37 protein-coding genes, 3 tRNA genes and 1 riboswitch are annotated in these 47,255 nt (G+C 71.8%); of the genes, 17 read left to right on the top strand and 23 right to left on the bottom strand.

Annotation, left to right across the window (positions count from 1 at the left end; genetic code table 11):
* The first annotated feature begins 269 nt into the window (after nucleotides 1–269).
* Entirely contained in the window at nucleotides 270–854 is a 585-nt protein-coding gene (locus JS756_RS32875) for a hypothetical protein (RefSeq protein ID WP_240204715.1), read from the top strand.
* On the opposite strand, the gene JS756_RS32870 is transcribed toward JS756_RS32875, so the two are convergent.
* Nucleotides 840–1,730 carry a recombinase family protein gene (locus JS756_RS32870; protein WP_205386923.1) on the bottom strand — a complete coding sequence of 297 codons (891 nt, stop codon included), beginning with the start codon at nucleotides 1,728–1,730 and terminating at the stop codon, nucleotides 840–842. The two genes, JS756_RS32875 and JS756_RS32870, sit on opposite strands and share 15 nt — an antisense overlap.
* Before the next feature lie 182 nt (nucleotides 1,731–1,912).
* Nucleotides 1,913–2,116 carry a DNA-binding protein gene (locus JS756_RS32865; protein WP_128803029.1) on the bottom strand — a complete coding sequence of 68 codons (204 nt, stop codon included), beginning with the start codon at nucleotides 2,114–2,116 and terminating at the stop codon, nucleotides 1,913–1,915.
* 185 nt (nucleotides 2,117–2,301) lie between these two features.
* On the opposite strand from JS756_RS32865, the gene JS756_RS37725 reads away from it, so the two are divergent.
* Nucleotides 2,302–3,891 (top strand): tyrosine-type recombinase/integrase, encoded by a 1,590-nt coding sequence (locus JS756_RS37725; RefSeq protein ID WP_205386922.1) that lies wholly within the window; start codon nucleotides 2,302–2,304, stop codon nucleotides 3,889–3,891.
* 123 nt (nucleotides 3,892–4,014) lie between these two features.
* Here JS756_RS37725 and JS756_RS32855 read toward each other — a convergent pair.
* The 3 genes from JS756_RS32855 to JS756_RS32845 all read right to left on the bottom strand — a co-directional run bounded on the left by JS756_RS32855 (nucleotide 4,015) and on the right by JS756_RS32845 (nucleotide 4,419).
* A tRNA-Ile gene (locus tag JS756_RS32855) sits at nucleotides 4,015–4,091 on the bottom strand.
* Nucleotides 4,092–4,268: 177 nt separating this feature from the next.
* A tRNA-Asn gene (locus JS756_RS32850) sits at nucleotides 4,269–4,341 on the bottom strand.
* A 5-nt stretch (nucleotides 4,342–4,346) separates the two neighbouring features.
* Nucleotides 4,347–4,419 (bottom strand) — tRNA-Asn (locus JS756_RS32845).
* A 159-nt stretch (nucleotides 4,420–4,578) separates the two neighbouring features.
* On the opposite strand from JS756_RS32845, the gene JS756_RS32840 reads away from it, so the two are divergent.
* From JS756_RS32840 to JS756_RS32825, 4 genes are all read left to right on the top strand, one after another.
* Entirely contained in the window at nucleotides 4,579–4,887 is a 309-nt protein-coding gene (locus tag JS756_RS32840; protein ID WP_205386921.1) for a YtxH domain-containing protein, read from the top strand.
* Between the two features lie 171 nt (nucleotides 4,888–5,058).
* Nucleotides 5,059–6,519: an FGGY family carbohydrate kinase gene (locus JS756_RS32835; RefSeq protein ID WP_205386920.1), complete on the top strand. Its 1,461-nt coding sequence runs from the start codon at nucleotides 5,059–5,061 to the stop codon at nucleotides 6,517–6,519.
* A gap of 153 nt (nucleotides 6,520–6,672) precedes the next feature.
* On the top strand, nucleotides 6,673–8,406 hold the full coding sequence (locus tag JS756_RS32830) for an ABC transporter ATP-binding protein (RefSeq protein WP_205386919.1): 1,734 nt from the start codon (nucleotides 6,673–6,675) through the stop codon (nucleotides 8,404–8,406).
* A complete protein-coding gene (locus JS756_RS32825) occupies nucleotides 8,406–10,334 on the top strand; it encodes an ABC transporter ATP-binding protein (RefSeq protein ID WP_205386918.1) in 1,929 nt (642 codons plus the stop codon). The genes JS756_RS32830 and JS756_RS32825 overlap by 1 nt, the downstream gene beginning before the upstream one ends.
* A gap of 57 nt (nucleotides 10,335–10,391) precedes the next feature.
* On the opposite strand, the gene JS756_RS32820 is transcribed toward JS756_RS32825, so the two are convergent.
* A complete protein-coding gene (locus JS756_RS32820) occupies nucleotides 10,392–11,690 on the bottom strand; it encodes an RNA polymerase sigma factor (RefSeq protein ID WP_205386917.1) in 1,299 nt (432 codons plus the stop codon).
* 391 nt (nucleotides 11,691–12,081) lie between these two features.
* Nucleotides 12,082–12,636, bottom strand: coding sequence for a histidine phosphatase family protein (locus JS756_RS32815; RefSeq protein WP_205386916.1), 555 nt, complete (start codon nucleotides 12,634–12,636; stop codon nucleotides 12,082–12,084).
* Between the two features lie 188 nt (nucleotides 12,637–12,824).
* Nucleotides 12,825–12,940: riboswitch (adenosylcobalamin (AdoCbl) riboswitch) on the top strand.
* Between the two features lie 46 nt (nucleotides 12,941–12,986).
* Here JS756_RS32815 and JS756_RS32810 point away from each other — a divergent pair.
* A complete protein-coding gene (locus JS756_RS32810; RefSeq protein WP_205386915.1) occupies nucleotides 12,987–13,217 on the top strand; it encodes a CbtB domain-containing protein in 231 nt (76 codons plus the stop codon).
* A gap of 22 nt (nucleotides 13,218–13,239) precedes the next feature.
* Entirely contained in the window at nucleotides 13,240–14,013 is a 774-nt protein-coding gene (locus JS756_RS32805) for a CbtA family protein (RefSeq protein WP_205386925.1), read from the top strand.
* An 85-nt stretch (nucleotides 14,014–14,098) separates the two neighbouring features.
* Here the strand turns inward: JS756_RS32805 and dnaG are convergent, their stop codons facing one another.
* The 4 genes from dnaG to JS756_RS32785 form a co-directional block, all read right to left on the bottom strand.
* Nucleotides 14,099–16,012 carry a DNA primase gene (dnaG, locus tag JS756_RS32800; RefSeq protein ID WP_205386914.1) on the bottom strand — a complete coding sequence of 638 codons (1,914 nt, stop codon included), beginning with the start codon at nucleotides 16,010–16,012 and terminating at the stop codon, nucleotides 14,099–14,101.
* Nucleotides 16,013–16,260: 248 nt separating this feature from the next.
* Nucleotides 16,261–17,526: an NAD(P)/FAD-dependent oxidoreductase gene (locus JS756_RS32795; protein WP_205386913.1), complete on the bottom strand. Its 1,266-nt coding sequence runs from the start codon at nucleotides 17,524–17,526 to the stop codon at nucleotides 16,261–16,263.
* Nucleotides 17,527–17,667: 141 nt separating this feature from the next.
* Nucleotides 17,668–18,981, bottom strand: coding sequence for a deoxyguanosinetriphosphate triphosphohydrolase (locus JS756_RS32790; protein WP_205386912.1), 1,314 nt, complete (start codon nucleotides 18,979–18,981; stop codon nucleotides 17,668–17,670).
* Nucleotides 18,982–19,466: 485 nt separating this feature from the next.
* Nucleotides 19,467–20,348 carry a sirohydrochlorin chelatase gene (locus JS756_RS32785; RefSeq protein ID WP_205386911.1) on the bottom strand — a complete coding sequence of 294 codons (882 nt, stop codon included), beginning with the start codon at nucleotides 20,346–20,348 and terminating at the stop codon, nucleotides 19,467–19,469.
* Nucleotides 20,349–20,493: 145 nt separating this feature from the next.
* On the opposite strand from JS756_RS32785, the gene JS756_RS32780 reads away from it, so the two are divergent.
* Entirely contained in the window at nucleotides 20,494–21,171 is a 678-nt protein-coding gene (locus JS756_RS32780) for a SanA/YdcF family protein (RefSeq protein WP_205386910.1), read from the top strand.
* Between the two features lie 337 nt (nucleotides 21,172–21,508).
* Nucleotides 21,509–23,722 (top strand): molybdopterin oxidoreductase family protein, encoded by a 2,214-nt coding sequence (locus JS756_RS32775; protein WP_205386909.1) that lies wholly within the window; start codon nucleotides 21,509–21,511, stop codon nucleotides 23,720–23,722.
* Here JS756_RS32775 and JS756_RS32770 read toward each other — a convergent pair.
* Nucleotides 23,682–24,125: a hypothetical protein gene (locus JS756_RS32770; protein ID WP_205386908.1), complete on the bottom strand. Its 444-nt coding sequence runs from the start codon at nucleotides 24,123–24,125 to the stop codon at nucleotides 23,682–23,684. The two genes, JS756_RS32775 and JS756_RS32770, sit on opposite strands and share 41 nt — an antisense overlap.
* A gap of 314 nt (nucleotides 24,126–24,439) precedes the next feature.
* Nucleotides 24,440–24,883: a gamma-glutamylcyclotransferase family protein gene (locus tag JS756_RS32765; RefSeq protein ID WP_307791320.1), complete on the bottom strand. Its 444-nt coding sequence runs from the start codon at nucleotides 24,881–24,883 to the stop codon at nucleotides 24,440–24,442.
* A 133-nt stretch (nucleotides 24,884–25,016) separates the two neighbouring features.
* Between JS756_RS32765 and JS756_RS32760 the strand changes: the two genes are divergently transcribed.
* From JS756_RS32760 to JS756_RS32750, 3 genes are all read left to right on the top strand, one after another.
* On the top strand, nucleotides 25,017–26,711 hold the full coding sequence (locus JS756_RS32760; RefSeq protein WP_205386906.1) for a M4 family metallopeptidase: 1,695 nt from the start codon (nucleotides 25,017–25,019) through the stop codon (nucleotides 26,709–26,711).
* Between the two features lie 664 nt (nucleotides 26,712–27,375).
* Nucleotides 27,376–27,900, top strand: a complete 525-nt coding sequence (locus JS756_RS32755; protein WP_205386905.1) for a GVDTG sorting domain-containing protein — start codon at nucleotides 27,376–27,378, stop codon at nucleotides 27,898–27,900.
* Between the two features lie 115 nt (nucleotides 27,901–28,015).
* Nucleotides 28,016–28,681: a class F sortase gene (locus JS756_RS32750; protein WP_205386904.1), complete on the top strand. Its 666-nt coding sequence runs from the start codon at nucleotides 28,016–28,018 to the stop codon at nucleotides 28,679–28,681.
* A gap of 7 nt (nucleotides 28,682–28,688) precedes the next feature.
* Here JS756_RS32750 and JS756_RS32745 read toward each other — a convergent pair whose 3' ends face one another.
* Nucleotides 28,689–29,219 carry a DUF4232 domain-containing protein gene (locus JS756_RS32745; RefSeq protein WP_205386903.1) on the bottom strand — a complete coding sequence of 177 codons (531 nt, stop codon included), beginning with the start codon at nucleotides 29,217–29,219 and terminating at the stop codon, nucleotides 28,689–28,691.
* 493 nt (nucleotides 29,220–29,712) lie between these two features.
* On the opposite strand from JS756_RS32745, the gene JS756_RS32740 reads away from it, so the two are divergent.
* From JS756_RS32740 to nirD, 3 genes are read left to right on the top strand one after another with little or no spacing between them, the layout of a single operon-like run.
* Nucleotides 29,713–30,936 (top strand): NAD(P)/FAD-dependent oxidoreductase, encoded by a 1,224-nt coding sequence (locus JS756_RS32740; RefSeq protein WP_205386902.1) that lies wholly within the window; start codon nucleotides 29,713–29,715, stop codon nucleotides 30,934–30,936.
* Nucleotides 30,936–33,551, top strand: a complete 2,616-nt coding sequence (nirB, locus tag JS756_RS32735) for a nitrite reductase large subunit NirB (protein WP_205386901.1) — start codon at nucleotides 30,936–30,938, stop codon at nucleotides 33,549–33,551. Before JS756_RS32740 ends, nirB begins: the two co-directional genes overlap by 1 nt.
* Nucleotides 33,548–33,907 (top strand): nitrite reductase small subunit NirD, encoded by a 360-nt coding sequence (gene nirD / locus JS756_RS32730; protein WP_205386900.1) that lies wholly within the window; start codon nucleotides 33,548–33,550, stop codon nucleotides 33,905–33,907. The genes nirB and nirD overlap by 4 nt, the downstream gene beginning before the upstream one ends.
* 332 nt (nucleotides 33,908–34,239) lie before the next feature.
* Here nirD and JS756_RS32725 read toward each other — a convergent pair whose 3' ends face one another.
* From JS756_RS32725 to JS756_RS32715, 3 genes are all read right to left on the bottom strand, one after another.
* A complete protein-coding gene (locus JS756_RS32725; RefSeq protein ID WP_205386899.1) occupies nucleotides 34,240–34,896 on the bottom strand; it encodes an HAD family hydrolase in 657 nt (218 codons plus the stop codon).
* 206 nt (nucleotides 34,897–35,102) lie between these two features.
* Nucleotides 35,103–35,525, bottom strand: a complete 423-nt coding sequence (locus JS756_RS32720) for a hypothetical protein (protein WP_205386898.1) — start codon at nucleotides 35,523–35,525, stop codon at nucleotides 35,103–35,105.
* Nucleotides 35,526–36,022: 497 nt separating this feature from the next.
* Nucleotides 36,023–36,349: a plasmid stabilization protein gene (locus JS756_RS32715; RefSeq protein WP_205386897.1), complete on the bottom strand. Its 327-nt coding sequence runs from the start codon at nucleotides 36,347–36,349 to the stop codon at nucleotides 36,023–36,025.
* A gap of 380 nt (nucleotides 36,350–36,729) precedes the next feature.
* On the opposite strand from JS756_RS32715, the gene JS756_RS38155 reads away from it, so the two are divergent.
* Complete coding sequence (locus JS756_RS38155) at nucleotides 36,730–37,041, top strand: DUF3040 domain-containing protein (RefSeq protein WP_205386896.1); 312 nt, start codon at nucleotides 36,730–36,732, stop codon at nucleotides 37,039–37,041.
* 411 nt (nucleotides 37,042–37,452) lie between these two features.
* On the opposite strand, the gene JS756_RS32705 is transcribed toward JS756_RS38155, so the two are convergent.
* The 6 genes from JS756_RS32705 to JS756_RS32680 all read right to left on the bottom strand — a co-directional run bounded on the left by JS756_RS32705 (nucleotide 37,453) and on the right by JS756_RS32680 (nucleotide 47,143).
* Nucleotides 37,453–38,469, bottom strand: a complete 1,017-nt coding sequence (locus JS756_RS32705) for an SDR family oxidoreductase (protein ID WP_205386895.1) — start codon at nucleotides 38,467–38,469, stop codon at nucleotides 37,453–37,455.
* Entirely contained in the window at nucleotides 38,469–40,265 is a 1,797-nt protein-coding gene (locus JS756_RS32700; protein WP_307791318.1) for a glycoside hydrolase family 15 protein, read from the bottom strand. Before JS756_RS32700 ends, JS756_RS32705 begins: the two co-directional genes overlap by 1 nt.
* A 28-nt stretch (nucleotides 40,266–40,293) precedes the next feature.
* A complete protein-coding gene (locus tag JS756_RS32695) occupies nucleotides 40,294–41,427 on the bottom strand; it encodes an enolase C-terminal domain-like protein (protein ID WP_205386894.1) in 1,134 nt (377 codons plus the stop codon).
* Nucleotides 41,427–43,256 (bottom strand): thiamine pyrophosphate-requiring protein, encoded by a 1,830-nt coding sequence (locus JS756_RS32690; RefSeq protein WP_205386893.1) that lies wholly within the window; start codon nucleotides 43,254–43,256, stop codon nucleotides 41,427–41,429. The genes JS756_RS32695 and JS756_RS32690 overlap by 1 nt, the downstream gene beginning before the upstream one ends.
* Before the next feature lie 47 nt (nucleotides 43,257–43,303).
* Nucleotides 43,304–46,399: an FAD-binding and (Fe-S)-binding domain-containing protein gene (locus tag JS756_RS32685; protein WP_205386892.1), complete on the bottom strand. Its 3,096-nt coding sequence runs from the start codon at nucleotides 46,397–46,399 to the stop codon at nucleotides 43,304–43,306.
* A gap of 321 nt (nucleotides 46,400–46,720) precedes the next feature.
* Nucleotides 46,721–47,143: a TrkA C-terminal domain-containing protein gene (locus tag JS756_RS32680; RefSeq protein ID WP_205386891.1), complete on the bottom strand. Its 423-nt coding sequence runs from the start codon at nucleotides 47,141–47,143 to the stop codon at nucleotides 46,721–46,723.
* Between the last annotated feature and the right edge of the window lie 112 nt (nucleotides 47,144–47,255).

Below are 47,255 nucleotides of genomic sequence, written 5' to 3'. Positions count from 1 at the left end.
CGCCGACTCCACGGTGAGATAGGGCACATCCCGCCCGTCGAATACGAAGCCAACTACTACACCGAACTCAAGAAACCCCAGGTCATCACCACAATCTGAGATCTCTACCGAACCCGGGGCGGTTCACAGTGCTCTCCGCCAGGGAAGCCTGGCGCCAGCGCAGCCGGAACGACTACCGCATCGCCCGCTTCGCCCGCACCATAGCGTTCGGCGTCTGCACAATCGGGGTCATCTTCGCCATACCCCCGGTCGAAGATCTCGTCGAGTCCATGACCGGCATGAACAACGCTACCAAGCTCGGAGCACACTTCTGCGCCGTGCTCTGGTGCGGCAGCCTTCAGCTCATGCTTGTCGACTGGTCGTACAAGCATGAGGTGCTGAAGGCCAGCCTGTACGCGCGGATCGCGTTCGCTGTCTGCGTCCTCGCCGCGATGCTGCCGCTGTTCGTCGAGACCACTGGCGAGAGGATCGAGTTCACGACGGAGTACGCCACAGTTCCAGGCGTCACCGTCTACCTCATGGTCTACCTGGCCTATGTGGCGGTCACGTGCGGCGAGATCGCGTTCCTCTGCTTCGGCATGGCTCTGTCCGTGCAGCGGAGCGGAAACGTCTGGTCGGCGCGCGGCCTGGGCCTGTCGGCCGCAGCAGCCATCCTGGGTGTCGCGTACGCGGCCAGCAAGGGCTCATACCTGGTGACCCACTACCTCGGCCACCCCTGGCCGCTGCACGCCGAGGAGATCGTCTCGCCCGCCCTGGCCGGTCTCGCCACCATCGCGCTCATCTCGGGTCTAACCATGGCGATGGTCGGTAGGCGCATCGCACTGCGCAAGGCGTCCGTTTCAGCGGGCGTCTGACAGGCCGGGCAGCTTGCGCCAGTGCAGGACAACCCTGCCAGGCTCAACGGTGCGCACTCCGCGGGCCCTGGCGGGGAACACTTCGATGTTCTCCAGGAACAACCTCACGATGGCTCTCTTGGACGCGGACGGCGCCGTGTTCCACCACCGCACCAGGTCCTTGGCGTTGCCGAGGGAGAAGTCCGCCATCTGCTCGGCGTACCGCAGGCGCGATCGGGTGTCCTTGATGTTGGCCGTGATCTCGCGATCGGCGGCCACGAACGCCTCGCTGCTGATCTGCCGCTGACCGTAGAGGGTCGCCGCTTCGCCGCGGCGGCCCTCCAGCTCTTCGATGGTTGCCTTCATCTTCTCGACCTGGGCGCGGACAGCAGCCTGAGCCTTGAGGATCTGGTCGCGGATGCCGGGCTTGAGGAGTTCGGCCACGACGTATTCGCCGACGTAGTTCTCCAGGAGTTCGCCATCGATGCGGACCTCACCGCAGCCTCCGCGGCCGTCCTTGTCCTTTGGGCGGCAGCGGTACCCGGGCGTCCCGGCGTTGGTGCGTGCCCCCTGAAGCGCCCAGGTGCACTTGCCGCACGTGCTGGCGCCATCCACCAGGAGGTAGTCGTAGGGCGGGGCCGCGTCACCCGTCTTACGGCTCTGATCCCGCTCTTGGAGGGCCTTGAACTCCTCCGGAGTGATGGCGCCCGGGTGGCCGGCATCGACGAGTTCACCATCGTCGTCATAGCGCAGTCCGGCAATCGCCGGGTTCCGGAAGAGGCGTCCGACCGACGCGTCCTTCCACTCTCCCCCGAGCGTGCCTCGGTAGCCCTCGCCGTTCGCCCAGACGGCGATGTCCGCGTTGGACTGGCCGCCCTGCAACGCTCGGCTCACCATCTGGCGAAGCGGGCCCACCTCGTCATCACGTAGCCGACGACGCGACGCGTCATCGAAACCGTAGAGCCGTGGCATGCGGTCGTCCGTTCTTCTCTGGTGCGCCCCCTAGCCGCCCGATCCTAGATCACAGCCCTGTGGAAAGGGCCGTGAGCTAGGGGAATCGATACGCCAAAGCTACGTGATCAGCCCGCGGGTGGCGTCACTTCGAGCACTCGCCACAGCGCGGCAGTAGGAACCTTCACCGTGCTGCCCATCGTGAGCGTCTGCACCGGGAAAGACCCTTCCTTGATCAACTTGTATGCCTTGTGCACACCGATACCCAGTGCCCGCGCAGCCGTTGTGACGTTCACCGTCGGCGGCAGTGCAAGCAGTTCCTCCAGGGTCATGGTGCTGACCCCGGGGTCCGTAGCTACAGAAGCGTTCTTCGTGGTCATTCCCGTTGTCGCGTTCTCCCCCGCGCCAACGTCACATAAGGATACGCCAACACTGGAGTGTTGGGGCAAGATAGGGCATCGGTTCGACAAGGACCGGCACAGAAGATCCACAACCGAAAGCCACGAAGGGGATGTTTGTGTTCGATCCCAGCTACTACCGGCGCTGCGCGTGCAAGGCGCCCGCCGTCGACGAGGACGGCGCTCCCATACTCAACGCCAACGGGCAGCCCAAGATGCGCATGCTTGACGCAAACTGCCCGAATCTCCCGCAGAAGGGGCACGGCACCTGGTACTTCTACTTCGAGTTGGAAGCCGGGGAGGGCGGCAAGCGTCGGCGCGTGCGGCGAGGGGGATTCGCCACGAAGAACGACGCGAAGGCGAAGGCGGAGGAGGTCTACCGCGACGTCATCGGAGGCGCTGACGTGCTCAGCGACGCCACCGTGGGCGAGGACCTGCATGGCTGGCTCAAGAGGAAGAGGGGCCTGGCCCGCACCACCCGGCACGGGTATGAGGAGCACATCACCCTCTACCTCGAACCGCACCTCGGGCACATCAAGCGGCGGGACCTCAAGCTGCGCCACGTCGAGGCGATGTACGACGCGATCGAGCGAGAGAACTCCGAGCGGCTGCTTCACCACGCCAAGGTGGTGGAGTTGGAGGAGGCACGCGACGCCGCCCACACGGCGTGGGTTCGCGCCGCAGGCAAGAAGGAGGAGCGCCGCGCCACGCGCCGGGCCTACCTGGCTGCCAACGCCGCTCTCCGCGAGGGACGCAAGGGCAAGCGGAAGATCACCAGCGCCGCGACGATGCACCGCATCAACGCCACCCTCAGCTCGTTCCTGGGCAGCGGTATCAAGCGCGGCGAGTACGCGACCAACTGGGCGGCCATGGTCGAGCTGCCGGCGGTCAGGCGCCCCAAGGCTCTGGTCTGGACACCCGAACGGGTCGAAGAGTGGAAGCGGACCGGCCAGAAGCCCAGCCCCGTCATGGTCTGGACCCCGGAGCAGACCGGCCAGTTCCTCGACTTCATCTCCGACGACCGACTCTGCGGCATGTGGCACGGGTTCATCTTCCGAGGCCCGCGACGCGGCGAGATGTGCGCGCTGCCCTGGACGGAGGTCAGCCTCTCCGGTTCGTGGTTCCGGATCTCCGCCCAGATCGTGGAGATCGCGTACCGGCAGTACGACGAAGCCCCGAAGCAGGACAGCGTCCGCACCGTCACCCTCGACTCCCAGACGCGCGGGAAGTGGGAGGAGTGGCAGGTCACCCAGGCCAAGGAGCGTGAGCAGTGGTCCGGCGAAGCCGCCTGGGTTGAGAGCAACCGGGTCTGGACGCACGAGAACGGCGAGCCCCTGCACCCCGACTGGATCAGCCGACGCTTCAACCGGCTCGTGGAGCTGTCAGGACTCCCGCCGATCCGCCTGCACGACACGCGGCACCTGTCGGCCACGCTCGCGCTTCTCGGCAAGGCCGACATCAAGGTGGTCCAGGAGCGGCTTGGCCACAGCTCCCGCCAGATCACCTCGGACACGTACACGAGCGTCCTGCCTCAGCTTCTGACCGCCGAGGCGGAGTCGACGAGCGCAGTCGTGCCCCGGTCCCCGCAGAAGAAGACCCCTCCGAGAGAGGAGCAGGACGAGCCCCAGAGCCAGCCCGAGGAGGGCGCCGACGAGGCTCCCGAGGCGGACGAGGATGGGCCGGACGAGGGATTGCGTCCCGCCGCGTGACCTGCGTCCTCAATTTGTCCTCACGATCATGAAACCATGATCGAGAAGGGCCGCCAAGATCCTGCCGTACTCGCTCCCGACCTGCTAAGACGCAGGTCAGAACGTTTCTCCTGAACCACTTAGTGGTGGGGCGGGTGGGACTCGAACCCACGGCCGACGGATTATGAGTCCGCTGCTCTAACCGGCTGAGCTACCGCCCCATAGCGGCGTGTCGCGTACACGTGTGCGCGCCGTGTGCCGCAGCATAGCCGGTCATACGATCTCCCGCCTCGCATGGTCGACTTCGCACGGCCTGCTTGACCTCGAGGACTGCACGGCGGACCGAGCGGTTCCTCCAGGCATGAAAAAGGACCCCCAAGGGGTCCTCGTTCAGCATGCTCCCCCGACTGGACTCGAACCAGTAACCTGCCGGTTAACAGCCGGCTGCTCTGCCAATTGAGCTACGGAGGACCGAGCTCCCCCGACTGGACTCGAACCAGTAACCTGCCGGTTAACAGCCGGCTGCTCTGCCAATTGAGCTACGGAGGAATGCCTCGTTCGCATCGAACGTGCCACCTCGGATGGTCGCCAGGGGGCGCGCGCTCGCTGCGACACATACATTAGCGCAAGCAGGGGGGTGCTCCGCCAATCGGTTCCCCCTGACACCGATGCCGCACCGCAGACCGACGCAAGGGAAGGGTGGCCGCCATGCGCTACCGGCTCACGTTCATCGCCGGACTCGCCCTGGGATACGTGCTCGGCACCAAGGCCGGCCGCGAGCGCTACGAGCAGCTGAGGAAGTCGGCGCGCCAGGTCGCGCAGAACCCGGCCGTCCGCAACACCGCGGAGAGCGCCGCCCAGCAGAGCCGCCGGTTCGCCGGCCGGGCCTACCACGCGGTCAGCGAGAAGGTCGGCGACCACATGCCCGACTCGGTCGCCGGGCGGGTCCGCTCCCTGCGCGAGCGCTCCGCGCACAACGGGGGCGGCGAGGACGACTGGGGCACCAGCAACACGTAGGGGGTGTCCGGCATGGCGAGCCGCGGCACCGCGCCCCGCGCGGCCACGCACGCGGGGCGCGGTGCCGGACAGTGGAGCGACCGGGCAGTGGAGCGACCGGAAGGCGGGCGCCGGAGCGGTGACCGACGCCCTCGGCCCGGGCAGGCGCCGCGCTACGGCAGAATCTTCGGCATGGGGATAGTCGCCGGGCTGGACAGTTCGCCCGATTTCACGCGCATCGTCGTCTGCGACACGGACACCGGGGCCGTACTCCGGCAGGGCTATGCCCCGCATCCGGTCGAGCCGCCGGTCGGCGGCGGCACGGGTCGGCCCAGCGACGTCGATCCGCAGGCCTGGCTGCTGTCCCTGGGCGAGGCCGCCGGTGGCGGGCTGCTGGAGGGCGTGCAGGCGATCGGCGTGTCCGCGCAGCAGAACGCGCTGGTGCCGCTGGACGCGCAGGGCGCCACCGTGCGCCCGGCGATGGTCGGCGGCGACAAGCGGGCGCAGGTCGCGGCGGCCGACCTGGTCGACGCGCTCGGTGGGCGCGAGGCATGGGCGCAGGCCGTGGGCTGCGTGCCGCAGGCCGGTCAGCCGGTGACGAAGCTGCGCTGGCTGGCGCGGGCCGAGCCGGAGGCCGCGCAGCGCACCGCTCTGCTGATGCAGGCCCACGACTGGCTGGTGTGGCAGCTGCTGGGACGGCCGGCGCGCCGGACCACCGACCGCGGCGGGGCCTCCGGCACCGGCTACTGGTCGGCGGCGACCGGCGCCTACCGGGCCGACCTGGTGGAGCTGGCGCTCGGGCACCAGGCGATGCTGCCGGACGTGATCGGACCGGCGGAGGCGGCCGGCACGACCCCGGAGGGGCTGCTGATCTCGGCCGGCACCGGCGAGACCATGGCCGCCGCCTTCGGGCTCGGCATCGGTCTGGGCGACGCGGTCGTCTCGCTCGGCGCGTCCGGCTCCGTGATGGCCGTCCATCCCGAGCCGCTGCTGGACAGTACCGGGATGATCACCTCCCTGGCCGACGCCACGGGCATGCACCTGCCCGTCGTCACCACCCTGAACGCCGTCCGCACCCTGCGAGGCACCGCCGAGCTGCTCGGGCTGACGGACCTGGAGTCCCTGTCCGACCTGGCGATGAAGTCGACGCCCGGGTCCCACGGGCTGGTGCTGCTGCCGTACCTGGAGGGCGAGCGGACGCCGAACCTGCCGCACACGGCGGGCACGCTGGCCGGGCTGCGGCGGGAGTCGATGAAGCCGGAGCACCTGGCGCGGGCCGCGTTCGAGGGCATGCTGTGCGGGCTCGGCGACGCGCTGGACGTGCTGCGCGGCCGGGGCGTGGAGGTGCGGCGGGTCTTCCTGCTGGGCGCGGCGGCGGAGCTGTCCGCGGTACAGGCGGCAGCGCCGGCGCTGTTCGGCGCGCAGGTCGTCGTACCGCAGCCCGCCGACTACGCCGCGATCGGCGCCGCCCGGCAGGCGGCATGGGCGCTCGGCGTGTCGCAGGGCACCCTCGACCCGCGCACCCCGCCGCCGTGGCAGGGCGCCGCCGCGCAGGTGCTGGACCCCGGCGAGGAGCTGGCGATGGGCCAGGCGGTACGGCAGCAGTTCGCCTCGGTGCGGGAGCAGACCCATCCGGGAGCGTTCCGGTCGTAGCACCGGCGTGCGGGCGGGGCCGCGGGCCGGCACCCGTACGGTCGTACCGCGCAGCCGTCGGCTTAATCGGTTGAGGTAACGCGGGGGGAGTGTCCGACGATAGGGGCCAAGGGCAACCGACCCGGCCCCTACCGCCGACTCCGAGAGACCAGCGTGCTCATACGACTTCTGCGGACCTATCTCAGGCCCTACAAGAAACCCATCGCCCTGCTGGTGCTGCTGCAGTTCCTGCAGACCTGCGCCACCCTCTACCTGCCCACGCTGAACGCCGACATCATCGACAACGGCGTCGTCAAGGGGGACACCGGCTACATCCTGTCCTACGGCGCCCTGATGGTCGGCATCTCGCTGACCCAGGTCGTGTGCAACATCGGTGCCGTGTACCTCGGCGCCCGGACCGCGTCGGCGCTCGGCCGGGACGTGCGCGGTGCCGTCTTCGACAAGGTCCAGTCGTTCTCCGCGCGTGAGGTCGGTCACTTCGGCGCGCCGTCGCTGATCACCCGGACGACCAACGACGTGCAGCAGGTGCAGATGCTGGCGCTGATGACGTTCACGCTGATGGTGTCGGCGCCCATCATGTGCGTCGGCGGCATCGTCATGGCGCTCGGCCTGGACGTGCCGCTGTCCGGGGTGCTGGTCGCCGTCGTCCCCGTGCTCGGCATCTGCGTGACGCTCATCGTGCGGCGGCTGCGTCCGCTGTTCCGTGCCATGCAGGTGCGCTTGGACACGGTGAACCGGGTGCTGCGCGAGCAGATCGGCGGCAACCGGGTGATCCGCGCCTTCGTGCGCGACGAGTACGAGCAGGAGCGTTTCCGTAAAGCCAACACCGACCTGACGGCGATGGCGCTGGGGACCGGGAACCTGCTCGCGCTGATGTTCCCCATCGTGATGACGGTGGTCAACCTGTCGTCGATCGCCGTGGTGTGGTTCGGCGCCCACCGCATCGACAGCGGCGGTATGCAGATCGGCGACCTGACCGCGTTCCTCGCCTATCTGATGCAGATCGTCATGTCCGTGATGATGGCCACCTTCATGTTCATGATGGTGCCGCGGGCGGAAGTGTGCGCCGAGCGCATCCAGGAGGTGCTGTCGACGGAGTCGAGCGTCGTGCCGCCGGTCGCACCCGTCACCGAGCTGCGCCGGCACGGCCACCTGGAGCTGCGGGACGCGGGTTTCCGCTACCCGGGTGCCGAGGAGCCGGTGCTGAAGGCGGTCGGGCTGGTGGCCCGCCCCGGAGAGGTGACCGCCGTCATCGGGTCGACCGGCAGCGGCAAGTCCACCCTGCTCGGGCTGGTGCCGCGGCTGTTCGACGCGACCGACGGCGAGGTCCTCGTCGACGGCGTGCCCGTCGACACCATCGACCCCCGGGTGCTCGCCCGCACGGTCGGGCTGGTGCCGCAGAAGCCGTACCTGTTCGCGGGGACGGTGGCCACCAACCTGCGCTACGGCAACCCGGACGCCACCGACGAGCAGCTGTGGCGCGCCCTGGAGGTGGCGCAGGCCAAGGACTTCGTGGAACGGCTGGACGCCGGACTCGACGCGCCGATCGCGCAGGGCGGCACCAATGTCTCCGGCGGTCAGCGGCAGCGGCTGGCCATCGCCCGCACACTGGTGCAGCGGCCGGAGATCTACCTGTTCGACGATTCCTTCTCCGCGCTCGACTACGCCACCGACGCCGCGCTGCGGGCCGCGCTCGCCGAGGAGACCGCCGAGGCGACGGTGGTGATCGTCGCCCAGCGGGTGGCGACCATCCGGGACGCCGACCGGATCGTCGTCCTGGACGAGGGCCGGGTCGTCGGCACGGGCCGGCACCACGAGCTGATGGCGGGCAACGAGACGTACCGGGAGATCGTGCTCTCCCAGCTGACGGAAGCGGAGGCTGCCTGATGGCGGGGCCGATGGGGCGGATGATGGTCGGGGGCGGCCCCGAGAACCGCTCGATGGATTTCAAGGCGTCGGGCACACGGCTCCTGGGCCGGTTCCGGCCGGAGCGGGTGACCCTGTTCACGCTGCTGGCCTGCGTGGTCGTCAGCGTGGGGCTCAACGTCGTCGGGCCGAAGATCCTCGGCCGGGCCACGGACCTGGTGTTCGCGGGCATCGTCGGGCGGCAGATGCCCGCGGGCGAGAGCAGGGACGAGGTACTGCGGGGCCTGCGGGAGAACGGCGACGACGGCATCGCCGACATGCTGAGCGGCACGGACTTCACCCCCGGACAGGGCATCGACTTCACCGCCGTCGGGCACGTCCTGCTGCTGGCGCTGAGCACGTTCCTCCTCGCCGGCGTGCTGATGGCGGTCGCGACGCGCCTGGTCAACCGGGCGGTGAACCGCACGATGTTCCGGATGCGCGAGGACGTGCAGGTGAAGCTGTCGCGGCTGCCGCTGTCGTACTTCGACAAGCGGCAGCGCGGCGAAGTGCTGTCGCGGGCGACGAACGACATCGACAACATCGGCCAGACGCTCCAGCAGTCGATGGGCCAGCTCATCAACTCGGTGCTGACGATCATCGGCGTGCTGGCGATGATGTTCTACGTGTCGTGGATCCTGGCGCTGGTCGCGCTGGTGACCGTGCCGCTGTCGTTCCTGGTCGCCACCCGGGTCGGCAAGCGGTCGCAGCCGCACTTCGTGCAGCAGTGGCGTTCGACGGGCACCCTGAACGCGCACATCGAGGAGATGTACACCGGGCACACCCTGGTGAAGGTGTTCGGCCGGCAGGAGGAGTCGGCGAAGCAGTTCGCCGAGCAGAACGACGCCCTGTACGAGGCCGGGTTCAAGGCGCAGTTCAACAGCGGCGTCATGCAGCCGCTGATGATGTTCGTGTCGAACCTCAACTACGTGCTGGTCGCGGTCGTCGGCGGGCTCCGGGTCGCGACCGGTGCGCTGTCCATCGGCGACGTCCAGGCCTTCATCCAGTACTCGCGGCAGTTCTCGATGCCGCTGACGCAGGTCGCGTCGATGGCGAACCTGGTGCAGTCCGGTGTCGCCTCGGCCGAGCGGATCTTCGAACTCCTGGACGCGGAGGAGCAGGAGGCGGATCCGGTGCCGGCGCAGCGGCCCGCGGAGTTGCTCGGGCGGGTGGAGCTGCAGCACGTGCAGTTCCGCTACGACCCCGACAAGCCGCTCATCGAGGACCTGTCGCTGAAGGCGGAGCCGGGCCACACGGTGGCGATCGTCGGCCCGACCGGCGCCGGCAAGACGACGCTGGTGAACCTCTTGATGCGGTTCTACGAGGTCTCCGGTGGGCGCATCACCCTCGACGGTGTCGACATCGCGACGATGTCCCGGGACGAACTGCGCGCCGGGATCGGCATGGTGCTCCAGGACACCTGGCTGTTCGGCGGCACCATCGCGGAGAACATCGCCTACGGCGCCTCGCGCGAGGTCACCCTCGGGGAGATCGAGGAGGCGGCGCGGGCGGCCCACGCCGACCGCTTCATCCGCACCCTGCCCGAGGGCTACGACACCGTCATCGACGACGAGGGCGCGGGCGTGAGCGCCGGCGAGAAGCAGCTCATCACGATCGCGCGGGCGTTCCTGTCCGACCCGGTGATCCTGGTGCTGGACGAGGCGACCAGTTCCGTCGACACCCGTACCGAGGTGCTGATCCAGAAGGCGATGGCGAAACTCGCGCACGGGCGCACCTCGTTCGTCATCGCGCACCGGCTCTCCACCATCCGGGACGCGGACACCATCCTCGTCATGGAGAACGGCTCCATCGTCGAACAGGGCGCGCACGCCGACCTGCTGGCGGCGGACGGGGCCTATGCGCGGCTGTACAAGGCGCAGTTCGCGCAGGCGGTGGCCGAGGTCGACTGAAGCGTTGGCCACAGCCCCGGGGTGTGCCGGGAGGGCCGCCGGACGGCGGCCCTCCGGTCAGTCGAGGTACCCCCGCAACTGGTCCGCGAAGGCATGGTCCCGGAGCTTGTTGAGGGTCTTGGACTCGATCTGCCGGATCCGTTCCCGGGTGACGCCGAAGATGCGCCCGATCTCCTCCAGGGTCCGGGGACGGCCGTCGACGAGGCCGTACCGCAGTTGGACGACCTTGCGCTCGCGTTCCCCGAGGGTGGAGAGCACTGCCTCCAGGTGCTCCCTGAGCAGCAGGAAGGCGGCGGACTCCACGGGTGAGGCGGCGTCCGCGTCCTCGATGAGGTCGCCGAGGGCGACGTCGTCCTCCTCCCCCACCGGGGCGTGCAGGGAGACCGGCTCCTGGGCGAGCCGCAGGACCTCGCCGACCCGCTCCGGCGGCAGGTCGAGCTGGGCGGCGACCTCCTCGGGGGTGGGCTCGTAGCCGCGTTCCTGCAGCATGCGGCGCTGGACCCGCACCACCCGGTTGATGAGCTCGACGACGTGGACGGGGACGCGGATGGTGCGGGCCTGGTCGGCCAGGGCCCGGGACATGGCCTGGCGGATCCACCAGGTGGCGTAGGTGGAGAACTTGTAGCCGCGCGCGTAGTCGAACTTCTCCACGGCCCTGATCAGGCCCAGGTTGCCCTCCTGCACGAGGTCGAGCATGGTCAGGCCGCGTCCGACGTACCGCTTGGCGACGGAGACCACGAGCCGCAGATTGGCCTCGATGAGGTGGCGCTTGGCCATCCGGCCCATGACGACGAGCCGATCCAGGTCGTGGGCGAGCCGGCTGTCGAGGTCGGGGGTGCTGCCGAGCTTCTCCTCCGCGAACAGGCCGGCCTCGACGCGGCGGGCGAGGTCGACCTCCTCGGCCGCGGTGAGCAGCGGGATGCGCCCGATCTCCCGCAGGTACTGGCGGAACAGGTCCGCGGACGGCCCGCTGCTCTCGGCGGCACGGGCGGGCGGCGGCTCGACGGGCTCGGGGGTGTCGGCGGCCTCCAGTGCCTCCGCTGGGGGATCGGCGGGCTCCGCGGTCTCGGGACGGAGCACGACGCGGGGCTGCGGGGCCACCGCGAGGAGTGTGTCCGACTCGGCGTCAGGCTCCGTTCCGCCGGTGCCGCCGACGGCACTGACGGGGGTCTGGCCGAGGGTCTGGGTCTGCACGGGGGCGACCTCCAGGATGATCGCTGCTGAGGGGCTCGGCAGCGGTACTTCGGGGGCGGAATCGGCGGCCTCGCCGCTGTCCGTCCCGTAGGCGATGGGCGGAACCGCGGGGGTGTGCGACCCGTGGGGGACGGATCGGCCGCGCTCCGGGGACTCAGGCACCGGAACCCAGTGTGGGGTACGACACAACGAAGCCACGAGGGGCGTGCGGTGACTTTTTGAGTCCGGTCGGTGACCGCACGGTGACCGGTGGGACCGATGTCCGGATGGTCGGGACGGCTCCGCCGCGGGTCGGGAACGGCTCATGTCCGCGTCGGGGTGTACCCGAACGCCCCTGTCCGCGCCGCGGGCTCCCGGACCGCTCCCGCCCGCGCCCCGCGGTCTGCGGAACCGCTCCCGTCCGCCTCACGGTATGCCTGACGCCCTGTCCCGCCGGGGCCCGGACCGCTTCCGTCCGCGTCACGGCTGCCCAGGGGCCCGTCCGTGCCGCGGGGCGCCGGACCGCCCCCGTCCCCGCCCCGGCATCAGCGGCGGCGGCATCGGCGGCGGCGGATCACTCCATGCGCAGGTTCCACCGGTCGGCGCGGCCGGTGAGCAGGACACGGCCCAGCGGCGGGACGTCGATGCGCCAGAAGGCCTGCGGGGGCGCGGTCAGGGCGTGCAGGACGGCGGCGCGGGCGACGGAGGCGTCCGCGACGGCGAGGACGCGGCCGGTGTCGTCCGGGAGCCGGTCGAGCCAGTGGGACACACGCCGGCACAGGTCGAGGACGCTCTCGCCGCCGTGCGGGGCCGCCGCGGGGTCGGTGGTCCAGGCGGCGACCGCGGCCGGTTCGGCGGCGGCCAGTTCGTCGAGAGTACGGCCCCGCCACGAGCCGAGGTCCAGGTCGCTCAGCGCGGTCTCGGTCACGGCGTCGAGGCCGAGGGCCTCGGCGGTCTCGCGGCAGCGCCGGGACGGGGCACTGAGGTGACGGCCCGCCGCGGGCAGACCGGGAGCCGCGGCCCGGGCCGCACGCCGACCGGCCTCGTCCAGCGGGCCGTCGGCGTCGATGCGGGCCTGGCGCAGGGCCGGTCCGGGGGCGGGGGCGAGCAGGGTGAGCCGAACTGTCATGGCCTGGAGGCTAGTGCCGCAACAGGCCGCGGCCTTGGTTGCCCGGGCCGGGACGGTGGTGGTGAGCCCCCTGCGACGTCACGACGGCGCGGCCGGCCCCGGGGTGTTCGGGACCCGGTTCCCGCACGAAGGTGGCGAAGGCCATCTTTCCCGGTGGGAGGCGGGGCCGGTACCGTCTGCAGGGACAGGACGACGGTGCGTCTGGAAGTCCGGTGCAAATCCGGCACGGTCGCGCCACTGTGTGCCGAGCAACTCCCCTCGTTCGACGGGTGCTGTCGGTGAGTCAGACCCTCGCGCCGTCGTCGCGTGCTCCACCGACACGGGACGCGTGTTCCCGAAGGAGGCCCGCCATGGCGCAGTCCGCCGTTGCCCCCGCTCCGCTCACCCCTTCCACCGCGGCCACCCCGGCCAAGCTGCCGATCCGCACCGTCCTGCCCTGGGCGGCGTTCTTCGGCCTGCTGATGCTGGTCCTGCTGTACTTCGTCGGCGCCGAGCAGGGCGCCACCTCGCTGCTGTCCGGTGCGGGCGTGCACGAGTGGGTCCACGACGGCCGGCACCTGCTCGGCTTCCCCTGCCACTGAACAGGGCGTGGGAACCACCGTCATGAACTCCGTCACCGTCCGAACGCTGCTGGTCCGCGGCATGCTCGCGGGCCTGGCCGCGGGGCTGCTGGCCTTCGGTCTCGCCTACCTGGTGGGTGAGCCGGGCCTCAACGCGGGCATCGCCTACGAGGATGCCCACGCCCATGCCGGCCACGACCACGAGCACGAGGTGGAACTGGTCGGCCGGGCCGTGCAGTCCACCGCGGGCCTGGCCACCGCGGTGCTCGTCTTCGGCACCGCCGTGGGCGGCATCGCCGCACTGGCGTTCTGCTTCGCCCTCGGCCGTATCGGCCGTATCGGCCCGCGGGCCACCGCCGCCTTGGTGGCCGGGGGCGCCTTCGTCACCGTCTACCTGGTGCCGTTCCTGAAGTACCCGGGCAACCCGCCGGGGGCCAACGAAGGGGACACCATCGGCCAACGCACCACGCTGTACCTCCTGATGACCGCTCTGACCGTGCTGGTCGGCCTGGCCGCGGTGATCCTCGGCCGCCGTCTGGCCGGGCGGTTCGGCAACTGGAACGCGGGCCTGGCCGCGGGAGCCGCGTTCGTCGCCGTCATGGCGGTGGCCGCGGTGTTCCTGCCGGCGGTGAACGAGACGCCGGAGGACTTCCCGGCCGGCGTGCTGTGGCAGTTCCGTCTCGCCTCCATCGGCATCCAGGCGCTGCTGTGGAGCTCCTTCGGGGTGATCTTCGGCTTCCTCGCCGAACGCGTCCTGGCCCCGCGTGCCGCCCGCCCGGGCCGGAGCGCGGCGTCGGAAGCGCCCACCACCGTCTGATCCGTGCGAGACAGAGGGGCCCGTGCCGGGGGCGCGACCGGCACGGGCCCCTCTGCCGTGCGGCGCCGCACGGGCGGCGGGGACGTCACAGGGCGGCGGCCCCGTGCTCCCTCAGCGCCTGGTCGTACTGCTGGAGGACCCACAGCTCGTTCTGCACGGCGGCGAGTCGGGCGGGGTCGCCGGCGGCGGTGAGGCGGGTCAGCTGGGACTGGACGTCGCGGATGCGGCGCTCGACGGCGCGGCGGCGGACCTGGACCAGGACCGTGCCCGCGTACACCTCGTCGACGGTGCGGCGCAGGATCGGCTCGACGGCCAGCTCCGTGACCATCGCCCGGACGGTGTCGTCGGGGGCGGCCTCACGGACGCGGACCAGGTACTCCTGCGGGTCCTGCAGGCCGTACTCGGCGCCGAGCGCGTCCTGGACCGCCTGGCGGACGGCGGCATAGGGCGGCGCGGTGAACTCGTCCACGCCGTACGCGTCGAACGCCGGGGAGACCAGTTCGGGGCGCTGGAGGGCGAGTTTGAGCAGTTCGCGTTCGGTGGCGTAGACCGGGTTGCGCAGGGTCAGGGCCGGGCCGGAGGGAGCGGAGCCGGCGGGCGCGGCCCACTGCTGCGAGGGCGCCTGGGGAGACTGCTGGGGGCCGCCCGCGCCGCGGCCGCCGCGCTCGCGGGCCCAGCGGGCCAGCTGGGCGACCCGCTTGACCACGAACTGGGTGTCGAGGATGCCGAGCATGCCCGCGAGCTGCACGGCGACCTCGTGCTGGGCTCCGCTGTTCTTGATGCGGGCGACGACCGGGGCCGCCTCGTCCAGGGCCGCCGCGCGGCCGGCCGGGGTGTCGAGGTCGTAGCGGCCGACGATCTGGCGGAGGGCGAACTCGAAGAGCGGGGTGCGCGGCTCGACCAGGTCGGCGACCGCCTCGTCGCCCTTGGCCAGGCGCAGCTCGCACGGGTCCATGCCGTCGGGTGCGACGGCGATGTACGTCTCGGCGGCGAACTTCTGGTCGTCCTCGAAGGCGCGCAGGGCAGCCTTCTGGCCGGCCGCGTCGCCGTCGAAGGTGAAGATCACCCGGGCGGAGCCGTTGTCCATCAGCAGGCGGCGCAGGATCTTGATGTGGTCGCCGCCGAAGGCGGTGCCGCAGGTGGCGATGGCGGTGGGGACGCCCGCCAGATGGCAGGCCATGACGTCGGTGTAGCCCTCGACGACGACGGCCCGGCTGGACTTGGCGATCTCCTTCTTCGCCAGGTCGATGCCGTACAGCACCTGTGACTTGCGGTAGAGGGCCGTCTCGGGGGTGTTGAGGTACTTGGGGCCGGTGTCCGCCTCGTACAGCTTGCGCGCACCGAAGCCGACGACGTCGCCGCCGATGTCGCGGATCGGCCACATCAGCCGGCCGCGGAAGCGGTCGATGGGGCCGCGGCGGCCCTCCTGGGACAGGCCGGACAGCACCAGTTCCTTGTCGGAGAAGCCCTTGCCTCGCAGATAGCGGGTGAGGTGGTCCCAGCCCTGCGGGCTGTAGCCGACGCCGAAGTGGACGGCGGCGGCCTGGTCGAAGCCGCGCTCGGCGAGGAACACCCGGCCGGTCTCGGCCTCGGCGCTGCCGGCGAGCTGCTCCGCGTACCACTCTGCGGCGATCTTGTGGGCCTCGACCAGGCGGATCCGCTCACCGCGCTGGTGGGAGGGGTTGTAGCCGCCCTCCTCGTAGCGCAGGGTGATGCCGGCCTGCGCGGCCAGCCGCTCGACCGACTCGGAGAAGGAGAGGTGGTCGATCTTCATCACGAACGTGATGGTGTCGCCGCCCTCCTGGCAGCCGAAGCAGTGGAAGAGGCCCTTGGCGGGGCTGACCTGGAAGGACGGCGACTTCTCGTCGTGGAACGGGCACAGGCCCTTGAGGTTGCCCCCGCCGGCGTTGCGCAGCTGGAGGTACTCGGACACCACGGCGTCGATCGGGACCGCGTCCCGTACCGCCTTCACGTCCTCGTCGTTGATCCGTCCTGCCACGCGTGAATTCTACGGGGACGTACCGACAGCTCCGGGGCGCGCTCGCCGTGCCCGCGGGCGCGGTGGACCGGGCACCCCGCCGCCCACGGCCCACGCCGCCGCGGCGAGCGCGCCCGGGGCGCCCGAAGCGCTCCGCCGGAGGTGCCGGGGCCGACGTCCGTCGGCCGCGGCACCGTCGTGGCCGGTCGCGCGGTTCCCCGTGCCCCGTCGGGGCGCTGCCGGACCCCGGCGGACTTCGCCCGACCTGCTCAGGCGCCCAGGCTCTGGAGCGGCACGTGCGGATCGGCGAGGGCCTCGGTGTCCACCTGCGCGCCGGTCCGGATGAGCCGCTGGATCTGCTCTGTGACGTCCCACACGTTCACGTTCATCCCGGCGAGCACCCTGTGGTCCTTCATCCAGAACGCGATGAACTCGCGCTTGTGGGCGTCGCCGCGGACGACGACCTCGTCGTACGCCCCCGGGGGCGCCCATCCGCTGTACTCCATGCCGAGGTCGTACTGGTCGGAGAAGAAGTAGGGCACGCGGTCGTAGGTGAGGTCCCGGCCGAGCATCGCCCGTGCGGCGGCCGGACCGCCGTTGAGCGCGTTGGCCCAGTGCTCCACCCGCAGACGGGCGCCGAAGAGGGCGTGCGGGAAGGAGGCCACGTCGCCGGCCGCGTAGATGTCGGGGTCGGAGGTGCGCAGCTGCTCGTCGACCAGGACACCGCCGCCGTGCTCCCGGCGGGCGATCTCCAGGCCCGCCGCCTCGGCCAGCCCGGTGCGCGGAGCCGCGCCGATCGCGGCGAGGACGTCGTGGGCGAGGTGCTCCTCGCCGTCGTCGGTGCGGGCGGCCAGCACCATGCCGTCCTGGCCGACGATCTCCGTGAGCCGGGCGCCGAAGTGGAAGCGGACGCCGTGCTCGCGGTGCAGCTCGCCGAAGAGCTCGCCGAGCTCGGGGCCGAGGACGCCGTGCAGGGGGGTCGGCTCCGGCTCGACGACGGTGACCTCGGCGCCGTACTCGCGGGCCGCCGCCGCGACCTCCAGGCCGATCCAGCCGGCGCCCGCGATGACGATGTGCCCGTTGTCACGGCCGAGCGCGGCCAGCACGCCCTTGAGGCGTTCGGCGTGGGCGAGGCGGCGCAGATGGTGCACGCCGGCCAGGTCGGTGCCGGGGATGTCGAGCCGGCGCGGCTCGGCGCCCGTGGCGAGCAGCAGCTTGTCGTACCGCACGACCGTGCCGTCCTCGCCGAAGCGGACCGTCCTCGCGGCGCGGTCGACGGCGTCGACGGTCTGGCCGAGGTGCAGCTCGATGTCGTTCTGCGCGTACCAGGCGGGCTGGTGCACGAAGACGCTGTCGCGTTCCTCCTTGCCGAGCAGGTAACCCTTGGACAGCGGGGGCCGCTCGTAGGGGTGGTCGCGTTCGTCGCAGATCAGTATCACGCGGCCCGTGAAGCCCTCGGCCCGGAGCGTCTCGGCTGCCTTCGCGCCGGCGAGGCCGCCTCCGACGATGACGAATGTCTGATCCGCGTCGACCACTTGATGCCTCCTCGTAAGGGTGCCGCCACATGGGAGCGTCCCGCACGGAGCGTGAAGGGGGAAGAGGGAGTGGCCCGGACGGGCCACTCAGGGTCACGTCCGGGCTCGCTCGTCGCGTTCGTTTCACGGCACACGTGCCGTTCAGTGTCTCCCCTGCCTCGTCAGTCGGTCGTGAAGCGAGCGCGCCGACGTGTCGGTGAGCGAGGCGATCTGATCGACGATCACTCGTTTGCGCGCGCGATCGTCGCCCGCTTGTTCGAACAGAGTGCGGAACTGGGGGTCGAGGCCGTCGGGCGCGCGGGCGGTGAGCGCCTCGGCCAGTTCGGCGACGACGACGCGCTGGTCGGCGCGGACCCGCTCCTGCTCGGCACGCTGCATCACGTACCGGTCGGCGACGGCCTTGAGGACCGCGCACTCCAGGCGGGTCTCGTGCGGTACGACGAGTTCGGCGGCGTACCGGGTGAGCCGCCCGTGGCCGGCTCCGCCGCCCGCGCCGCCCGGCCGGGGTCCCCACGCCGCACGGGTGGCGCCCTCGGCGGCCAGGCAGAACCGGCCGATGAGCTGGCTGGTGGCGTCCTTCAGGCGGGCCTGGGCGACGGCGGTGCCGTCGTAGCCGTGCGGCCACCACTGCTGGTCCTGGAGGCGGTCGAGGGCGGCGGCCAGTTCGGCGGGGTCGGTGCCGGCGGGGACGTACCGTCCGACGGCGACGGCGAAGATCTCCTGCCGTTCGGGCTCGGCGTGCAGGCAGTCGGGGTCGATGTGACCGGCGTGCAGGCCGTCCTCCACGTCGTGCACCGAGTACGCCACGTCGTCGGACCAGTCCATGACCTGCGCCTCGAAGCACGCGCGGGTGCCGGGGGCCTCCTTGCGGACCCAGTCGAAGACGGGGCGGTCGTCCTCGTAGACGCCGAACTTCCGGGACGCCGGGTCGGTGGGGTGACCGCCGCGCGGCCAGGGGTACTTGGTCGCCGCGTCGAGGGCGGCGCGGGTGAGGTTGAGGCCGACGGAGCCCTCGGAGGTGAAGCGCTTGGGCTCGATGCGGGTCAGCAGCCGCAGCGACTGGGCGTTGCCCTCGAAGCCGCCGCAGTCGTGGGCGAACTCGTTCAGCGCGGACTCGCCGTTGTGGCCGAACGGGGGGTGGCCGAGGTCGTGGGAGAGGCAGGCCGCCTCCACCAGGTCCGCGTCGCAGCCGAGCGCCGCGCCCAGCTCGCGGCCGACCTGGGCGCACTCCAGGGAGTGCGTGAGGCGGGTGCGGGGGCTGGCGTCCCACGCCTGGTTCACGGTGCCGGGGGTGACCACCTGGGTCTTGCCGGCGAGGCGGCGCAGTGCCGCACTGTGCAGGATGCGGGCGCGGTCGCGCTGGAAGGCGGTGCGGCCGGGGCGTTTGTCGGGCTCGGGGGCCCAGCGCTCGACCGACGCCGGGTCGTAGCCGGGGAGGGGTTCGGTGCCTGCCATGCCTCGACAGTAGGCGTCCCGAGTGACAGACGTGCCCCTCCGCGTCGGGCGGGTCCTGCCACCGGCCGGGTGCGCCTCGGGGCAGGTCCGGCCCCGGAAGCGGTCCGCGGGGGTGCGTGCGGTCCCGGGGGCGGTCCCTTCTCCGGGCGGCTGCGGCCCCTGGGCCCGGTCTTCGGGGGCCCGGTCGTCGGGGCCCGGCCCTCGGGGCGGGGGCGATCGGCGGGCGCGGCTTTCGAGGCGAGGTGATCGGCGGGTGCGGTCCTCGGGCGGCGTGATCGGCGGGTGCGCCCCCGAGGCGGGCGGCCTTCAGGGGGCGCGCGGGGGCGGTGGTGGGCGGACGCGGTGGTCGAGCGGGTGCGGTGCGGCCCTCGGGCCTGCCCGGTCACGGCGCGGCGCGGCGACGGGCGGGCCCGGTCCGCGGTCCGGAGCGGGCACGGGCGGGTCGGGGCCGCCGGGCGGGCGGGGCGGTCGGCTTGCGGCGCGCCTCACGCGGCGTTGCTGGCACCGCCCGCCGCGAGGGCCTGGTCGTAGCGGTGCAGTACCAGGCGGGCCATCGCCGGGTGGGCGCCCAGGGGGGCCGAGGCGATCCAGGGGGCCTTCGCGGCGCTCTCGGTCGCGAACCGGCCGGGGGCCGTGAAGTACGAGGCCACGGCGATGCGGTGGCGGCCTCGCGCGGACAGCGACCGTACGGCCGCCTCGACGGTCGGCGTCGCGGCGGAGGCGTAGGCGGGGACGACGGGCACGCCGAGGCGTTCGGCGAGGAGCTGCGCGCTGCGGCGGGTGTCGGCGGCGGAGTCGGGGGCGCGTGAGCCTGCGGCGGCCAGGACGACGGCGGCGGCGGCGCGCTCGGCCTCGGTGCGGGGCGCCTGCCAGCCCGCCTCGCCGAGCCGGGCGTACAGGGTCTCCACGAGCAGCGGGTGAGGGCCGAGGGGGGCCGCCACGTACGCGTGGCCGCCGGCCTCGGCGGCCGTCGCGGGAATGTCCTGCTTGACGTGGTGGCCGCGGCCGAGGAGCAGCGGCACCAGGACGGCAGGGGTGTCGCCCAGCTCGGCGAGGGTGTCGGGCAGCAACGGGGCGTTCAGCTCGATGTGGCCGAGGCGCACCGGCAGGGAGGGGCGCCGTTCGCGCACCAGCTCCAGCAGGGACCGCACGGTGCTCAGGGCGCGCGGATCGCGGCTGCCGTGGGCGACGAGGACGAGCGCGGGCGGGCCGGGACGCCGCCTGCCGTCGAGGGAGACCAGGCTGAGCTGGCCGGCGAGCTGGGAGCTGATCCGGTTCATCAGGTGCGCCGTACTGTCGAGGTGGACGCCGGGCTGGCCGCCCGGACGCGGGGATTGCTCGTCGCGAGGAGCGTTCGACGCCGTCATGGAAGGATCCTGCCGGTGCGACGTTGCGCGCCCGTTGCGCGGCGGTGACGGGTGTTTTCCGGGGCTTCACCGCGTACCCCCGGCGGGCGTGAGCGAACCGGATCCTCGCGGGCGGCGTCCTGCGAGGGCGAACGGAAGGACCGCGATGGAGTTCCGCCGACCGCGTCTGCCGCGCACCCGTGCCGGACGGCGCCGGCTGGTGCAGGCCGTGATGGGCGGGTGCGTGCTGGCGTTGCTGCCCGCGACGTGGCTGCATGCCGCCACGGCCGACCGGCTGCGCACCGCCGCGGACGTGCCGCACACCGAGGTGGCCGTCGTGTTCGGCGCGGGGCTGTGGGACGGCGAGCCGTCGCCGTATCTCGCGCACCGGCTGGACGCGGCGGCCGAGCTGTACCGGGCGGGCCGCATCGAGGTCGTCCTCGTCACCGGCGACAACAGCCGCGAGGACTACGACGAGCCGGACGCGATGCGCGCGTACCTGACCCGGCACGGTGTGCCGGACCGGCGGATCGTGAGCGACTACGCGGGCTTCGACACCTGGGACTCCTGCGTGCGGGCGAAGAAGGTCTTCGGCGTGGACCGGGCCGTCCTGATCAGCCAGGGCTTCCACATCCGGCGGGCGGTGGCGCTGTGCGAGGCGGCGGGCGTGACGTCCTACGGCGTCGGGGTGGCCGAGCCGCACGACGTCACCTGGTACTACGGCGGCACGCGAGAGGTGTTCGCGGCGGGCAAGGCGGCACTGGAGGCGGCTTTCGAGCCGGATCCGCGTTTCCTCGGGCCGAAGGAGCCGGGGGTGGCGCGGGCACTGGCCGCGGACCGGTGACGGCCCTCCGGCCCCGGGTGCGGTGCCGGGCGCCCGGCGTCCCGCGGTCCCGCCCTTCCGTGCGGCCCCGCCCTTCCGTGCGGCGCCGCACGACCGGAAGCCTTGACGCCGCCACGTCGGCCGTTTCACCGTGCCGCCGCGATGGCTGTTTCCCCGCGCCACCCGGCCTGTGGGAGGAGTCGCCGATTTTTCTTGATCGTCCGTGCATGCCCCTGCGCCTCGCGCCGTCGCCCGGGCGGGTCCTCACGCCGCTCGGGCGGGCGCGGGGAGGTCAGTGTCCCGGCCGCGTAACAGGCGCCGTCGTGGCACGTAACACGGCAGAAGCACGCTGAATGGCATGCAGAACACCGCGACGCCCACGCACTGCCCGTACTGCGCGCTGCAGTGCGGCATGAACCTGACGCCGGCCCCCGACGGCCCCGCCGGGGCGGTCGCGCTGACGGAGCGCGCGGACTTCCCCGTGAACCGGGGAGCGCTGTGCGGCAAGGGCCGTACGGCGCCGCAGGTGCTCTCGTCCCGGGTGCGGCTGACCTCCCCGCTGGTGCGCTCCGAGGGGCGCCTGGTGCCCGCGACCTGGGACGAGGCAATGGATCGGATCTCCGGGGCGCTGGGCTCGGTGCGCGCCGAGCACGGCGCGGACGCGCTGGGCGTGTTCGGCGGCGGCGGGCTGACCAACGAGAAGGCGTACGCGCTCGGCAAGTTCGCCCGGATCGTGCTCGGCACCTCGCAGATCGACTACAACGGCCGCTTCTGCATGTCGTCGGCCGCGGCGGCCGGCATCAAGGCGTTCGGCGTGGACCGCGGGCTGCCGTTCCCGCTGGAGGACATCCCGAGGACGGGCTGCGTCGTCCTGGTCGGGTCGAACCCGGCCGAGACGATGCCGCCGGCGCTGCGCTACTTCACCGAGCTGCGTGAGAACGGCGGCACGCTGATCGTGGTGGACCCGCGCCGCACGAGGACCGCCGAGCAGGCCGACCTGCACCTGGCGCCGCGGCCCGGTACCGACCTCGCCCTCGCGCTGGGCCTGCTGCACCTGGTGGTGGCCGAGGGACGGGTCGACGAGGAGTACGTCCGGGAGCGCACCGCCGGCTGGGAGGAGGCGCGGGCCGCGGCGATGGCGCACTGGCCGGAGTACGTGGAGCGGATCACGGGCGTGTCCGTTCCGGAACTGCGGGAGGCGGTGCGCATGTTCTGCGCGCCGGATACGGCGATGGTGCTGACCGCGCGCGGCCCCGAGCAGCAGTCGAAGGGCACCGACACGGTCGGTGCGTGGATCAACCTGTGCCTGGCCACGGGGCGGGCCGGCCGGCCCCTGTCGGGCTACGGCTGCCTGACGGGGCAGGGCAACGGGCAGGGCGGGCGCGAGCACGGCCAGAAGGCCGACCAGCTTCCCGGGTACCGCAAGCTGGACGACCCCGCGGCTCGGCGGCACGTGGCGGAGGTGTGGGGCGTGGACCCGGACTCGCTGCCCGGCCCGGGCCGCAGCGCCTACGAACTCCTGGACGCGCTGGGCCGGGACGTGAAGGCGCTGCTGCTGATGGGATCGAACCCGGTGGTGTCGGCGCCGCGTGCCGCGCACGTGGAGGAGCGGCTCAGGTCACTGGACTTCCTGGCGGTGGCGGACGTCGTGCTGTCGGAGACGGCGGCTCTCGCCGACGTGGTGCTGCCGGTGACGCAGTGGGCCGAGGAGACGGGGACGACGACGAACCTGGAGGGCAGGGTGCTGCTGCGCCGGCAGGCGATCACGCCGCCGGAGGGCGTCCGCAGCGATCTGCAGGTCCTGCACGAGCTGGCCGCCCGGCTCGGTGCACGGGAGGGGCTGGAGAAGAAGTTCCCCACGGACCCCGAGGAGGTCTTCGAGGAGCTGCGGCGGGCGAGCGCCGGCGGGGTCGCGGACTACTCCGGGATCACCTACCGGCGGCTGGTGGAGGAGAACGGCGTGTTCTGGCCGTGCCCGGCACCGGAGCGGGCCCCGGGAGCGGACGGGGGCGCCGCGGACGCGGCGGGCGACGCCGACGACGGCGAGGACGCCGCGCTGGACGCGGCGCTGCCCGACGACGACCCGGCCCGGGAGCTGCCCGATCCGCACCCGGGCACGCCCCGCCTCTTCCTCGACCGCTTCGCGACGCCCGACGGCCGGGCCCGGTTCGTCCCCGTCGCGCACCGCCCGTCGGCCGAGGAGCCGGACGACGACTACCCGGTGCTGCTGACGACGGGACGGGTGGTCTCGCAGTACCAGTCCGGCGCCCAGACGCGCCGGGTGGCGGAGCTGAACAGGGCCGCGCCGGGCCCCTTCGTCGAGCTCCACCCGAGGCTGGCGGCCCGGCTGGGCGCGGCCGAGGGGGACCTGCTGGCCGTGGAGTCCCGCCGCGGCCGCGCGGTGGCGCCGGCCCGCATCACCACCGCCATCCGCCCCGACACGGTGTTCATGCCGTTCCACTGGCCGGGCGAGGGCCGCGCCAACATTCTCACCAACCCGGCGCTGGATCCGACGTCGCGGATGCCGGAGTTCAAGGTGTGCGCGGTGCGGGTGGAGACGGTGACGGGGTAGGTACTCCCGTGCGGTCGTGATCCGGCCAGGCGTCGAGGTAGTGGTGATCCCCGTCCGGGAGGCCGATCACCAGGCCGCCGTTGTGGACCCTCCACTCGCTCGTGGCGGCGCCATCGTGGCTGACCAGGAAGAGCCCCCGGGGCCTGTCGTCGTAGTCGTCATCCTGGTAGGAGGCCGGGATCCGGGCGATCTGTCGCAACCTCTCCTCGAACCAGCCGAGGGAAACCGCGCGGATGCCGCCCCCGTGGAAGACCCACCTGACGTCGTTGTACCGCCGAGCGGGGAAGGCCCGGCCCCCGCTGTAGGTGCGCTCCGGATCGTCGGCTTCCACGATCTTCCTGATCTGGGCCGACTGTCCGTCGTCACACTGCAGCCGGCCCCGAACCGAGACCGTGGTTCCCACGGCGGACGCTCCTCATGCGGTGGCGCGCTGCCCTGGCGCACGGTGGCCAGGCGCTTGCACGCCAGCGGCGACCTGCTCCGTCGTGCAAAAGGACTGACCGGTGGATCAGCCGGCTCGGTGGCGCGAGGTGCCCTGCCGCCCCCTGGCCGGTCCCTCGGCCCGGCCCTCGTGTCCGAGCGCCCCACGCCCCTCTCGCCGAGCCTCTCGTCCGGCCGCCGCCCCCTTGCTCCAGGCCGCTCCTCAGGCGTCGTCGGGGCCCCTCCGGCCGCTCCGGGGGCCCTCCTTCCCCGGGGCTTCCCGATGGGCGCGGCAGGTCAGGAGCGGGTGAGCCAGTCGCCGCCCTCGATCGGTCTGCCGCGGGCCCGCAGCCGGGCGGCGACGGTCGGGGCCGCGAGGTAGACCCAGGCCCGTACGGACGTCCCGTCGGCATCCCGGACGACGTGCCGCTCGACGCGTTCGTAGAGGCTGCGGAGCGGATCGCCGGGCCGGAACTCCTCCAACCGGTCGAGTTTGGTGAGCAGTTCGCCGTAGTCCTCCGGCTCGGCGGTGACGAGTTCCCCGGTGACGACGCCGCCCGGGTCCTCGACGGCGTAGGGGTAGCCGGGCCCGTCGTACAGGACCGCGCCGGGCAGGCGTCCCGGCTCCTCGCGGCGGGTGCGGCCGCTCAGGAGGGTGGCGTGGTGGGGCTCGCCGGGGCGCAGGGTGCCGTAGACGAAGAACGGGAGCTGCGGGGGCTGCGGGGGTCTCGGGAGGCTCACAGAAACGATTCTCTCCCCCCGCACACCTCCCCAAGGGCGGTATGGACATGACATGTCATGGCCATTTAAATCTGAGGGAACATCAGTGCCACCCCCACGCGTCCACCCCAGGGCGCCTCCCCCGAGGAGACCGATGAGTCGGTTACGGCAGCACGTCCCCGCTCTCCGCAAGGACCGCGCGTCTCGCACATCCGGCGCCTCCCGCACGTCCCGCCGCCTCGCCACCGCCGGCGTCGCCACCACCGCCGCCGTCCTGATGGCCGCCGCCCTCTCCCCCACCGCCGGCGCGGCCGACCGGCCGACCGGAGCGTCCGCGGTCGAGCACGCGACGGACGCCCTCAAGGACCGGGCCGCCGCGCTGGGCCTGACCTCGGCGCAGGGCACGGCCGTCCGCGACGTGATCGTCGACCGGGACGGCAGCCAGCACGTCCGCTACGACCGCACCTACCACGGACTACCCGTGCTGGGCGGCGACTTCGTGCTGCATCTGGCCCCCGACGGCGCCTACCGCAGCGCCTCCCGCGCCACCCGGAGCACCCTGTCCCTGCCGAGCGTGACGCCGAAGGTCTCCGCCCCGAAGGCCGCCGGCATCGCCACCCAGGCACTGCGCGCGGTGAACCTCGGCCAGAGCCTGAAGAAGCTGCAGGCCAAGCCCCGACTGGTCGTCGACGCCCTGCACGGCGCTCCGAAGCTGGCCTGGCGCACCGACGCCGTCGCGCAGGACACGCAGGGCAACCCGGTCGCCAGGACGGTCCTGACCGACGCCACCACCGGCGCCCAGATCGACGCCTGGGACAGCATCGAGACGGCCACGGGCGACGGTTCGTCCCTGTACAGCGGGACGGTTCCGCTGGAGACGACCGCGTCGGGCTCGACGTACCAGCTCAAGGACCCGACGCGCGGCAACACCTACACCGGCGACGCGGCCAACAAGACGGACCTGTGCATCTTCGGCATCTGCTTCGTCCGCGCCCCCTCGACGGTCTTCACGGACACCGACAACCACTGGGGCACGGGGGCCACCGCGGACCGGGCCTCCGCGGCCGTCGACGCCCAGTACGGCACCGACGAGACCTGGGACTACTACAAGAACGTCCACGGCCGCAACGGCATCGCCGGCGACGGCAAGGGCTCGTACAACCGCGTCCACTACGGCAAGAACTACAACAACGCGTTCTGGGACGACAGCTGCTTCTGCATGACCTACGGCGACGGCGACGGCTCGACCTTCGGGCCGCTGGTGGCGCTGGACGTGGCGGGTCACGAGATGACGCACGGTGTGACGTCCAAGACGGCCGCCCTGAACTACTCGGGCGAGTCCGGCGGCCTGAACGAGGCCACCTCGGACATCCTCGGCACCATGGTCGAGTGGTACGCCGACAACCCCTCCGACGCGGGTGACTACCTGATCGGCGAGGAGATCGTCCGCTCCGGCTTCGGCAAGCCGGCCCTGCGGTTCATGGACAAGCCGTCCAAGGACGGCAACTCGGCCGACTACTGGAGCAGTTCGGTCGGCAACCTCGACGTCCACTACTCCTCGGGCGTCGCCAACCACTTCGCCTACCTGCTCGCGGAGGGCAGCGGCCCGAAGACGATCAACGGCGTCAGCTACGACTCGCCGACCTACAACGGCTCGACGGTGACCGGCATCGGCCGGGACAAGGTCGGCAAGATCTGGTACCGCGCGCTGACCGTCTACATGACGTCGTCGACGAAGTACGCGGGCGCGCGCACGGCGACCCTCAACGCCGCCAAGGACCTGTACGGCGCCGGCAGCACGGAGTACGCGGCGGTGGCCGCGGCGTGGAGCGCCGTGAACGTGAACTGACGCCCGCGCCGCCTCCGACGGCCCGTCACCGTCCCGGCCCGGGCGACCCGCATCGCCCGGGCCGGGGCAGGCCCGTGCGCGCCGTCCGGGCTCGGGGCCTCCGGCCTCGCGCAGGGACGGACGAGAGCGCCGCCGGAGGCCGTGTGACCTCTCAGCCGTCGCCGACCCTCGCCGCGCCTGCGGCGGCGTCCGGCGTCCGGCGTCCGGCGTCCGGCGTCGGTACCGCTGGACGCCCCGGGGGACCGACGCGGGCCGCAGGCACGAGGGGTCGCCTCGCACCGCGGAGCAGGACCGCACGGCCGGGGCCGGCGCCCGGTCCGGGGCGTGCGGCCACGTGGTGGGGACCCGGCGCGCGATCGGGGGTGGGCAGTCCGGGCCGTGCGGCCGCGTGGTCCGGGCCGCGGACCGGGCGTGACGCCACCGGCGCAGGGGCGGCGTCACCCCGCTCCGGGGGCGGGTCACCCGTTCACCCGCGCGCCTTGGGCTCTTCGGGTGCTCTTCCATGACACGCCCGCCGGGCGCCCGTGACCTGCCGAAACAGCACGAGGCAGGCACGACGGGCCACCCGTTCACCCTATTTCTGACGTCCCCTCAGGAAGCGGTCGGGCTCGGCTGCCACTTACCTCGGTAGGGACAGGACCATCGAAACGCTCCAGGGAGCACCATGCGACGTACCGTCCGCCTGCTGACCGGTACCGCGCTCGCCGCAGCCGTCGCGGGCCGGATCGCGGCGCCCGCGTACGGCGCGGAGACCGGGGGGCTGGAGCTGCGCCCGGCCGTCGCGGTGCCGGGCGTCGAGGTCGCGGTCGACACCGCGGCGTGCGGCGAAGGCGGCTCGGCGGCGGGCGACGCCGCCGCGGTCGGCGCGGGCCGGTTCACACTGGCGCCGGGCGGCCACCACGGCGACGCGACCGGGCGGTTCCGGGTGCCGCCGAGCGCGCAGCCGGGGACCTACGAGATCGTCGCGCGCTGCGCCGACGGCGGACGTGAGGTGCGCGGCGACCTGGTGGTGGCACTCGGTACGGTTGGGCGCGGCCAGGTCCAGCCGCACGGAAGTGTGAAGACGGGGGTCGGCGGCGCGCTTGGCCCCGACCCCGTGCAGACCGCGGCCGGCGTGGCGGCTCTCGCCGTCGCCGCCGCGGGCGGTACCTGGCTCCTGCATCGCCGGGCGAGAGGCGACAGGATCTGACGGGCGCCCTCCGCTGTCCGTCCGCCGGTACCGCATGTCCCCTCCCCCTTCCGGGTCCGACGCCCCTCGCGGCCCGGAAGGGGGGCACGGGGGCCACCTGCCGAAAGGGGAAGGCATGCGCAGGGTCGGCAACACCGCGCTGGCCGCCGTCAGCGTCACGGCCCTGTGCACCGGCGCGTGGCTGCTGCACGGCGGCGCCGGGAGCCACGCCCCGCCGCAGCCGTCGGCCGCCGAGCGCCGCACGGACGGCACGCACGGCACGCACGGCACCGACGGCACACAGGACACGAACGGTGCCCGCCGCCGAGCGGCGCCCGCGCTGCCGCATTCACCGCCCGACCGCATCCGCATTCCGTCGATCCGTGTGGACGCCCCCCTGACGGGCCTCGGCCTCACCGCCGCCGGCAGCCTCGACGCGCCGCCCGCGCAGAAGAAGAACCTCGCCGGCTGGTACGCGGCCGGGACCGCCCCCGGCGAGAGGGGCACCGCGATCGTCGCCGGCCACGTCGACAACACCGACGGCCCCGCCGTCTTCTACGACCTCGGCGCGCTGAGGAAGGGCGCCGCCATCGAGGTCGACCGCCGCGACGGCAGCACGGCCGTCTTCACCGTCGACGCGGTCGAGGCGTACCCGGCGAGCGACTTCCCCGACGAGAAGGTCTACGGCGCCGCGGACCGCCCCGAACTGCGGGTCATCACCTGCGGTGGAGGCTATGCCCGGTCGACGGGCTACCAGGGGAACGTGGTCGTCTTCGCCCACCTCACCGGCAGCGTCCGCTGAGCCGGCGTCAGCGCAGCCGGGGCGGGCCCATGCGGAGGGTGTCGCTGCACACCTGGGTGGGCAGCCGGTGTCCCCCGGCATCGGTGAAGTGCACCGGGGAACCGTCGTCGTCCCCGGTGGCGTGCGGCGGGACCACCCGGCTGGACGCGTTGTACCCGCCCGCGATCCAGCAGCTGCCCGGCGCCCCGCCGTCGGGCCGGTAGAAGAGCGGGACGTCGACCGTGCGGCCCGGCTCCACCACCAGCCGGGCCGGCTCGCCCTTCTCCCTCGGCTCCGATCGGACGCCCTGGGCCTTGCCCACCCGGACGTCGAGCTGCGGGTAGCCGTCGAAGGCGCAGGGCCGCGCGCCCGTGTTCGTGCCGCTGAGCAGGGCCGCCGGAGCGCCCGGCGCCCTCTCGGACAGCCGGGTCAGCCGCCAGTGCAGGTGCGGTGATCGGCAGTCGGCGACGCTCGGGTGACGGCCGCAGGCGGCCGTCACCGGGAGCGTCACCAGGCCGATCAGCAGGCCGATCACCGGTACCACCGTCCGCCGTGCCATGCCCGTCCCCCCGGTGCGACTGCACTGCCGGCCAGGGAGATGCACCGCCGCGTGCCGAGGTTCCCCGCGCGCGGCCTGCCGGCCCCGCGCCCGGCGGACCGCACTGGACGCGCTGTCGGCAGGCCGGGGCACGGCACCAGCCCTCGACTCGCAACCGGGTGCCGCCGGCGGCGCGCGCGGCAGCATGGGCCGGCGTCGTGGAGCGCCGGGCAGCCGGGGGCGCGGACCGGTCCGCCGCACGCCGTCCCCCGGAACGGGCACCGCCGGACCTCCCGGCCGGGCCCGTTGTAGACGATGGTGCCGCCACGCATCCCGCAGGTCCGGCCGGCCCCGACCCCGGCCGGTGCGCATCCGCCCCGCTCCACCTCACAGGCGGTCCGAGCGGCCCGCACCGAACCCTCACAGCCGTCCACCGGCCCTGTTGAGGGCAGCGTTCCGCACGGGAAACAGCTGCGAACCCATCGGGAAACACCGGCATCGCACGCTCCTGGACATGACCTCGAATACGCGTGTGGTGGTGATCGGCGCCGGGCTCGCGGGCGCGCGGCTCGCCCGGCGGCTCGATGAGCTCGGCGTGCCCGCGCTGCTCGTCGGCGAGGAGGAGCACCACCCGTACAACCGGGTCCTGCTCGCCGAGGTGCTGGCCGGCCGCTACAGCCCGGAAGTGATCGCCCTGCCCGCGCCGACCGGGCGGACCGGGCCGATCCGGGCCCAGGTGACCGGCATCGACCGCGCGGCGCGGACCGTGCACTGCGCCGACGGCTCACGGATCGACTACGGCACTCTGGTCCTGGCCACCGGCTCCAACCCGGTGCTGCCGCCGCTGCGCGGCCTGTTCACACCGGACCACGTGCTGCCGGAGGGCGTGCACGCCTTCCGCACGATGGACGACTGCCTGGGCCTGTCCAAGGCCGTACGGCCGGGCCTGCGGGCCGTCGTCATCGGGGGCGGCCTGCTCGGGGTGTCCGCCGCCCGCGCGCTCGCCCGGCGCGGGACTCAGGTCGTGCTCGCGCAGCAGTCGGAGCGGCTCATGGAGCGCCAGCTCGACCCGAGCGCCTCCCGGCTCGTCGAGCGGCACCTGACCGCGCTGGGGGTGGAGGTCCACACCGAGTGCCGGGTGCGCGACGTGCGCTGCGTGGGCGGGGCGGTCCGCTCGGTGGAGATGGCCGACGGGTACGCCCTCGACGCCGACCTGGTCGTCCTGGCCTGCGGGGTGCACCCGAGGACGGGCCTCGCCGGGGACGCCGGGCTCGCCGTGCACAAGGGCATCCTCGTCGACGACGAACTGCGCACCTCCGACCCGCACATCCGGGCGATCGGCGACTGCGCCCAGCACGGCGGCACCGTGTACGGCCTGGCGGCTCCCGCGCTGGAACAGGCCGACACCCTCGCCGAGCTGCTCAGCGGGAACACCGCCGCCCGCTACACCGGCACCCGGTCCCTGACCCGGCTCACGCTGACCGGTCAGGACTCGCTCGACCTCGCCGCGTTCGGCGAGACGGTCCCGCGGCCGGGTGACGACGTCGTGCAACTCGCCGACGCCACCCGCGGCACCTACCGCAAGGTCGTCGTCCGCGACGACCGCCTGGTCGGCGGGGTCCTCGTCGGCGAACTCGGCACCGTCGGCGCACTCGCCCGCGCCTGGGAGGGGGCAGAGCCGCTCCCCGCCGACGGCGGCCCCCTGCTCCACCTGCTCACCAACGATGGAGGCTCCTGATGTCGACCGATTCCGTGGGCACCGGCCCTCGGCCCACGATCGTGCTCGTCGGCCACGGCATGGTCGGCCAGCGCTTCCTCGAGGCGCTCGCCGAGCGCGGCCTGACCGCCACGCACCGCGTCGTCGTGCTGTGCGAGGAGCCGCGCCCCGCCTACGACCGCGTACAGCTCACCTCGTACTTCTCGGGCAGGACGCCCGAGGACCTGTCCATGACGGACCCGCGGTTCCTCGCGGACCACGGCATCGAGCTGCACGTCGGCGACCCCGCGGACACGGTCGACCGTGACGCGCGCACGGTCACCGCCCGCTCCGGACGGGTCTTCGCCTACGACACCCTCGTCCTGGCCACCGGCTCCTACCCGTTCGTCCCACCGGTACCCGGCAAGGACGCCGACGGCTGCTTCGTCTACCGCACGATCGAGGACCTGCTCGCGATCGAGGAGTACGCGAAGAACGCCCGCGTGGGAGCCGTGGTCGGCGGCGGCCTGCTCGGCCTGGAGGCCGCGGGCGCGCTGCAGGGCCTCGGCGTCGAGACGCACATCGTGGAGTTCGCGCCGCGGCTGATGCCGGTGCAGGTCGACGACGGCGGCGGCGCCGCACTGCTGCGCACCATCGAGGACATGGGCCTGACCGTGCACACCGGCACCGGGACCCAGGAGATCGTCACCGGCGACGACGGCCGGGTGACCGGCATGAAGCTGTCCGACGGCTCCACGGTCACCACCGACCTGGTGGTCTTCTCCGCGGGTGTCCGCCCCCGCGACCAGCTGGCCCGCGACTGCGGCCTGCGGGTGGGCGAACGCGGCGGCGTCGCCGTCGACGCGCAGTGCCGCACGGTCACCGACCCGCACGTGTTCGCGATCGGCGAGTGCGCGCTGGCCACCGACGGCCGGGTCTACGGCCTGGTCGCGCCGGGCTACGAGCAGGCCCAGACGGCCGCCGCGACCATCGCCGCCGACGAGGCGTCCTTCACCGGCGCCGACCTGTCGACGAAGCTGAAGCTGCTCGGCGTGGACGTGGCGTCCTTCGGCGACGCGCACGGCACCGCCGAGGACTGCCTCGACGTCGTCTACTCCGACTCCCGCGCGGGCCTGTACAAGAAGCTGGTCATCGGCCGCGACGGCACCCTGCTGGGCGGCATCCTGGTCGGCGACGCGGAGGCGTACGGCACCCTCCGCGCACTGACCGGCTCGGTCCCGCCCGTCTCCCCCGAGTCGCTGGTCCTGCCCGCGGGCGCCGGCGCCCCGGCACAGCTCGGCCCGTCCGCGCTGCCCGACGACGCGATCATCTGCTCCTGCCACAACGTCAGCAAGGGCACGATCCGCGGCGCCGTCACCGACCACAGCTGCACCACCGTGCCCGAGGTGAAGAAGTGCACCAAGGCCGGTACCGGGTGCGGGAGTTGCGTCAAGGTGCTCGGCCAGCTGGTCACCGCCGAGCTGGAGGCGAACGGCGTCGAGGTCGACAAGGGCCTGTGCGGCTGCTTCGCGCAGACCCGCGAGGAGCTCTACGAGATCGTCCTGGCACTGCGCATCAGCACCTACCAGGAGCTGCTGGACCGGTACGGCCGTGAGGGCGCCCGCGGCGGCGACGGCTGCGAGATCTGCAAGCCGGCGGTGGCGTCCGTCATCGCCTCCCTCGCCCCGACGATCGGCGCGAGCGGCTACGTCCTGGAGGGCGAGCAGGCGACCCTCCAGGACAGCAACGACCACTTCCTCGCCAACCTGCAGCGGAACGGCTCGTACTCCGTCGTGCCGCGCATCCCCGGCGGTGAGATCACCCCCGAGAAGCTGATCGTCATCGGGGAGATCGCCCGCGACTTCGGCCTCTACACGAAGATCACCGGCGGCCAGCGCATCGACATGTTCGGCGCGCGGGTCGAACAGCTCCCCCTCATCTGGGCCCGCCTGGTGGACGCCGGCTTCGAGTCGGGCCACGCCTACGGCAAGGCGCTGCGCACGGTGAAGTCCTGCGTGGGGCAGACCTGGTGCCGCTACGGCGTCCAGGACTCGGTGCGCATGGCCATCGACCTGGAGCTGCGCTACCGCGGCCTGCGCTCGCCCCACAAGCTGAAGTCGGCGGTCTCCGGCTGCCAGCGCGAGTGCGCCGAGGCCCAGTCGAAGGACTTCGGCGTGATCGCCACCGCCAACGGCTGGAACCTGTACGTCGGCGGCAACGGCGGCGCCACCCCGCGCCACGCCGACCTCCTCGCGCAGGACCTGTCCGACGCCGAGCTGGTCCGCCTGATCGACCGGTTCCTGATGTTCTACATCCGCACCGCCGACCGACTCGAGCGCACCTCGACCTGGCTGGAGCGGATCCCCGGCGGCCTGGACCACGTGCGCGAGGTGGTCGTCGAGGACTCCCTCGGCATCTGCGGGGAACTGGAGGAGCTGATGGCCGCGCACGTCGCCCACTACCGCGACGAGTGGGCGGAGACCATCAACGACCCCGAGAAGCTCGCCCGCTTCGTGTCCTTCGTCAACGCGCCCGACACCCCCGACCCGGTCGTCGGATTCGTCCCCGAGCGCGACCAGATCAAGCCCGACCTGCCGCTGCTGGCGATCGGCCTGCGGCCTGCCGAAGAAGTCCTGGAAGGGAGCGCCCAGCGATGACCCTGGCACCCGAGACGACCGACCTGAAGGTCCAACTGCGCCTGGACACTGGGGCGGACGACTGGTTCACGGTCTGCGACCTGCCCCGGCTGCTGCCCGGCCGGGGCGTGGCCGCCCTGCTGCCGGACGGCCGCCAGATCGCCCTGTTCCGCGACCGCGGAGGCCGGCTGTACGCCATCGACAACCGTGACCCCTTCAGTGGCGCGGCGGTCCTGTCCCGGGGCCTGACGGGCACCCACGAGGGCAGCGCGTTCGTCGCCAGCCCGCTGCTGAAGCAGCGCTTCGACCTGGCCTCCGGCAGGTGCCTGGACGACGAGGACGTGCACGTGGCGACGTACGAGGTGCGGACCGCCTGAGAGGGGCGGCGGCGCCCCGGACGCGGAATCGTCCGTCCGTGCGGACGGGCGGTCCCGTCCGGGGCGAACGATCCGCAGCACGACGGGCGGCGGGCCCGGCCGAACGGGGCGACGGCCGGGCCCGCCGCCGTACGCCTGCGCACACGCACCGCCAGGACGCCGGATCTCCGACGTCCTCGGAGGTCATGGCCCACTTTGCGCCTCTAGGCGAACCGACTTTCCGCAAGCCGACAAGGTTCTCAAGGCTCTCGGCCCCGCGGGCGATCGACCATCCCCTCCGCACGGCGGCAGCCTCCTGTGACGTGCGGCCGCGGCAGCCGGCCTGCCGCTCCTCAGCCCAGTGGGCTGTCGTCCAGCGACCGCAGCAGCTCGGCCGCGTCGCGGTACAGGGCCGAGGCCCCCGCGGCCTCCAATGCCGCCCCGGGGAGTCCGCCGCTCAGTAACCCGACGCATGTGACTCCGGCCCGCGTGCCCGCCGCCATGTCCCAGGCGGTGTCGCCCACGAACACCGATTCCTCGGCGCGGGCCTGTGCGAGTTCTAGGGCCTGCAGCACGGGCTCCGGGGCAGGCTTGCCAGACGAGACGTCGTCGGCGCTGGTCGTGGTCAGGACGGCCTCGTCGGCGTCGATGGCGCGGCGCAGCGCCCCGAGCTCGGCGCCGCTTGCCGAGGTCACCAGAACGATCTTCCAGCCCCGCCCCGCGAGCGTGCGTAGCAGGTCGCCCGCGGACTCGAAGGCCGCAAGGCGTTCGAAATAGGTCCCGTACAGCGTCCGGTGGGCGTCACTGAGGGCGTCGTCCTCGTCCCGGTTCCGGTCCTCGCCGAGGAGGTAGGCGATGAGGTCCTTGGAGCCGAGGCCCACGGCCCGGTGGACCGCGTGCATGGTCACCCGGTGACCGCTCTGGCGAAAGGCCTCCCACCAGGTGACCGTGTGCAGATGATTGGTGTCGACGAGGGTGCCGTCGACGTCGAAGAGTGCCGCCCGTGCCATCTCTCCACCTTTCCTTGAGTCCTCCGCGCGGTCGGGCCACGTCGTGTCGTCGTGCCGCGCGGTCCGGCCTGCCGCCGACGTCGGTCGCGGCCGTCCGGGGCGGATGAGGCCAACCATGACGCAGCTCGGCGCCGGAGGCTCCACCCGGGTGGAGCCAGTACCGCAGCTCATGCACAGGCTGACGGCCTGCCTTGCCCGGCCCGTGTCTACACCTGCTCGGGCCCCGTCGAAGCCGGGCCCGGCAGTGATTCGGAGGCTGGCTGCGAGGGTTCGGCTCGGCCGGCCCAGAAGGCGGCTTGTGCGATCTGGTCCTGTGTCAGCCCGGTCTCCATCGCGAGTGCGTAGAGGCTGAGGCTCTGGGAGTGAGCGGCCAGCACGCGGGCCATCTTCCCGGCCCACAGCTCCTCGTTCGCGAAGGGGCGGGCACCCACCTTCTTGATCAATTCGTTCAGGTGCTCCGCGGAGCAGGCCGTCAAGGGCCGGTCGCCGTCCAGGTGACGGTCATGGGGGTGAAGGTAGGACGAATCCCTGACATGGGTGCAGAACACGTGCTCGTCGGTGATGGGAGCCTCGCAGAGGTCGCAGCGCGCAGCCGTACCGATCCCGCTGTTGTTGGTCTCCGGTGTCACGGTTCTCCTCGAAAGCCGCTGCAGCATGGCCGTGTCAGCTGTAAAAGGGGGCGATAGCAGTCGGCGACGTTCTCGCAGTATGGCTGTCGCCGCGGTGGAGGTCCGGGTCGTATGGGGGCGCATCCTTGATCTCGTCCCGAGTCCGGCTGACGAGGAGCTTCGCCTCGTCGCGTTCGGCCCGCACGAGAGTGGCGGCCCGGAGCAGCACGTGCCTGCCGAGGGTCCACGGTCCGTCCGGTGTCGACGACGACGTAGGTGGAGCCGAGCTCTTCGAATCGCTTCGTCGATGGTGCCGATGGGGCCGTCGGTGGCCACGACGGTGTGACCGGTCATCCGCACACCGGGCCGGTGGTGGGACTTCGGGTGATAGCTCCACATGTCATGCGTCCTCGATCCCCAGCACGGAAGCCGGCACGTACGCGCCCGCTTGGGCAGGGGCGGGCAGCGATGGTGAGCGACTGCCCTGTTCCCGGTGTCTGCCGGGCCGACGAGGGCGGTCAGCGGCCGAGGGCGTCGCGGAGCTGTCGCTTGTTCATGCTAGAGCGGCCCTCGATGTTCTTCTTCTTGGCCTCTTCGTAGAGCTGGTCCTTCGTGGGCCCCTGGGAGCCGGAGTGGGAGCGTTCCCCACCCCGCTGGTAGGCGGACTTCGGATCACGGGTAGAGGTCTTGCTGGAGGACTTCGCCTCGCCCGACCGTGCCCGTTCCTTGTTGACCGTGCGCGCGGCGATCTCCTTCGCACGGCTCTCGGACGCACCACGCTCTTCGGCACTTTCCTTGATGTGCTCGTACTGACGCTCCCGCTTCTTGCTCGATCCTGCCGGCATGACGCCTCATTCCTTCCTGTCCGGGTGGCTGCGCTACCGGGTACCCGGTAGCGCCTTCCCCGACGCCACCGTCAGCCCCTTTCCCACTCCACACCGGTCGGCCACGGTCCGCTACCCGGGACCCTCGCCGCACTTCCATCCCGCCCGGGCTCGCCGCCGCAAGATGTGTCGGCGGGCTGTCGTGGCACGCGCCGTGCGACGGTGACCTGCTAGGTCATTCGGCCGAGGAGCAGAAGCGAGAGGACCACCGTCATGACGCAGGTCGGCAGCGCAACAGCGACCCGAGCGCAGCCGGGGAACTGATCACCAGCCGCCCGGCAGCATCGGTCGGCCAGTGGCACTTGCACCCGGCCGTACGCGATCAGCGGAGGTGGGTTGGAATGGATGACGGAGCCGCGCTGTCACCCCACGAACGCAAGATCCTCGCGGACATCGAGCAGAGGCTTCAAGCCGACGTCGAGCTCCAGCGCACGCTGCGCTCCCGGCCCCGGCTACGTGTCATCGCACGGCGTTCCCTCGCGGCGGGAGTCCTCTGCACCCTGGCCGCACTACGCTTTCCGGTACGGCGTACGGCGTACGGCGTACGGCGGCGCTGCGGTATTCGGCGAGGGGCGGTGTCTGCGGCGGAAGGAGCGGGTGAGAGTGCCCGCCGTAGCGCCGTCTGCCGGCGCCCGGACGGCGCTGCGTCATGACCAGGAAGGTGTTGGCGCTCACGTAATTGGCCCAACGGTCGCTCGTCGTACCCCAGGGGAGCGCGAACGAAATTCGTTCATCGTTGCCGTCGCGGATCCGGTGAGCGCGTGGCAAAGGCGGCAGCTGGGGGAGGTCGGACGGTCTCCCGGTTCGCTCCGGGGCTCGCGTCGGAGCGAGGGGCCGGCACGGCCCTGCGACGCAGTGGGACGACGAGCGCAGGCTGGAGCAATACCGGAGCGTCCACAAGAAGGGGCAGGGTGCCGGACCGCCGCCGTTCCTGGGGCTGCCGCCGGGATCCGAGCGCCGCTCCCTCGCCGGTAGCCCTGAGCCTCGCACTCTGGTGGGGCCCGGTCGGGGGATGAGCGCCGGGGTCCTATTACTTCTCCAGTACCGCTGCTGATCGGGCAGGTTCAGCCTCGGTGTTTGCGGAGGGCGCGGCCGATCAGCAGGGTCACGGCGGCGGTGCCGGCCATGGCCACGGCACGGGGCAGGTTCTGGGAGAGCTGGAGCTGAGGGGCGTGTGTGTGGGCTCGGTCGTCGAAGGCGCCGTGGGCGCCGTGGTCGGTGCCTTCGGTGCCGTCGAGTGGTTGCCAGAGGTTGTGGGGCCGGTGAGGGTTGTCGGGCTCGGCGGTCTGCTGGGAGTCGTATCCGGTGCGGGCGAGGTAGCGGTCGAGGAGTGCAGGGGCGATCTTGTTGCCCCAGATGGTGGCGACGGTGCTGGCACCGGCGTAGTACTGCTTGCGGCGGGCGTGATCGGCGGCGTGGAGAACCGCCCGGGCGGCGACTTCGGGTTGGTAGATGGGCGGGACTGGCTGCGGGCGCTTGGGCAGGCGGGACAGGACCCAGGAGAACTGGGGTGTGTTGACGGCCGGCATTTGCACGATCGTGATGCGCACGTCACTGCCTTGGTGGAGGAGTTCGGTGCGTACGGAGGAGGTGAAGCCGTTGACGGCGTGTTTGGCGCCGCAGTAGGCGGACTGCAGGGGAATGGATCGGGATCCCAGGGCGGAGCCGACCTGCACGATGGTTCCCTGATTGCGTGGCAGCATCCGTTTGAGGGCGGACCGGGTGCCGTTGACGAAGCCGAGGTAGGACACCTGGGTGACGCGTTCGTATTCTTCTGCCGTGATCTCGGTGAAGGGCGCGAAGACAGAGGTGAAGGCGACGTTGACCCAGACGTCGATCGCACCGAAGGCTTGGACGGCGGTGTCGGCCGCTGCCTCGACCTGCTGGGGGTCTGCGGTGTCGGTGGGGACGGCCCGGGCTGTTCCGCCGGCTTCTTCGACGTCGCGGGCGGCCGCGTCGAGCCCGGTCTGTCCGCGGGCCAGGAGGACGACGTTGGCTCCTCGGGCGCCGTAGGCTCGGGCGGTGGCGCGGCCGATGCCGGCGCTGGCACCGGTGATGACGACGGTCTGCATCTGGTTCATCAGGCCTGCTTTCGGTTGGTCTGGCCGATGGGGGCGGCGAGGCGGGTGGCGGTCTCGAGCATCAGGGCGTGGACGAAGGCCTGGGGAAGGTTGCCGCGCAGTTGGCGCTGGCCGATGTCGTACTCCTCGGTGAACAGGCCCGGAGGACCGCAAGCGGCCCGGTTACGTTCGAACCAGCGCAGGGCCTCGTCGTGATGGCCCTGCTGGTGTTCGGCGAGAGCGACGGCGTAGCCGCACAAGAGGAAGGCTCCTTCAGCTTCCCCCAGGGGGCGCTGGTCGTGGCGGAAGCGGTAGGCGAAGTGATTGTGGGTGAGGTCGGAGAGGTAGGCCCGCAGGGTGCGCACGGTGCGCGGGTCCTTCGCGGGCAGGGCGCCGCGCAGGGGCGGCATAAGGAGAGCGGCGTCCAGGCCCGGATCGTCGGGGGATCGCTGCCAGCGGCCGGTGGGGTGGAGGCTGGTGGCTGCTGTCTGGGCGAGAAGCCGGTCGGCGAGCGCCGCCCATGCATCGGCATGGCGTGGGGAGGGTGCGGCCTGGGCGGCGGCACGCAGGCCGGCCGCGCAGATGAGCCGGCTGTGGGTCCAGGGGCGGTCTTCCAGTTCCCAGATGCCGGCGTCCGGTTCGTGATGGCGTCGGGCGATGGCGTCGGCCGCGATCGCTGCGGCCTGCCGGCCGGTAGTGTCGAGGCGCCCGTGCTGGTGTGCCGCGGCGAAGAGCAGCAGGGCTTCGCCGAACGCGTCGAGTTGGAACTGCCGGTTGACCCAGTTCCCGACCCTGTCGTAGCCGCCCGGGTAGCCCGGCAGGTTCAGTGTGTGCTGGTCGGGCACCCGGCCGCCGGCGGTGGTGTAGGCAGGTGCGAGATGTTCACCGTCCTGGTGGAGGCGGACCGAGACAAAACGCACCGCGTCATCCAGCAAGGGGTGACCGCCGGCTGCGGCGGCGGCCTGTCCGGCGTAGCACTGGTCTCTGATCCACACGTACCGGTAGTCGTAGTTGCGCCCCTCCTCGGCCCGTTCCGGCAGACTTGTGGTGGCCGCTCCCACCATGCCTCCCGTACCGCTGGTGAGACCGCGCAGCACGCCGTATGCGTGGCGGGCGTCGTCCGGGGCCAGGCTCGTTTCCAGGCGGGGGATCTGGCGTGTCCACGCGGTTTCGGTCGCCTTCCAGGCCCGGACAGGGTCGAGTTTCGCGGTTAACGGACGATCCGACAGTTCCAGAATCAGGTCGTGGTGCTCTCCCGGCTGCAGCACGACATCCCAGGCCAGGCCCGTCGGCCCGTGTCCGTCCAGGAGCGGCTCGGCGGACGGCGCCCCGCTCCATCGCAGGCGCAGGTTCCCGGCGTGGCCCGTCCACACGCCTTCTGCGTCACGTTTCAGGCCGTCCAGCCGCCGGGGGCCGAACCCGGCGGCGGGCTCCAGGAGCGCCTTGACCAGTGGCGTCCCCTCGACCGCTTCGACCCGGCGCAGCAAGACCGCGTGATGGGCGTCGCCGGGGAAGACGAGGGCCTCGCGGCACTCGACGATGCCGCTCTCGGTGACCCATCGGCTGCGCCAGATCAGCGTCCCGTTCTCGTACTGGCCACCCCACACGAAACGGCCGCCGGGCTGGAGCGTGTAGTGGCCATGTCCCCCGATGAGGGTGGCGAAAACGGCGTCGGAGTCCCAGCGCGGTACACACATCCAGGCGATGTCGCCGTGGGGGCCGATGAGAGCTCCGCGCTCGCCGTCCGCGATGAGCGCGTAGTCGCGCAGGCTCTGCGGGCCCGGCGCCGTGGCCAAGGGACGGGACGGGTGGGTCACATGCTGCCTTCCTGTGCCTGGAGGTCGGTCAGAGGGTGCGGCACTGCTGGACGGCTTCGGTGCGCAGGGTCAGCCCCAGCCCCGGGGCCGATGAAGCGCCGGGGCGCACTGTGCCGCCCGCCGGGTCGAGCGTGCCGTCGAAGAGGAGCTCTTCGATGCGCACGTGGTCGTGAAACCATTCCAGGTGGCGGAGGTTGGGGACGGCGGCTGCCACATGGGCGTGCAGGTGAGGGGCGCAGTGGCCGGAGATCTGTGTCCCGTGGGCTTCGGCAAGTGCCGCTGCCTTCAGCCAGACGGTAATGCCTCCGCAGCGTGTGAGGTCGGCCTGCAGGCAGTCCACCGCCCCTGCGTCGAGCATCTGCGCGAAGTAGGGCAGTGTGTAGCCGTACTCGCCGGCGGTCACGTCGGCGGTGACCGCCGCCCGGATGTGGGACAGGCCGGTCAGGTCGTCGGAGGAGACAGGTTCCTCGAACCACGTCACCCCGTGTTCTTCCAGGTACGGGCCGAGGCGGATGGCCTGCTTGCGGGTGTAGGCGCCGTTGGCGTCGACGTACAGTTCGGCTGTTTCCCCGATGCTGTGCCGGGCTGCCGCGATGCGCTCACGGTCACGGTGTTCGTTGCGGCCCCAGGACTCGCCGATCTTGATCTTGACTCTGCCGATGCCCTGCTGTTCTGTCCATTTCCGCAGTTGGCGGTCCTGCTGTTCGGCGTCGTAGGTGGTGAACCCGCCGCTTCCGTACACGGGAACCTTGCTGCGGACGGCTCCGAGCAGGCGAGTCAGGGGCACGTGCAGCAGACGGGCTTTGAGGTCCCACAGGGCGGTGTCGACGGCTGAGATGGCCTGGGCGATCAGGCCGGGCCGGCCGGCGTTGCGTACGGCCCGGTTCATCGCGTCGTTCGCCGCGGGAACGTCCCAGACGTTGCGGCCGGTCACCACGCTGGCGAGTTGATCCTCGATGACCTGGACAGTTGCTGGGGCGCCGTAGGTGTAGCCGAGCCCTGTCGTGGTGCCCGCGTGCACCTGGACGACGATCACGGTGGTGGAGCCCCACGTCAGGGTGCCGTCGCCTTCGAGTGCGTCGGTGGGAACGGTGTAGGCGGCGGCCTCCAGCCGGTCCACGGCCGGTTCACTTCCCCCCTCGCCAGGTGCACCGGGTGGCATCAGTTCGTTCCGCTGTCCTGCGCACCGGGGCGGTCGTCGCGGTGACGGTGTCCTGGCAGCAGTTCCTGGACCTTCGCCTTGAAGCCCTGGCGCACCATGCCGGCGCTGTCGCTGTCGCCCTTGAGGATGGCGAAGGCGGCGGCTTCGATCTGGTCGAGGGTCGCGTGCGGGGGGATCGGCGGGACGGCCGGGTCGGTGCGGAACTCGACGACGAAGGGCCGGTCGGAGCCGAGCGCCCGGTGCCAGGCGGCCTCCACGTCCGAGGGCTTCTCCACTCGCGTCCCGTCGAGGCCGATGGAGCGGGCGAAGTCCGCGTAGGGCACGTCCGGAACAGCCTGCGAGGGAAGGAACTGGGGGGCGCCGGACATGGCCCGCATCTCCCAGGTGACCTGGTTGAGGTCCTGGTTGTTGAGAACGCCGACGATCAGGCGCGGATCCTCCCACTCGGGCCAGTACTTGGCGGCGGTGATGAGCTCGGCCATGCCGTTCATCTGCATGGCGCCGTCCCCGACGAGGGCGATGGCGGGCCGGTCGGGGTGGGCGAACTTCGCCCCGATCATGTAGGGCACACCCGGGCCCATGGTGGCCAGCGTCCCCGACAGGGAACCGCGCATCTGATCGCGCATCCGCAGATGCCGGGCGTACCAGTTGGCGGAGGAGCCGGAGTCGGCCGCGAGCATCACGTCGTGCGGCAGCAGGGCGTCCAGGGCGTGCACCACGTACTCGGGATTGATCGGATCCGCGTCGACCGCTGCCCGCCGCTGCATCACCTCCCACCAGCGAGCGGTGTCCTTCTCGATCTTCTTGCGCCAGGACCCGTGCTTCTTGCGCTTCAGCAGCGGCAGCAATCTCTTCAGGGTGGCGGAGGCGTCACCGACGAGGTTGACCTCGAACGGATAGCGCAGGCCGACCATGAACGGGTCGATGTCGATCTGGACCGCACGGGCCTGGTCCAGGTCGGGCAGGAACTGCGTGTAGGGAAAACTGGAACCGATGACGAGCAGTGTGTCGCAGTCCCGCATGAGCTCGTAGGAGGGCCGGGTCCCCAGCAGCCCGATCGAGCCCGTCACGTACGGCAGGTCATCGGGCAGCGCGTCCTTGCCGAGCAGCGCCTTCGCCACCCCCGCGCCGAGTGCCTCCGCCGCCGCCTCGACCTCGGCGCGTGCGCCCCGGGCGCCCTGTCCGATCAGGATCGCGACTTTCTCCCCCGCGTTGAGGACCTCGGCTGCCCTCTCGACGTCGGCCGCGGCCGGCAGGGGTGCGTAGGAGGCCATTCCGAGGCTGGAGGGGACCATTTTGAAGGCGTGGGTGGGTGGTGTGTACTCGAGCTCCTGCACATCGGCCGGGATGATGACCGCGGTCACCGTGTGCTTGGCGCACGCGGTACGCATGGCACGGTCGATGACGTTCGGCAGCTGCTCGGGGACGGTCACCATCTCGCAGAACTCGGAGGCGACGTCCTTGTAGAGGCTGAGCAGGTCGACCTCCTGCTGGTAGGAACCTCCCATGGCGCTGCGGTTGGTCTGGCCGACGATCGCCACCACGGGCACATGGTCGAGTTTCGCGTCGTACAGCCCGTTCAGCAGGTGGATCGCCCCAGGGCCGGAGGTGGCTGCGCAGACGCCGACCTTTCCGGAGAACTTCGCGTAGCCGACGGCCTCGAAGGCGGCCATCTCCTCGTGCCGGGCCTGGACGAACCGCGGGCTGTTGTCGGCACGGCCCCAGGCAGCCAGGAGGCCGTTGATGCCGTCTCCGGCGTAGGCGAAGACATGCTCGACCTCCCACTCGCGCAGCCGCTGCAGGACATAGTCGGAAACCTTGGTCGACATGACGCTCCTCATCGTGATGGCGAGTCGTGCTGGACGTGACGAGCCGGTCAGCCGCGGTGGCGGCGGGACCAGCCGTAGACAGCCGCGGCGGCGGCGGTGGTGAGAACCGCGCAGGTGACCCCGGTGACACACAGGGCGAGCCGCTGCGAAGGCTCGGGGCGCGAGACGGCCTTCTCCGGATGGTCGGCGGGCGCGGGCCCGTCCAGGCCGAGGGCGAGTGCTTCAGCCAGGTGCATGGCCCGGCGTCCGGTGCCGGCCTGCTCGACCTGGGTGCGGCAGCTGAAGCCGTCGGCGATGACGAGGGAACTGGGCGGGGCTTTGCGTACAGCGGGCAGGACACCGTGTTCGGCGACGGCCATGGACAGGTCGTGGTGGCCCCGTTCGAAGCCGAAGTTGCCGGCGAGTCCGCAGCAGCCCGCGTCCAGGACGTCGGCGTCGATTCCGGCGCGGCGCATGAGTTCGCGGTCGGCGTCGTACGTCATGACCGCGTGCTGGTGGCAGTGGGTCTGCACGATGGCGGCCCGCGCGAGCGCGGGAGGCTGCCAGCCCTGCGGCGCCTTGTCGAGCAGGAATTCCGAGAAATTGTGGAACTGCCGCTCGAGGCGTTTGACGTCCTCGTTGTCCGGCATCAGTTCGGGTGCGTCCGCGCGGAAGACCGCGGTGCAGGACGGTTCCAGACCGACGACGGGCGTGCCCGCTTCCAGCCACGGCCGCAAGACCTCCACACTGCGCTCGAGAACACGTCTGGCCGTGGCGAGCTGGCCGGTGGAGATCCATGTCAGGCCGCAGCACACCGCCGTGGTGGGCACGGCGATCTGGAAGCCCGCGTGCTCCAGCACCCGGACCGCGGCCTTGGCAACAGCCGGATGGAAGGTGTTGCTGAAGGTGTCGGGCCAGAGCACCACGGTCCTGGGATCAGCAGGATCGGGTTCCGGCAGGTCGCGGGCCTTCCACCACTGCACGAAGGACTGCTCGGCGAAGGCGGGCGCTTCACGCTGTCCGGCCACCCCGGCGAGGCGCTTGCCGATGCTGGCGATGCCCGGTGCCCGCAGGGCCGCGTTGAGCAGGCGGGGAGCGAGACGGGAGAGTCTGGCCCACAGCGGCAGCCATCCCATGGAGTAGTGCGCCGCGGGGCGCAGGCGACCCGCGTAGTGGTGGGAGAGGAACTCGGCTTTGTAGGTGGCCATGTCGACGCCGACCGGGCAGTCGGACTTGCAGCCCTTGCACGCCAGGCACAGGTCAAGGGCATCGCGGACCTCGGTGGACCGCCAGCCGTCGGTGATCGGGGAGTCCGCGTGCCCCGCGAGCATCTCGAACAGCAGCCGGGCCCGGCCGCGTGTGGAGTGCTCCTCCTCTTTAGTGGCCCGGTAGGAGGGACACATGACGCCGCCTTCGTGGCTGCGGCAGTTCCCGATCCCCACACACCGCATGACGGCCCGCGTGAAGGAGTGTTCGTCCTGCGGGTAGGCGAAGTGGGTGTCGTACGCGCGTGGGCGCCACAACGGTCCGAGCCGCAGGTCGTCGTCCGCGGCGTGCGCTGCGACGACCTTGCCCGGGTTCATCCTGTTGTCCGGGTCGAACAGCGTCTTGACCTGTCCGAACGCGGCCACGACCTCGGCGCCGAACATGCGTGTCAGCAGTTCGCCGCGGGCCTGCCCGTCACCGTGCTCACCTGACAGCGAGCCCCCGTAGGAACGGACGAGATCGGCTGCCTTGCGCAGGAATCGACGGAAGGCAGCCACACCATCGGCCGTCTTCAGCTCGAAGGGGATCCGGGTGTGGACGCACCCCTGGCCGAAGTGCCCGTACAGCGCGGCGTGACCGTAGCCGAACTCGGCGAACAGCGTCTTCAGGTCCCGCAGGTAGTCACCGAGCCGCTCAGGGGGCACGGCGGAGTCCTCCCAGCCCGCCCAGGTGTCCCGGCCGTCCGGCGGACGGGCCGTGACCCCGAGCCCTGCCTCCCTCGCCCGGAGCATCTCGCGCTCACGGCGGGGATCGTCGGAGCAGAACACCGCGGGATCGTCCTCGGACCGGCCCACGGCCCGCAGAAGATCGCGCGCCTGGCGGTCGGCGTCCTCGCGGCTGTCACCGCTGAACTGCACCAGCAGCCAGCTCTCCCCTGCCGGGAACCGGTCCAGCGAGTCGAGGTGGGACTTCTCCGCACGCATGAGCTGCGCCATGCGGCTGTCCATCGCCTCCAGGAGTTCGGGCGCGCTGTGCTCGAGCAGGCGCGGCACGTCATCGGCCGCCGCACAGATGTCGTCGTATCCGAGTACCACGATGGACTCGAAAGCGGGCACGGGCACCAGGTCCAGCTCGGCGCGCAGCACCGTCACCAGCGTGCCCTCGCTGCCGACCAGTGCCCGTGCGAGGTCGAAGCCGTTCTCCGGCAGCAGGGAATCCAGGTTGAATCCCGACACCCGGCGGGGAATGTCCGGGAACCGGGTGCGGATGTCCGCCAGATACCGGTCGGTGATCTGCCGCAACCCCTGATACACCTCGGCACGGCGCCCACCGGCCGCGAGGATCGCTTCGAAGTCTTCCCGCGAGGTCGGTCCCACCCAGCAGCGCATGCCGTCGTAGGTGACGATCTCCAGACGGCGCACGTTGTCGACAGTCTTGCCGTACGCCTGCGCGGAGGCACCGCAGGAATTGTTGCCGATCATTCCGCCGAGCGTGCAATGGCTGTGCGTGGATGGTTTTGGCCCGAACATCAGTCCGTCATCGGACAGGCGGCGATTGAGCTCGTCCAGCACGATGCCCGGCTCCACCACACACGTCCGTTGCCCGGCATCCACCGACAAGAGCCGGTTGCAATACTTGGTCCAGTCAATGACCACGGCGGCGTTCGTGCACTGCCCGGCCAGACTGGTACCCCCGCCCCGCGAGAGCACCGGGGCACCGAACTGCGCACACACCGCAACCGCCTCGGCGCCGGCCTCGACATCGCGGGGCACCACGACCCCGATCGGCACCTGCCGGTAATTCGACCCGTCAGTGGCATAGGCCCCCCGGCTGCCCGCGTCGAAGCGCACCTCTCCGCGTACCCGCCGGCTCAGAGCCTCGCACAGTGCCGCGGCATCCAAGAACAGGGCGCTCCCGTCCGGCTCGGAAGATCCATCCGACTGCAGCTCCGCGCTCATGTGCCTTCTTCCACTTCGTTGCGTGTTCTCGGGCTTGCAGCTCAGGCCGACCATCACCGCTGGGGGCGCCACACACGACATTCACCACCGGACCCGTCGATCACGTCACGAAAGGGTCAATATGACCCCCTACCGAGCGACCGTGCACTTTTCGTACCACGCATGCTGCTCGGAAGGTGGCTTCCGTAGCTCTGACAACTTCACATTCGGCTAACCGCTTGACAGGCAGAGAAACCCGCGAGGCGGGCAAAGAGGCCATCAAGGTGCGTTCTGATGGAGCACCGGCCCTCGCGCGGCACAGGGAATCTGTGGATACCGCTGTCATGGGGGCGGCGGCGGGCTTATGAACAGGCGGCTCCAGTCATCAGAGCCCCCAGGATCGGCCAGCAGCAACAGTTCGTCGTCCGGCCTGAGACGCGTAGAGCCGTCGGCGGCCAGGAGACGGCCGTCGCGGACGACGAAACTGATCCACACGTGCTCACCGAGGTCGAGGTCGGCAATGGCCGTTCCCTCAGCGCTCGATCCCGCCTGTACCGTCACCTGCTGTGCGCTTTCGGGGCGATGGCGCAGACGGATGCCCAGTGCCCACGGTTCCACTGCGCTCGAGCGCATCGAGATCCGGCACCATCGGGCCACCGTCGGTACCAGGGAGCCCTGGACGGTGACGGAGAAAGCCACCACGACGAAGACGACGTCGTAGATCCGCTGTGAATGAGACAGCCGCGCGCTGACTCCGTTGCTCAATTCTCTGCGAGGGACGCTGTGTTGGCGGCATGATCGCTTCCGCGGCTGGTAGCCCGTCGAGTGGCCGCGGGGGTGGAATCGATGTCTCTGCAGTCCAAGGGCCTGCCCGCGG

Source organism: Streptomyces actuosus (assembly GCF_016921115.1).
GTDB classification, from domain to species: domain Bacteria; phylum Actinomycetota; class Actinomycetes; order Streptomycetales; family Streptomycetaceae; genus Streptomyces; species Streptomyces actuosus_A.
This window is presented reverse-complemented; position numbering and strand designations above follow the sequence as displayed.

Coding starts and splice junctions, on each gene's coding strand:
- JS756_RS32740 (WP_205386902.1), top strand. CDS start 29,713: ATGACCTCGAATACGCGTGTGGTGGTGATCGGCGCCGGGCTCGCGGGC.
- JS756_RS32825 (WP_205386918.1), top strand. CDS start 8,406: ATGGCGGGGCCGATGGGGCGGATGATGGTCGGGGGCGGCCCCGAGAAC.
- JS756_RS32760 (WP_205386906.1), top strand. CDS start 25,017: ATGAGTCGGTTACGGCAGCACGTCCCCGCTCTCCGCAAGGACCGCGCG.
- JS756_RS32790 (WP_205386912.1), bottom strand. CDS start 18,981: ATGGCAGGCACCGAACCCCTCCCCGGCTACGACCCGGCGTCGGTCGAG.
- JS756_RS32685 (WP_205386892.1), bottom strand. CDS start 46,399: ATGAGCGCGGAGCTGCAGTCGGATGGATCTTCCGAGCCGGACGGGAGC.
- JS756_RS32810 (WP_205386915.1), top strand. CDS start 12,987: ATGGCGCAGTCCGCCGTTGCCCCCGCTCCGCTCACCCCTTCCACCGCG.
- JS756_RS32690 (WP_205386893.1), bottom strand. CDS start 43,256: ATGTCGACCAAGGTTTCCGACTATGTCCTGCAGCGGCTGCGCGAGTGG.
- JS756_RS32725 (WP_205386899.1), bottom strand. CDS start 34,896: ATGGCACGGGCGGCACTCTTCGACGTCGACGGCACCCTCGTCGACACC.
- JS756_RS32875 (WP_240204715.1), top strand. CDS start 270: ATGACCGGCATGAACAACGCTACCAAGCTCGGAGCACACTTCTGCGCC.
- JS756_RS32745 (WP_205386903.1), bottom strand. CDS start 29,219: ATGGCACGGCGGACGGTGGTACCGGTGATCGGCCTGCTGATCGGCCTG.
- nirD (WP_205386900.1), top strand. CDS start 33,548: ATGACCCTGGCACCCGAGACGACCGACCTGAAGGTCCAACTGCGCCTG.
- JS756_RS32840 (WP_205386921.1), top strand. CDS start 4,579: ATGCGCTACCGGCTCACGTTCATCGCCGGACTCGCCCTGGGATACGTG.
- JS756_RS32785 (WP_205386911.1), bottom strand. CDS start 20,348: ATGACGGCGTCGAACGCTCCTCGCGACGAGCAATCCCCGCGTCCGGGC.
- JS756_RS32755 (WP_205386905.1), top strand. CDS start 27,376: ATGCGACGTACCGTCCGCCTGCTGACCGGTACCGCGCTCGCCGCAGCC.
- JS756_RS32695 (WP_205386894.1), bottom strand. CDS start 41,427: ATGCCACCCGGTGCACCTGGCGAGGGGGGAAGTGAACCGGCCGTGGAC.
- JS756_RS32775 (WP_205386909.1), top strand. CDS start 21,509: ATGCAGAACACCGCGACGCCCACGCACTGCCCGTACTGCGCGCTGCAG.
- JS756_RS32815 (WP_205386916.1), bottom strand. CDS start 12,636: ATGACAGTTCGGCTCACCCTGCTCGCCCCCGCCCCCGGACCGGCCCTG.
- JS756_RS32780 (WP_205386910.1), top strand. CDS start 20,494: ATGGAGTTCCGCCGACCGCGTCTGCCGCGCACCCGTGCCGGACGGCGC.
- JS756_RS32835 (WP_205386920.1), top strand. CDS start 5,059: ATGGGGATAGTCGCCGGGCTGGACAGTTCGCCCGATTTCACGCGCATC.
- JS756_RS32715 (WP_205386897.1), bottom strand. CDS start 36,349: ATGCCGGCAGGATCGAGCAAGAAGCGGGAGCGTCAGTACGAGCACATC.
- JS756_RS38155 (WP_205386896.1), top strand. CDS start 36,730: ATGGATGACGGAGCCGCGCTGTCACCCCACGAACGCAAGATCCTCGCG.
- JS756_RS32805 (WP_205386925.1), top strand. CDS start 13,240: ATGAACTCCGTCACCGTCCGAACGCTGCTGGTCCGCGGCATGCTCGCG.
- nirB (WP_205386901.1), top strand. CDS start 30,936: ATGTCGACCGATTCCGTGGGCACCGGCCCTCGGCCCACGATCGTGCTC.
- JS756_RS32750 (WP_205386904.1), top strand. CDS start 28,016: ATGCGCAGGGTCGGCAACACCGCGCTGGCCGCCGTCAGCGTCACGGCC.
- JS756_RS32865 (WP_128803029.1), bottom strand. CDS start 2,116: ATGACCCTGGAGGAACTGCTTGCACTGCCGCCGACGGTGAACGTCACA.
- JS756_RS32870 (WP_205386923.1), bottom strand. CDS start 1,730: ATGGTGAGCCGAGCGTTGCAGGGCGGCCAGTCCAACGCGGACATCGCC.
- JS756_RS32705 (WP_205386895.1), bottom strand. CDS start 38,469: ATGAACCAGATGCAGACCGTCGTCATCACCGGTGCCAGCGCCGGCATC.